The sequence below is a fragment of the Streptomyces sp. NPDC104106 genome (assembly GCF_055584345.1).
In genome coordinates this window covers 1-52,975 of the sequence record NZ_JBVJMF010000007.1, presented here as the reverse complement: position 1 = coordinate 52,975, position 52,975 = coordinate 1, and the positions used below count along the sequence as shown (strand labels likewise).

Sequence of the window (52,975 nt, the reverse complement as noted above, 5' to 3'; positions counted from 1 at the left end):
CGGTGACCGCGGGGGCCGTGGTTTCGAGCGTCGGGACGAGCGCGGCGGCTTCCGCCGGGACGAGCGCGGCGGGCACCGGGGCAGCGACCGCCCGTTCAACCGCGACCGCCGCGACGACCGCCCGGGCTTCCGCTCCGGTAGTCACGACCGCCCCTACGGCCGTCGTGACGACCACCGCGGCACCGGTTCCTTCGGCCGCCGCGAGGACAAGCCCCGCTGGAAGCGCAACGGCTGACGCCGCGTGAGCCTGGCCGCGTGATCTGAGAAGGGCCCGTACGACCACGTCGTACGGGCCCTTTTTGGCCATAGCGTGACGCATGTCACGCCCCCGCGCAGGGAATTGCTGGGGGCATGACAGAAGACGCGAGAGCGAGTGCGGCGCACGGCCTGTCGGACGAGGAACGGCTGGCCCAGCTCGGCTACACCCAGGTCCTCGCCCGCAGGATGTCGGCGTTCTCGAACTACGCCGTCTCCTTCACGATCATCTCGGTGCTGTCCGGCTGTCTGACCCTGTACCTCTTCGGCATGACCACCGGCGGCCCCGCGGTGATCACCTGGGGCTGGGTGGCGGTCGGCCTGATGACGCTGTTCGTGGGCCTGTCGATGGCGGAGATCTGCTCGGCGTACCCCACGTCGGCGGGCCTGTACTTCTGGGCCCACCGCCTCGCGCCACCGCGCTCGGCGGCGGCCTGGGCGTGGTTCACGGGGTGGTTCAACGTGCTGGGCCAGGTCGCGGTGACGGCCGGCATCGACTTCGGCGCGGCCTCGTTCCTGGGCGCGTACCTGAACCTCCAGTTCGGCTTCGCGGTGACACCGGTCCGCACCGTCCTGCTGTTCGCCGCGATCCTCGTCCTGCACGGCCTGCTGAACACCTTCGGCGTGCGGATCGTCGCGTTCCTGAACGACGTGAGCGTGTGGTGGCACGTCCTCGGCGTCGCCGTCATCGTCGGCGCGCTCGCCGTCGTCCCCGACCACCACCAGTCGGCGACGTTCGTCTTCACGAAGTTCGTCAACGAGACGGGCTGGGGCAGCGGCCCGTACGTGGTCCTCCTCGGCCTGCTGATGGCCCAGTACACCTTCACGGGCTACGACGCCTCCGCGCACATGACGGAGGAGACCCGGGACGCGTCCACGGCCGGGCCCAAGGGCATCGTCCGCTCCATCTGGACGTCCTGGATCGCCGGCTTCGTCCTGCTCCTGGGCTTCACGTTCGCGATCCAGTCGTACGGCAAGGAGCTGGCGTCCCCGACCGGCGCGCCGCCGGCCCAGATCCTCCTCGACGCCCTCGGAGCCACCACGGGCAAGCTCCTGCTGCTGGTCGTCATCGGCGCCCAGCTCTTCTGCGGGATGGCCTCGGTGACCGCCAACAGCCGCATGATCTACGCCTTCTCGCGCGACGGCGCGCTGCCCTTCTCGCGCGTCTGGCACACGGTCAGCCCGCGCACCCGCACCCCTGTGGCGGCGGTCTGGCTGGCCGCCCTGAGCGCCCTGGTGCTCGGCCTGCCCTACCTGATCAACTCGACGGCGTACGCGGCGGTGACGTCGATCGCGGTGATCGGCCTGTACATCGCGTACGTCGTCCCGACCTTCCTGCGCGTGCGCAAGGGCGCCGCCTTCGAACGCGGCCCCTGGCACCTGGGCCGCTGGTCGGGGGCGATCGGAGTCGTCTCGGTCCTGTGGGTCGTGGCGATCACGGTCCTCTTCATGCTTCCGCAGGTCTCCCCGGTCACCTGGAAGACCTTCAACTACGCCCCCGTCGCCGTCCTGGTGGTCCTCGGCTTCGCCGCGACCTGGTGGCTGGTCTCGGCCCGCCACTGGTTCCTCACCCCGGACCGCGCCCCCGCCCCGCAGACGGCCGAAAAGTGACCATCCGGCCCCATCCTGCTCCGCCGACGCGGCCGGTCCACCGATACCCGATCGGAGACACGGCCGCGTCCGGCTATGCTCGGACAGGCAACATCGCCCTGGGCCCTTAGCTCAATTGGCAGAGCAGTGGACTTTTAATCCATTGGTTGTGGGTTCGAGTCCCACAGGGCCTACGGCTGCAGGGGAGGGAATACCCCCTCTGACCTGCTACGCAGCGCTCGGGTCGGCTTCGGTCGACTCGCGCGCTGCTTCGTTTTCCGGCTCTTGCGTGAGCGATGCGTGAGCGGACGCGCCTGCGTCCTGCGGGTCGGCAGGGACCGAGCCGGACGGTTCGGCAGCTGCCGGACGAGACCGGGGGATCAGCTTCGCCGCCTTCTCGGCGATCTCACGGTCCAGCTCGGGGAGCAGGCTCGTGTACGTGTCCGAGGTCAGCGTGATGGTGGAGTGCCGCAGCGTCTCCTTCACCGTGTGGATGTCCCCGCCGCCTCCGTGCGTGAGCGTCGCGGCCACGTGGCGCAGGTCCCGCAGGGTGATGGGCGGCAGGTCGGTTGTGGCGAGGATGCGGCGGAAGGTCTCCGAGACCGTCTCCGGGTGGAGCCAGGAGCCGTCCTCCTTCGTGAAGACCTTGCCCGTGTCCTGCCAAGCGGTGCCCCACTGGGCCCGCTCCTTGTCCTGGCGAGCCTTGTGGTCGCGCAGCACCGCGATGTTCATGCTGTCGAGCGCGATCGTGTTTGCGCTGCCGTCCGTCTTCGGCTCGGACTCGTAGAGGTCCCAACCGTCCACCACGATCTCCTTGGCGGGGGTGATGAGACGGGCGTTGAGATCGATCTCATGCCAATCCTGGCCGACCGCCTCGCCGCGCCGGAGACCGCGGGTCCCCATCAGGTGGAAGATCGCGTACAGCCGGTCGCCCTCGGCTGCGTCGAGGAAGGCGCCGAACTGCTGTGGAGTCCACACCATGACCGGGCCGGGGATCTCGCCCGTCTCGCGCCAGCGCCGGACCCGCTCCTCGGTCCAGAGGAGGGGCTTGGGGCGCCTGCCGGACTCCAGCTCGACGTGGGAGGCCGGGTTGAAGGTGATGAACTGCTGGGCGATCGCGGAGTTCAGCGCCGCGCGCAGGGTGCGGCGGATCGCCTGCCGGGTGGCCGGGCCGGTGATCTTCCGGAACGGCTTCATCTCCGCCAGTTTGGCCCGCTCGGTCGCGAGCAGCTTCCGCTCGGCTCCTACGGGTCGCCCGGGTTTGCTCGGCTTGCAGCGGGCGATCTGCTCGCGGCGGGCCTCGTTCTCGGCCGCGATCACCTCGTTCTCGTCGGCGATCGCGTCGAACATCTCCACGAGGTGGCCGACATTGAGCCGGTCGAGGCGTACATGCCCGATGCGCGGCTTCAGGTGGACGCGGATGTGGGAGGCGTAGCCGTTGAGCGTGGTCTTGCGGCGCTTCTTCGCGGCGAACCACTGGTCGAGCCACTCGCCGACGGTGAGGCTGCCACGGAGAGCCAGGCCCGCCCTGAGACGGCGTCGGGTCTCCTCGATGGCCGGCAGCGGGGCCTTCTCGGCTGCGACCTCCTCCAGCATGGTGACGAGGCGCTGGAGGCTGTCAGGGTCGTCCTTGTCCTCCAGGGCGAGCAAGGAGCGAACGTGGTCGAGGTCCGCCTGAGCGTCCTTCAGGGACTCATAGCCAGCGCGGCTGAAGGAGCGACGGGTGCCGTCCTCGCGGGCTGGTAGCTCCTGGCGTATGGAGTAGTAACCGTGCTTGCGGCTCTTGCGCTTCGGGCAGGAGGAGCCGAGTTCCTTGCCGGTCTTCGGGTCGCGGCAGGAGCAGCGGCGGTAGGTGGAGCCCTTCAAAGGCGTTCCTCCGGGGTGCGCTTCGTCCAGCCGGCCGACCTCGACCAGTACGACATCCACCCGAGCATGCGCCAGCAGATCGGAGACTACCTGGCCGGCACCTATCCCTACCTCGGCTGAGCCGCCAGCGCCGTCTCCGCCCTCTGCACAGAAGAGAGGATCTCAGGGGCCGCACGGCGGATGAACCGGCCGACCACACTGTCCGCGCCATACCGACTGATGATCTCCGCGATCCGCTCCCGCGCACTGGTCCGGGCACCATCGGGCGTCGTCGTCATGTCGCAGTACACGAGAGCGTCCATCAGCAGCGGCTCCTCCAGCAACGGAAACTCCGACGCCAACTCGTCCCGCAGCCCGCGCTCCTCAGCCTCCAGCAGGGCAAAAGAGTGGTTCGCGACCAGCCGCACCAGCCGCTCGTCGGCCCCATGCTCGTCACGGAGGAACCTTGCCCCGTCCAGCGGGTGGAACCCGGTCACGGCCAGCCGAGGGGCGTACCCGACGTCGTGGAGCGTGGCGGCGGCGACCAGGAGGCCGGCGTCTTTTCCGAGGACTGGACCGACCTCGGTCGCGCGTTCCGCCACTCCTCGCGTGTGCGCCCATCGACGCGGGAGCACTGCGCTGAGCTCGGCTTCCGCTACCCGCGTCGCCCATCCCTCGATCAGGTCACCCATGCGTTCTCTCTGCCCGGGGCGCGAGCCGCACAAGCCTAGCTGGTTGAGGGGCACCGAAGACGCCGGGCAGTTGGGACCTGCCGCGTACTGGATGGCAGCACCGCGATGTTTATGGCAGGGAGGCGTCGCCCTCTCCGCCCTGCTGCGCAGCGCCCGAGCCGGCTTCGGTCGGCTCGGGCGCTGACTCATCGGCGGAGGCTTGCGCGCCAAGGACCTGTCGGCCTCAGGGGGACTTGGGAGGCGTTGGTGTCTGCTTCATGTGCTTCGCCCGGTAGACGCTGCACACCTGCATCCCGAACGACCGCAGCCGCCACATCGTCTTCGAGGAAGGCTTCTGGATGGTGTCGGCGCTTGGATAGCCCTTCTCGTCATGGGCGACGTTGTTGAGCGCGTAGACCTTGCCGTCGGGTGTCGTGAAGGTGATGGCGAAGCCGTTGTAGGGGGTCGTGTCGCAGCGGACGTCGCCCTCCTGGGGTTTCACCGGCCAGGCGGAGCCGAGCTGGTCGGCGGTGATGTGCTGCGGGTTGTGCGTCGCGGCCGGCCATTTTGTGAGGGCGTCGCCTTCCTGGGACGAGCAGCCGGAAAGGATCAGTGGCAGGGCCAGACCGGCGGCTGTGCCGAGCAGTAAGCCGGCTCGCGCCGTGCGCGGGTGGGTGCGCTGGTGCATGCGTTGGGAGGTGGTCATGAGTTCTCCGCCGCCTTTCGGGTCGCGTGCGTGATGGCGAGAGTGAAGAGGGCCGTCGCCGCGACGCTCACCGGGACCGTCACGGACATGCGGTGCAGGTCGAGGTAGTTGGCCCACGAGTAGGGGATCAACGGCCACAGCGTCCGCTGCATGGCGGTTCCGCCGACGAGCACGCCGAAGAGGATGCCGATGATTCCGACGATCGCCGCGACGGCCTGCGAGGTACGGATCGCCAGCCACAGGGTGAGGGCGGTGAGCATCGCACCGACCGTTGCGCTGGTGAGCGCGAGCGGCCAGGCATGCCCGGCCGGGATGCCGGCCGTCAGGTAGAGGAGAGCGGTGATCAGGGACACGGCCACGGCGATGGCGACCGTGACGCCCGTGAGGGCGAGCGCCGGACCGGTGGTTCCGGTGGCGCGGGAGGCGACCGCCCGCCAGCCCTGACCGGCGGCGCTCCAGACCACCAGGCCCAGGACCAGGGTGCCGATGGGCAGGACCAGCAGCGTGAACAGCTGGACACTGGCGTTCGGGTCGTGCCAGGACAGCCACAGCGCGATCAGTGCGACAGCGCCGGGGCACAGCCAGGTCAGTGCGGTGCCGCGGAGCATGCCGAGCACGGCGGCGACCACCCGGGGCCGGCCCGGCAGCAGGTGTGGGGCGGGCTCCGTCACCGTGCCCAGGATCGCCGTGGCGCCCGGTTCGAAGCCCGGCCGCCCGGCTGTCGTCCGGTGCAGGGCGGTCCGGGTACCGGACAGTCGCAGCCGTGGCACCAGCAGGAACGGAATCGCGAGCAGGGCGCCCAGGAGTGCGGGCAACCAAGGGGAGGCATCGGCCAGCGCGGAGTGGGTCTCCAGGGCGACACCGTTGGCGTGTGTGCCGAGCACCGGCAGAGACCCGCGGTCCAGCCAGGCGAACGGCAGGACTGCCCAGGCGGTCGACTCCGCGTTCACCACGCCCAGCACCGTCCATGCGAACCCGGCGGCCAGAGCCGCCACGGCAGGCAGTTGCCGGGCCAGCCACAGCGTCAGGGCCAACAGGCCGAGTTGAGAGATCCACGGGACCAGGACGGCCTCGATTGCGCGGCTGGCGGGGACCCGCTGAGCGCTGGACAGCAGCCCGAGCACCAGCAGGGGCGTGCCGGCGCCGAGCACATTCAGCAGAAAGGACCGCGCGGCCAGTACGGCGAACCGGCTCAGGTGCCGGTACCCCGGGCGCACGGGCCGGTACCAGGTGCCGCCGCCCCGGGCGCCGCGGTCGATGCGGGCCGCGGTGACCGCCAGCAGTACGGTGAGCATCGGGCCGACGAACATCGCCCACAGGTTCTGGTAGCCGAGGACGTCCCTCCAGGTCTTGCCGGGGCCGGTGGCGAGGAACATCGCGCTGTCGGCGACCGCGAAGGCCAGTCCGCCCAGGGGCAGGTACGCCACGGTGCTGCGACGCCAGACGGCGTGCTCGGCCCGCAGGGTCGCGGGCAGGCCGACGAGCGGTGTCATGGGTGCGGCGGTGGTCATCGTGCCGCCGTCCGGGCTTCGCCGGCGGTGCCGGTCAGCGTGAAGTAGGCGCGCTCGAGGTCCCCGTCCGGCGCCAGATCGTTCAGGCTTCCCTGGTAGCGCAGGCGTCCCTGTGCGATCAGGCCGATGTCGTCGGCGACCGCGGCGACCTCGCCCAGCAGATGGCTGGAGAGCACGATGGTGCGGCCGGTGTCGGTGAAGCGGCGCATCATGGTACGCAGTGCGGCGATGCCCTCCGGATCAAGGCCGTTCTGCGGCTCGTCCAGGATGAGGAGTTCGGGGCTGCCCAGCATGGCGATGGCCAGTGCCAGGCGTCCCTTCATGCCGGTGGAGAAGCTCTTCGCCTTTTTCCGGTCGGAGCCGTTTAGTTCGACCGCGTCCAGTGCCCGGTCGACCTCCGTCTCGGACAGTCCGAGCAGATGGGCGTGCACCATCAGGTTCTGCCGGGCGGACAAATGGCCATAGAAACTCGGCCCGTTGATGCTCGCTCCGATGCGGGACAGGGCACTGCGGTCCCACGGCTGGCCGAACAGCCGCACCTCTCCCTTGGTCGGGGGGAGCAGGCCCAGGATCATCTTGAGCGTGGTGGACTTTCCCGCGCCGTTGGGACCGAGCAGGCCGTAGATCCGGCCGGGCCGTACGACGAGGTCGGCCGAGTCGACGGCGGCCTGGCGGCGGAAAACCTTGGACAGGCTCCGGGTCTCGATCACCGGTGGCACCGGCAGGTCTCCCGTGGGCTGCGGAACGGGTGTCGGTTGCATGGCACTCCTTTCTGCTACGCCGCGTAGCAATTTTGGGTAGGGGTGGGCCCGTCAGAGGGAGGAGGACGATTTGGGGTGCGTCCGGAGGAACGTCCCCGGGAGACTCAGAGGAGGACGGCCGCGGCGCCGACGGCCGCCACGACCACCGAGCGGACGGCCCATGCCTGCCAGGCCGGCAGTACCCGAGGCGGGTCCGCCAGTGCTCTGGCGCGATGGGCGAGTTCGACACCGGGGTCGAGGAAGCCGATGCCACCGCCGACGGACGCGAGGTCGTGCCCGGCCATCCGGGCCTGGGCATCGATCTGCGCACAGAGGGCCCGCGCCACGGCCGCGGCTCCGTCGGCCGCGCGGGCGTCCTGGTCGGCCCAGAGCTCCGCCGCGAGCCGCATCTCGCCGAGGATGGCCTTCCGGCCGGGAATCCACCACCACGCCCGCAGGGCGCAGGTGGCAAGGAAGATCCACAGGGGGTGACGCGCCCGGGCGTGGGCGCGTTCGTGGCGGATGATCGACGACGCTTCGGCGGACTCCGCCACGGAGGAGGAGAGGATGATCCGGGGACGTGCCAGTCCAACGGTGCTCGCCAGGTTCTGTGCGGCCTGGTCCTCGTCGCCCACGATCCAGATGTCACCGCACTGGCGGGGGGCCAGCAGTGTGACCGTACGTGCGGTGCGCGCCACATGCACCGCGCCGGACCCGAAGGACACGGCCAGGGACGCCAGTGGCACGATCGAGGCGGCGAGCATCAGCTGGGCGCCGACGGCCGACAGAACCTGTGCGGGGTCGGCATTCGTGATGCCGTTGCTGATGCCCCAGGCGATCGGCGCCCGCCAGGGCAGCGCCTGGCGCAACGGGCTGTGCGGCAGGTAGGGAACGGTCATGGCCAGCATAGGGGTCAGGGCCACTCCCACCGCCAGGACGAACCGTTCCCGCGCAGGTAACCGTACGGTGAGGCGGCGCAGCAGGTGCCACAGGCCGACGGTGACCAGGGGGCACCATGCGGCGAGCATCACCTGCGGGTAGCCGAGCCAGCTCGGGTTCATGCGGTTCCCTCCTGCGGGTCCGCCGGTGTGCCGGCACCGGCGGGAGGGTCGGTGATGCCGGCCAGGAGGGCACGCACCTGCGCGAGCTGCTCGGCGTCGCCGCTCACCGCGCGGACGAAGTTCGCCACGGCGAGATCGCCGAACCCGTCCACCACCTGGCGCACCTGTTCGGCGGCCACGCGCTGCTCGACCTCGCGCCGGGACTGCCGCGGCCAGTAGACGTACTGGCGGCCTTCCTTGCGCCGGTCGAGCAGGCCCTTGACCACGAGACGCTCCATCACCGTCTTCACGGTCGTGTACGCCTGGCCGCCGTCGAGGTGCCGGGCGCACCCGGCGACGTCCAGCTCGCCCTTCGCCCACATGACGTTCAAGATCGCCAGCTCCAGCGACCCGAAGTGAGCCGCCAGACCCTGGCGCCCTGCATCCCCACCCAATGACATGCTACAGATGATAGCAGTTCGCTTTTTCGGGCGACATAGGATTTCCTGACATGCCTTTCAGTACTCGCCGATCGACCCGTCGCGCCGGGCCCGGGACATCCCAGCGGCGAAGGTGGCCACCCCGACGGGCAGCATGACGCCTGCCCAGAGGGCCATGCGTGCCAGCGACGGCGCCACCTGCGCCAGGTCGGCGTCGACCAGGAGCGACTTGCGTATCCCGTCCAGCGCCTGGGTGGTCGGCAACGCGCGCGCTACGGTTTGCAGCCAGCCGGGCAGGAACGACACCGGATACATGACGCCGGAGAGCAGCGTCGTCAGGGTCGTGATGCCCCAGCGCACCGGATCACCCCGCTTGGTGATGAGCAGCACGCCGCAGCCTGCCAGTCCGAAACTGCCCAGGGTGATCACCAGCAGAGCCAGCACGGCGACCGTCGCTAGCAGGTTGACCGAGACCGGGACGTCGAAGACCGCCCCGAAAACACCGAACATGACCACGGAGCCGAGCGTGGTGCCGATCAGGCCGCCGCAGCCGGAGTACAGCATGACCCGGGTCAGCGGCACCGGCATCACGACCACGGACTCCAGGGTGCCGGTCCGCTGCTCGATCTCCAGATGGTTGCTGAAGGCGCCGAGACTGACGGCGACGAACCCGGTGAACACCGATCCGGACATCAGGAAGCTGATGATGTTGCCGCCGTACCCCTGGATGCCGGTGAATGTGTTCCCCTCCTGGAGGAACTTGCCCATGAGGAGGAACTGGACCAGGGACACCAGAGATGTGACGGTGCCTAGGGCGATGGCGGTCCGGTACGAGCGGCGCTCCCAGTAGATCCGCAACATGTGAACCCCGAACTGTCGTACGACGTTCACTGTGCCTCCTGCAGGGTCACCGGCGTGGGCGGGCGGAGGGCCGGGACATGGGCGACGCATCCTCCGTCGATGCGGAGCGCACGGTCCGTGGCCGTCGCCAGGTCCTCCTCGTTGTGGGTGGAGAACAGAGCGCTGCCTCCCTCCGCGGCATGGCCGGCGAGGATCTCGTGGAACCGTGCCACGTTCGCGCTGTCCAGGTTCGCCGTGGGTTCGTCGAGCAGCAGCAGCGACGGACCGCCCAACAGCGCGCGGGCCAGACCGAGCCGTTTGCGCTGTCCCAGGGACAACCGCATGAATGGGGTGTCGGCCTGCTCCGACAGGCCCACGCGGTGCAGGACATCCGCCACCTCACGTTTGGCGCGGGCGCCGAAGAGATTACGCAAAGAGGCGTAGTAGCGCAGGTTCTGGGCGCAGGTGAGCCGGAAGTAGAAGCTGCGCTCCGGATACAGGGAGACCCCGAGGTGCCCTCGCGCCGTCGTCGGACGGCGCACGATGTCCTGGCCCGCAATGCGCACCGAGCCCGTGGTGGGGACGATCAGGCCGCACAGGATCCTTAGCAGCGTCGTCTTGCCCGCCCCGTTCGCCCCGAGCAGCGGCACGAGGTGGCCCTCGGGAACGGTGAACTCCACGTCGGCGAAGACGGGGCGCTCAGCCTTGCGGTACGACATGGAGACCCTCTGCACGCTCAGCACGTCCTGCCTCCGCACAGCATGGCCTCCGCCGTGGTGATGCGGTCGGCGCCCAGCGAGATGAGGGCGACGGCGGCACCGCCCGAACCGGAGAGGAAACCGGGCGAGTCGGTCTGCGCCCCTGGCACGTTGTCGTTACGCAGGCCGAACACGGCGCTCGGATCGGCCATGTCCAGCAGTCGGTCCAGCGTCTCCTGTGCCGGACCGGTCCACCGACGCCCATACGACGCGGCGACCGCAGCGATGTGACGCTGGACCGTGATCTGACCGGCGATCCCGTGGCACAGGGAGGGGTTGTCGATGTGCCGCAGTTCGACCGGACGCCGCTCGACGGACTCCAGCAGGCCGAGGGCGGTGTCCAGGAACCGCTCGTCCACGCTCGCGCAGTGCGCAAGCGCCACGGCTCCGCCGAGGTTTCCGTAGCACCAGGCGGACCGTGCCAGCCCCTGCTGCCCGCGCTGCCGTTCCGGAGGCAGCTTGAAGTAGGGCAGATCAGGGCCGTAACGCGTGTCCACGACAGAGTCGGTGATCAGCTCTCCCAGTACGGTCACCGCCTGCCTCAGCGTCAGCGAGACCGGGCCGCGGGCCGCCGCCGTGCCCAAAAGGGAGGCCACACCGCAGATCCCGTGGGCGAAACCGAGGTTGAGATAGCCGCCGTGCAGATGGGGCGAGTTCCTCCGCTCCACTTCGGTGATCTTGCCCGAGGGTGTCCACAGCCCCAGCGGCGGCGGCACCAGGGCCAGCCGGCACAGGTGGTCCACGATGCGATCGGCGACCTCACGTCGGCGCTCGTCGGCGTCGCCGGCGGCGAGAAGGTACATTCCGGTCCCGGCGAGTCCCGAGATCACGTCGTAGTCCTCGCTGGCCAGTCCACCGGAGGGCGGGAGTGCGGCGAGCCTGTCCTCGGTCCGTGCGAGCAGGGTGGCCTCCACGTCGTGGAGGGCCTGGCGGTAGCGCGTACCGCCCCGCGATAGGGCGCGCAGCGCGTAGGCGACGGCCGCCGACCCACTGAACAGGCCGACCCCCAGGTCCGCGGTGTGGGTGTAGTGCTCCACCAGGCGCCTGGCGTGGTCGAAAGCCGGCCGGTCCCAGCCGTCGTCGGGGCACAGCTCGTCCGCGGCCGCATAGGCCAGGGCCATGCCGAGGTCGCCCGGATCGGTGCTGAGCGGGTGCCATGCCGCGATCGGTTCGCCCGTGAACGGATCCGGGACCTTCAGATCGGTCAGGTCACCGCGGTAGTCCCGCATCCGGTCCAGGATCTCCCAGCCGCTGTCCGCCGCCTTCTTCCGCGCCCGCTCGTCGAGCGGTGCCGCCGCCAGCTGTGTCTTGTCATGCACGGTCACGGCCGAACTGTCCTTCCCTGTGAGCCTGGGCGCGCCTGATGACGCTGAGGAGAAAGAGCGCTTGGTACTCGCGGTGCCGGGGCAGGCCCATCCGGTTGGCGAACATATGCAGAAGGCTCTGCAGGGTCATCACCCGGGTTCGCCAGGGTTTGTCGTCCTTGGCGAGCGCGCCGTTCAGGGCCCGCGTGCCGGGCAGTAGGGCGTCGCGAAGCAGCGACCCCATCGCGAGGGCGGCCTCCGAGGGCTGCAGACGCACCAATGGGCGTACGACACGCCGCAGTTCGGGGCTCGTCGAGGAGAACTCGGTCCGGTAGCCGTCGTTGATGATCGTAAGAAGGCCACCGATTTCTTCGTCAGTGAGCTCCAGGGCCGAGACGTACTGGTCCATCAGATGGGCGGCGTCCCTGAGGAGCGAGCCCAGGGGCCCGTCCAAGGTCTCCCTGTCCTCAAGGGTGTGTACCGCCCGCATCAGATCCGGGGCCACACACAGATGGGTGTTGCCGGACAGGATCCGGGACTCGGTGCAGAAGATCCGTTCCGCGGCTCCCATCGCATGGGCTCCGCCGTAGCGTTCGAGTTCGCGTACGTAGGTGTCGACCGAGAAGCGGTGGGCGAGCCCGTCCTTCACGCATCCGCCGATCACCTCCCGTACCCGATCGAAGGGCACTTTGTCCGAGCGGACCCTGACGCGCAGGTGATCGGCGGGGTCGGCATAGCGGATGTAGAACCAGGAGTCCGCGAATCCGGCACCGGTGGCCGCCAGTCGGGACAGAATCTCGTTCTGGCGCTCTCGGTCGCCGTAGACGCGCAGGTACCACCACTCCTGCCCCGGCGGCAGGGTGCGCACCCAATCGGCCGTCAGGTCGAAGTGGGGCACGCGTACGGGTGGCGCGGCGAGGGCCGGGCGGCGGGCGACCGCCGAGAACACGCCTTCGCTCGCGTACCTGCGGCCGTCGTGGTCCCGCACGATGCCCATCCGGCTCGGCTTGGGAGCCGCCACAACAAACTCCGCGCCGTCCGCTGCCTCCCGGCGCAGCAGATCACGGTGTATCCGGTCGGCCAGATGCAGCAGGAGCCGGTTGTCGAACGTCCCGACGTAGACGTGGTCCGGCAGCCCCACGTCGGCTGCCCAGCGCAGCAACTGCTCGTCCTGTTCGCCGGGAGTGCCGGTTAGCGCCGGCAGGCGCCACCTGGGCGAGGAGAGTGTCACCCCACCGAACTCCACACCGGGCAGGAAAGCCGCCAGCGGCTCCAGTTCACCCCAGGTCCAGGCCGGTCTGATGGTGCCGTCCAAAGCGACCTCCTGCAGGAACCGCACGACACCGGTGGCGGTCTCAGGGTTGACCAGGTTCGCCGTACGGATCTCCACCGGCCTGCCCGTAGGACCGTGCACCAGGTGGAAACGGCCGCCCTCCACGCCGACCAGCAGATCGGCGAACGCGATCTGCCGCGGTCCCGTCGCTCCGTCGGCGTCGCCGAAGGGGCCTGTCGTCACCTTCAGTTGGACGTCGTACATGCTGGGCGCGACCGCCACGTTGTTGACCCGCGACCGGTTGCTGATGTAGTCCAGCTCGCACAGCAGCGTCTCGCGGTGCAGGGCCTTGTCAGCGCCGATCACCTCGCGGACGTGCGCCTCGACGGCCGCGTCGTCGTAGGCGAACCTGCCGCCCGCCTTGCCCGCGGGCACCGCCACGCCGACGGGGGACAGGGTGATCCGGATGTCCGCATCCTCTGCCTCGTCGAGCTGGAAGAACACCTCATAGCTGGTCGGCGGCGTCCCGGCCGGGGGCGGAAACGCGGCGAGGTCGTCCGGTGTGATCGTCACGGTCGTGCGGCCGGTGCGTCGGGCGCGATCGACCAGCTCGGCCCGCAGCCGGCGGCCCGCAAGGAAGGACTCGTCGGCGTTCTGTGGTTGCGCACCGGGCCGGTGCGGCGAGGACGGGTACCCGGCCGGGGCGCCGATGCCGCGCACGGGGTCGAACAGGCGGTGCAACGGTACGAGGGTCTGACCGAAGGTATCCGTGAACCGTTCGGTGTGGCTCCGGAGTTCAGGGAACGCGGGGGACAGCAGCTGCATGCGCATCAGTGCGCCCACCGCGGCCTCGACCCTGGACGCGACCTGGTGGGGCACTTGTCCCACCAGAGCCAGGGAGAGGTCGACCTGAAGCTGCTCCTGCGCCGCGTTGTCGTCGGTCCGCAAAGTGGCGTAGACGGAACGGAGTTCACGGGTGCCCTCGCCGACGGCGGTGGCGCGGTAGGCGGCGAGGGCATCCTGTGCCGCGCGGAGGCGCCGGGCCAGCGGACTCTCGCCGTGTCCCGTGGCGTGGATCCAGCGGGCCAGGGGATCGGTGTCGAACGCCGACGGCGTCAACTCGTGGATCAGGATGCCGTGACGGAGCAGCTGTTCGACAAAACCTGCCAGCACCTCGCCGTCGGCGTCCGGGAACGCCTCGGCCAGGCTCTCGCGGACGGCCAGCAGCGTGACGGGTCGCTGGGCCATGCCGAGGACATGCCGTACCGGCGCGGTGCAGCGGACGCTGGAGGTCTCGTCGACCTTCCCCTCGCCCGCCTGAGGGTTCACCATCACCGCGATGCGGTCACCGGCGAGGTACACGGTCGGGTTGGACACCACACGCAGCCGGGTGCCGAGATCGGCGACGGCCTGCGCAGTGAGTTCCTTGAGGTACCTGAAGCCGACCCGGGCGTGCTTGCGGTGCTCTTCGCCTCGGCCCAGCACCAGTGGGTCGGCACCGAGACCGACGACCGCCGTTCCTCCGAAGACACCGAAGGGTGTGGTGCGGGTGGAGATGCGAATCGCGTATTTCAGTAGGGCCCGATAGATTGAATGTGCCTTCTTACCGCCTTCTATCTTTTCGATTTCTTCGGACAGCAAGGCGTCGACCTGGTCCGCGAGAACGGAACTTGCCACGCAAACGGCCTCGCGGAAGACAGGGTCAGCCCACAGTCGCTGAATTCCGTCGAGCGGTTCGTGATCGGCCGGCCGGTCAGGATAGAAGTCCGTGGCACGGACGGGGGACCGGACCAGGACGTGATCCGATATTCGATATTCAGAATGTGTCATGAGAAGTATGCGTCACCAATGCAGTGAGGCCGTTGCGGCCAGAATCTCGTTGAGGTCCAGAAGCGTTTCGTCCGTGCCGTACCAGGACTGCACACCGGTCAGGTTGAGGATCACCTCGTCCGCGCCGGCCGCGGCGTATGCGGCCAGGTCCGCGGCGATGTCGGAGGCGGAGCCGTAGAGGAATCCCCCGCCGGCCACCAGGGCTCGAGCGGCGGCGGAGGGATCGGTCGTCGACACGTCGACGCCTGCGCGGGCCAGCATGTCCGCGTAGTGCGGCAGGATGAGGTGTCCGCCGGCGGCCAGGTGGGCCAGTCCCTCCGGCTGGCGCCCGCGCCGGGCGACCGCCACGGGGACCGCCGCGATGACATGGGGGCGGGGCCTGCGCGCGCCGTCCGCACCCTCGGCCACCGCCGGCGCCACAACCCGGCGGACGTAGTCGGCGGGTGCCAGCCAGGTGATTGCCGCGTCGGCGACCTCTCCCGCGGCCAGGGCCATGCGGCGCCGCAGGACGCCCAGGCCGAGTTGGACGCGGGGGTGCGCCACCGGGGTCAGGGCCTCTCCCACACGGTGGTACCGGTGTTCCGAGATGTTCCCCGGGGGTGGGTCCCACGGCTGGGCCAGGCAGTGCCGGGTGGCGCGCAGGAACTCCGTGCAGGCCGTGACGGGATCGTCGTAGGCCGCGCCGAGCCGGGCCTGTTGCACCGCCCGGCTGCCCGGCCCGTATCCGGCGACGACCGGATGGCCGGTGACCGCAGCCAGGGTCCGTGCCTCCAGCGCCGCTTGTGCGGCATGGCGCAACGGTGTGACCAGGACCGATGTTCCCACCGGGACCCTGTATCCAGCTCCAGCCAAGTAGGCGAAGGTCGCGGCGGGCTCCAGCCCATAACTCTGCCCCTGCCAGAGGCGGGTGAGCTGGGAGTCGTGGGCCACGTGGCGGGCGAACGGCACCGCCTGCTCGACCGTCGCGGGGACCATCGGCATGAGCAGTGAAAGCTTCATCACTGACCCACCGGGGACAATCCCATGCTTCGCAGATAGGAGTCCGACAGGACCGCCGAGAACGGATCGTCCCCGGTGGCAGCCGGTTCCGCCAGTTCCCAGTGATCGATTAGCCGGCTGGTCGCCCTGACCAATTCCTGATCGCCCGAGTCCAGTACGGCCTTCACCAGTCGGTCCTCGACGGTCTGGCGCAGCGACACGGCGAACGGGCTGTCGCAGTCCGGCAGGCAGGGGCCCTGGTAGAGCAGCAGGGCGTCGGCCGGTCTGCGCGCTTTGACCAGGGACAGGACGGTCAATGCGTCGACCGTGACCGGCTGGTCCAGTACGTAGCGGCGGCCCAGCGCCTCGTAGCGTACGGCCACACCCAGCTTGCGGGCCCGGTACGCCAGGGTGGGCAGCGTCGACGTTGACACGTCCCGTTCGTAGATGCGGTGGTGCAGACCGTCGCGGGTCATGGCCCCGCCAGCCGCCGCCAGCGCGGTGATGAATTCCATCGTCTTGCTGCTGGTGACCGGCCGACCGCCGACTTCGAAGCGTCCTAAGACGCTGATTTGCGACCTGACGGGCAGGGCCACCCTCAGTTGTGCGTCGAAATCGAAATGCGGCAGCGCTTGGTCAGGCAATGCCGTATCGCGCATTTCTCACTCCCCCGTATGCAGTCACGACAAGCGCCCGGAGGAAAGGCTGTGTGTAGGCGTCAGCTACGTCCCCCGACGGGCGCCCTATGTGCCTGCTACACGCTATCGCACATAGCTCCGTAGTCAACCGGTATAGCGCACCTCACATTCCGGAGTGGGCCGCCGGGAGTGTCGAACGCGAGCATCGTCACCTTCGTCCTATATCGGACATAATTCTCTTTTCTCGTGTGACATCTGTGTGATCGGCGTGTGAACGGAGCTTGGCAGGCTTGTTCTCGGCGAACGGGCCGACCGCTCGCCGCCGACCCGGCATGGGTACCTGTCGAAAGGAAAAGAGATGTCTGACTTCGACCTCGACGCCAAGGTTGTGAACACCGAGGCCGGCGAGATGCAGCCGCACATCACCAGCTGGTCGCTGTGCACCCCGGGCTGCGTCTCCGCCGCGGGCTGCACCACGAGCGTGTGCACCCAGGGCTGCCACATCTCCAAGTAAGCAAGTCCGCTTCCAGCGAGACGCTTCGGGCGCTCCTGTGCATACAGGAGCGCCCGGCTCCACACCCGCACCTTCACCCGCCCGGACGGAGTCCTGTGACTGTTCGCCTGTACGACACCAGCGCCCGGCAGATCCGTGACTTCACCCCGCTCAAGCCGGGTTGTGTCTCGATCTACCTGTGTGGCGCCACGGTGCAGGCGGCACCGCACATCGGGCACATCCGCTCGGGTCTCAACTTCGACATCATGCGCCGCTGGTTCACGTACCGCGGCTATGACGTGACGTTCGTCCGGAACGTCACGGACATCGACGACAAGATCATCGCCAAGGCCCGTGAGCAGGGCCGGCCGTGGTGGTCGATCGGGTACGAGAACGAGCGCGCGTTCAACGAGGGCTACACGGTGCTGGGTTGCCTGCCCCCGACCTACGAGCCGCGTGCCACCGGCCACGTCACCGAGATGGTCGAGATGATGCGGCGCCTGATCGAGCGCGGGCACGCCTACGCGGCCGACGGCAACGTCTACTTCGACGTGCGGTCCTTCCCGCGGTACCTGGAGCTGTCCCGGCAGGAGCTGGACAATCTGCTGCAGCCGTCCGGGGAGGGCGAGACGGGCAAGCGGGATCCGCGGGACTTCGCCATGTGGAAGGCGGCCAAGCCCGGCGAGCCGACGTGGCCGACGCCGTGGGGGGAGGGCCGGCCGGGCTGGCACCTGGAGTGCTCGGCGATGGCGCACAAGTACCTGGGCTCCGCCTTCGACGTGCACGGCGGCGGGCTGGACCTGATCTTCCCGCACCACGAGAACGAGATCGCCCAGGCCAAGGCCTACGGTGACGAGTTCGCCCGGTACTGGGTGCACAACGCCTGGGTGACCATGGCCGGTGACAAGATGTCCAAGTCGCTCGGCAACAGTGTGCTGGTGTCGGAGATGGTCAGGCGCTGGCGGCCGATCGTGCTGCGTTACTACCTCGGTACGCCGCACTACCGGTCGATGATCGAGTACAGCGAGGAGTCGCTGCGCGAGGCCGAGTCGGCGTTCGCCCGGATCGAGGGTTTCGTGCAGCGGGTCACCGAGCTGACCGGCGAGAGCGTCGAGCCGGCCGCCGAGGTCCCGCCCGCCTTCGCCGAGGCGATGGACGACGACCTGGGTGTGCCGCAGGCCCTGGCGGTGGTGCACACCACGGTCCGGCAGGGAAACAGCGCGCTGGCCGCCGACGACAAGGAGGCCGCCGTGGCCCGGCTCGCCGAGGTGCGGGCCATGCTCGGCGTCCTCGGTCTCGACCCGCTGGACGAGTTCTGGGCGGGGGAGTCGGAGCAGAGCGGGGACCTGAACGGCGTGGTCGACAGCCTCGTCCGCCTGGTCCTCGACCAGCGCGAGTCCGCCCGTGCCCGCAAGGACTGGGCGACGGCCGACGCCATCCGCGACCAGCTCAACCAGTCGGGTCTCGTCATCGAGGACAGCCCGCAGGGCCCGCGCTGGACCCTCGGACCTGGTGCTGCCCACGTCGGCCAGGTATGAAGACCGCCTCCGCTTCCGGAGGCCGCGCGCGCCGGGGTCGCAACCCAAATCCCCCGTTCGGTTGCGGCCCCGGCGCACTCACCACAACGGCCGTTGTGTACATCGTGCGTCGTGCGGGCGTTCGTCGCTGTTCAGTTCCGTAGGACCGTGACCGCGCCCGCGCGGCACAGGGTCACGTCAGTGATTCCCGCCGATGTACCGCCGTGCTGGTCGCTGCCCCGCGCGTGAGCGATGCGTGAGCGGATGGTGCGGCACGAGCCGCCACGATCCGCACCGCGTATCACAGCGCACATGCCCTGACCTGGTGGTTCTGGACCCCGGAGCAGCGTCCGGAACCTGCCGTCATGCCTTGGCCAGGACTTTTAATCCATTGGTTGTGGGTTCGAGTCCCACAGGGCCTACGGCTGGTAGGCGGGGGATATGGCCCCTGGCCTGTTACGCGGCGCCCGGGTCGGCTTCGGCCGGCCCGGGCGCCGAGTCGTTTTCGAGCGTGTGCGTGGGCGCGGCCAGTGGCTGACGGGTCGTCGTACCCGCGGGGGCCAGTCGAGGGCGTCGTCCGCGACGGTCTGGTGTCGAATCAACAGGGGCGGCTCGCACCTGGCACGGACCAGCGGGCGCGCTCGGCGGCGGTCTGCTCCTTGGCGCCGGACATCCCTGGCCGGCGCGAGGAGAAAGGCCACACGCCAGACCGGCGCCCTGGGCTGCCGAGGGGGGCCGGGAACGGTGCCGGCTCGTCAGGGCCGTCGGCACGGTGCAGTGGATACATGGATCTCCGGCAGGAGCGGCCCGGCGTGCGGTGGCCGTGGGGGGCGAGGTACGCGCTGCTGACGGTGCCGGTCGCGCTCATCGTGGTGATCACGGTGGTGGACCAACTCGTCCCGCAGGACGTCCACCTCGGCCCGCTGCTGGTCCTCGCCCCCGCCATCACCGCCTATTTCGCCGGTCCCCGGCTGACCGCGCTGGTCGGGCTGCTGGGCCATGGCGGCGCAGGCGTACATCGGCTGGCACTTCGGCGTGCTGCTCTCGCGCAACGTGCTGGTGCAGATCCTCGCCCTGGCGGTGCTGTCGGCCCTGGTCGTGGCCTTCTGCGTGGTGCGTGCGCGGCACCGTCGTCAGCTGGCCCGGGTGCGTACGGTCGCCGAGGCCACCCAGCACGTGCTGCTGTGGCCGCTGCCCGAGCAGCTGGGGTGCGTGCGGGTCGTCGTGCTGTATCTGGCGGCCGAGGACGAGGCGCAGATCGGCGGTGACCTGTACGCGGCCGCCGCCACGGACGGCGGCGCCAGGGTCCTGATCGGGGACGTGCGCGGCAAGGGGCTGCCGGCCATCGGCGAGGCCGCCGTGCTCATCGGGGCCTTCCGGGAGGCCGCCCACCAGCACGCCGGCCTGCCCGGACTGGCCGCAGCACTGGAACAGAGCGTGAGCCGGAACCTGGCCCAGCTGGCCCCCGCCGGCGAGACCGGCGAGCAGTTCGCCACCGCGCTGCTGGTGGAGGTACCCGACGACGACGGCGTCACGCGGCTCATCAGCTGCGGCCACCCGCCACCGCTGCTGCTCGGCCCGGACAGCGCGGTCACCGTCCCCCTGCACCCGGCGCCCCTGCTGGGGCTCGGCGGCCTGGGGCCGACCACGTACACCGTCGACGTGTTCTCCTTCGAACCCGGCGACACACTCCTGCTCCACACCGACGGCGTCATCGAGGCCCGGGACGCCTCCGGAACCTTCTATCCGCTCGCCGAGCGGGCCGCCCACTGGGTCGGCAGGACTCCCGAGACGCTGGTGCACGCGCTGCGCCGCGACCTCCTCGCGCACGCCGGCGGCCGCCTCGACGACGACGCGGCGGTCATCGCGCTGTGCCGCGCGCCCGGCGCCGGGGACGGCCACCCCCACCGGCACCGTCACCGTTAGACCGGCACGGGGCCGGCCCCGGCAGGGGACGGCTGCTCACAGGCTGCTCACAGGACGTCGTACGGTCCCTGCGGTTTGACGTTGCGCCGGTCGTGGGCGGCGTGCCGGGGTCTGGTCACCTTGGACGAGACCTGGCCGACGATCTCCCAGAAACACACCAGTGCGGTGATCGGCGGAATCCCGAAGATGACCAGTGAGAGCAGTGAATGGGACGAATGGCTGACGCACAGGGCGACCGCCATGGCGGAGGCGCCGAGCAGAACGCACCAGGATCGCCGCGCGCTCCGGTTCTGCACGGTGGCTCGCAGAATGGAAAGTGCCGCGACCAGCCACGGTCCGTACACTGTCAACGGCCACCACTGTGCCAGACGCATCGGCAATACCGAGGACGCCGTGGCGCGGAGCTGAGCATAGGAATAGGAAAAAGACCAGCCCAACATGCACACCGCGCACACCGAAATCGTCGCGATCAGGATCGTGACGGGGACGCCCCGCTGGTTCTCCCGCATCCAGCGGGCTTCCGCATGGACCCGCCGCCGGTTCTTGCGATGGCTGGACCGGCCGGACGGCGGCGCCGGGTCGGCCGTCGCGGCGGCCGCGCCGGACAGTATCTGAGCCAGCTCTTCGACCGGGTCCCACTGCATCTCGATCGTGCTGAACTCGGTGTCGGTGAAGATGTCTTCATTGTGAATACTGTCCATCGGATAAGTCCTACAGCCCCACCATCGCCCGCAGGTACTCGTTCTCCAGCTGGCTGATTCTTCTCAGAAAATCATCAAGAAGATCTGAACAGCTGTGGATGAACCCCTCGCCTTCGCCGGCGTCCAGCTGGAATGTGATGATCCCGTGAAGGTTTCCGGCTGCGTGCCTTTCGATGCGTGTCACGACCGCCTAACGAGCCCCTTGCGCTGCGCGGGTGTCGGGCATTCGGGTATTTCTGTAGCTCGAAAGTGTGCCCGGCGGGTCGTATCAAGCAATGAAGCAATGAACCGGCCGGGGAAAATGTGGGTGAGCAGGAAATTGCATTCCGTGAATATAGCGGGAGTGGACTATTCCGTGGGGGTGGGCCGTCCGTAGGACCGTAGGAACGCCGCGACCCCGCCCCTGATCAGGCGGTCCGTGTCGGCCGGCGGCAGGGGCAGGACGCCGTAGTGGCTGAACTGGGTGATCGTGTGCGTGGTCAGGGCCAGGAAGTGGGCGGCGGCCATGTCCGGGTCGCCGTGCACGTCGAGCAGGCCGGCGCGGTCGAGGTGGGTCATCGACTCGGCGACGGCCCGGCCGACCGGTGCCGGGCCCTCCTCGTGCCAGGCGGTGAGCACCTCCGGGGGTACGTGGTCGGCCTCGGCGTGGATGTGCCGGACGAGGGCGAAGTGGTCCGGGTGCTCGGTCATGAGGCCGACGAACGCGCGGGCCAGGCCGACCAGGTCGCGCTCCAGCTCCTCGGGACGCGGGGGGCGCCGCGGGTCCAGAGCCTCGCGGAGCTTCGTCAGCTGGGCGTCGCGGACCTCGCCGGACGTCCAGGTCACCACGGTCTGGAAGAGCTGTGCCTTGCCGCCGGGGAAGTGGTTGTAGAGCGTCCGGGTGGAGACGCCGGCCTCGGCGGCGAGCGCGTCCACCGAGGCGCGCGCGTAGCCCTCGCGGCCGAAGACGGTGCAGGACGCGCTCGCGATGGCGATCTGCTTCTCCAGCTTGCGCGGTGAGACCTCGCGCCGTGCCCGTTCCAGTCGGGACCTGTTCGTTTCGCTCACACCCGCCTCCTTTTGTGACCAGTCACTCTAGCGGACTTACAACGGGCGTTGTAATTTCTACAACGGGCGTTGTAATTTGCTCTGCGGGGGATCCCCGCGACCGGCGGCCGGCCCCCGCGAGTACGCGAGAACGCGAGAAGGGGGACACCTGTGTCCGTCACCAGCAAGGAATCCACCGGCGAGGCACCGCTGCGGGTCGCCGTCGTCGTCGGAAGCGTCCGGGAGGGGCGGCAGGGCCGGGCCGTGGCCGACTGGTTCCTCGGCACCGCCGCCACCGACCCCGGCCTGGACCTGGACGTCATCGACCTGGCCGAGGTGGACCTGCCGCTCGTCCTGCCCGGCTGGGGCGGCAAGGCCGACCCCGGGGCGGCCGCCGTGCTGCGCGAGGTCTCCCCGCGCCTCGCGGCCGCCGACGCGTTCGTCGTCGTCACGCCCGAGTACAACCACAGCTTCCCGGCGTCCCTGAAGAACTTCATCGACTGGCACTACACCCAGTGGCAGGCCAAGCCGGTCGGCTTCGTGTCGTACGGCGGTCTCGGCGGCGGTCTGCGCGCGGTGGAGCAACTCCGGCTGGTCTTCGCCGAGCTGCACGCCATGACCGTGCGCGACTCGGTCAGCCTGCACGGGCCCTGGTCCGGCCTCGCCGAGGGCGGCATCCCTCGGGACGCCGACGTCTGCGCGGGCGCCGCCAAGGGCATGCTCGGCCAACTCGACTGGTGGGGACGGGCGTTGCGGGCAGCGCGTGCCGAGCGCCCCTACGCGGGCTGAGGGAGGGGACGGACGTGAGCAGCGGTACCCAGTCCGTCGCGGCGCCGGTGCGCCGCCGTCCGATGCCGGAGCCGGCCGCCGTCCTGCGGCGCACGCTCGCCGTCACCGTCACCGGCTCGGTGATGGCCGTGCTCGACATGACGATCGTGAACGTCGCGATGCGTTCCCTCGCGGAGTCCTTCGGCGCCCCGCTGCAGACCATCCAGTGGACGGCTACGGCGTACACGCTCGCGCTCGCCGCGGTCATCCCGGTCGCCGCCTGGGCGATGGCCCGGATCGGCGCCCGGCGTACGTACGCCACCGCACTCGTCCTGTTCACGCTCGGCTCCCTGCTCGCCGCCTGCGCCTGGGACGCGGGCAGCCTCATCGCCTTCCGCGTGGTGCAGGGCCTGGGCGGCGGGCTGCTCCAGCCGGTCGGGATGACGATGGTGATGCGGGTCGCGGACCGGCGCCGGCTCGGCCGTGCGATGGCCGTGGGCGGGCTGCCCATCCTGGTGGGCCCGGTCGTCGGCCCGGTGCTCGGCGGCTGGCTGGTCGACGCCGCGTCCTGGCACTGGATCTTCCTGGTGAACCTGCCGGTGGGCCTGCTCGCCCTGGCGCTGGCGCTACGGCTGCTGCCCCACGACGGGCCGACCACACCGGTCACGCTCGCCGGTGCGGCCGATGGCGGCCGCGGCGGCCGCGCCCGCCTGGACGTCCCCGGTCTGCTGATGCTCTCGCCCGGGCTCGCCCTGCTGCTCTACGGCCTGGCCCGGGGCGGCGAGCGCGGCGACTTCGCGGCTCCCGGCGCCCTCGTGCCGACGCTCGCGGGCGTCGCACTGGTGGTCGCCTTCGTCCGCCGGGCGCTGACCGTGCCCGAGCCACTTCTGGATCTACGGCTCCTGCGGGACCGTACGTTCGCCGCCGGCGTCGCCACCCTCGCCCTGTTCACCTGCGGCTACTTCGGCGCGATGCTGCTCGGCCCGCTGTACTGGCAGCAGCAGCGGGGCCTGAGCGCGACGGCGGCCGGCCTGCTGGGCGCTCCGACCGGGCTCGTCGTCGGTACGGCGATGCAGGTCGCGGCGCGGTGGGTCGACAGGGTGCCGCCGCGCCGGCTGGTCACGGCCGGCATCGCGCTGGCCGCCCTCGGAATGGCGCTGCTCGCCTGGCAGACGGGCGCGCCCGGGGTCGCAGCCTGGCGGTTCGTCGTCTCGGCCATGGTGCTGGGCGCCGGTGTCGGCATGGTCCTGATGCCGGCGATGACGACCGCGAGCCGGGACCTGCCCGTGGACCGGATGCCCGCGGCGAGCACCGCGCTCAGCATCAACTCCCAGCTCGGGGCGTCGGTGGGTACGGCGGTGCTCTCGGTGGTCCTGGGCGCTGCGGGCCAGCACCCGGCCGGCTTCCGCATCGCCTACGCGGTGGCGGCGACCCTGCTGGCCCTCTCCGCCCTCCCCGCCCTACGCCTCCCCGGGCGCCACCGCTCCACGTGACCCCTGCCCCGCCGCCGTCGGCTCCGCCGGGGCCCGTTCAGCCTGCCGTGGGCCCGACTGCGGCAGGCTCACCTCCTGGGGCGGGCCGGCTGCGGCGGCCCAGCTCGTGCGATCGGACGACCGAGGCCTGCTTGACGCGGTCACCCGGCCTGCGCCCCGCACCGCCCCCGCGCGGGGCTCGGGCCACGTCATCTCACCCCGCCGCCTCCTCCGGATCCCGCGCCCCCGCTCACCGCCGCCTCCTCCGGCCCCACCCAGCCCAGGGTCGGCTCAGCGGGGAGTCCGCCTTGGGCGAGGGGGGTTCAGCGCGGAGTCTGCCTCGGGGCAGGGGGGTTCAGCGCGGAGTCTGCCTCGGGGCAGGGGTGGCTCCGTGGGGAGCCTGCCTCGGGGCAGGAGTGGCTCGGCGGAGATCCCGCTTCAGCCCAGGTCGGTTCAGCGGGGAGCCCGCCTGGGGGCGGGGTGGCTCCGTGGGGAGCCTGCCTCGGGGCAGGAGTGGCTCGGCGGAGATCCCGCTTCAGCCCAGGGTCGGTTCAGCGGGGAGCCCGCCTGGGGCGGGGTGGCTCCGTGGGAAGTCCGCCTCGGCCCAGGGCGGCTCCGCCGAGGCCCGCCCTGCCTGCCGTCGGTCGGGACAAGGCCGTCTCGCCCCACCCTCGACCCTGCAACAGGCGCTCGCGCCCGGCCTCTCGGCGCGGGCAAGGGGCGCTCCCCGCTTGTACATCGATCCGGGTACCAGGTGCTCGTTCCCTGCCCTCGGCCTGTAACCCGCGCTCCCGGTCCCTTGGCGCGGACAAGGGGCTCTCCCCGCCCGTACATCGGCCCGGCAACGCGCTCGTCCCTCGCGCTCGGTCCGGCGACACGCGCTCGCTCCTCGCCCTCGGTCCGGCTCCGCGCTCACTCGCCGCCTCCGGTCCGGCAACACCCGCTCGATCCCCGCCCCCGCCGGGTAACGGGCTCGCTCCCCGCCCCCGGACCGGCAACACGCTCAACCTCCGCCCCCGGCCCGGACACTCGCGCTCACCCGCCACGTCGATCCGGGAGACGCCCTCCCACCCCCCACCCCCCACTCCCCACCGCCCATCCACCCAACGCCGCCTCAGCCCGCTGTGCGCTCGCGGAGGTCCGTGAGGCCGGCGAGTTCCGGTTGGTCCGTCAGTTCGGCCAGGGGCAGCGTGTGCTGGGTCTGGAGGACCTTGGCGCGCAGGTAGCGGACGTTGTGGGCGGTGGTGAAGACGCCGGTCGGGACCCGGTCCCGTACGACGGCTCCGAGCGCCCGCAACTGCTCGGCCTTGTCGGGGTTGTTGGACAGCAGGTCCAGCTTGCCGATGCCGAGGGCGGCGAGCATCTGCGCGGCGGCGGTGTAGTCGCGGGCGTCCTCCGGCAGGCCGAGCGCGGCGTTCGCCTCGTACGTGTCGAGGCCCTGGTCCTGGAGGGCGTAGGCGTCGAGCTTGTTGTAGAGGCCGATGCCGCGGCCCTCCTGGCGCAGGTAGAGCAGGACACCGCCGCGCACGGCGATGCGCTCCACGGCCTCGCGCAGCTGGGGACCGCAGTCGCAGCGGGCCGAGCCGAAGACGTCGCCGGTGAGGCACTCGGAGTGCAGCCGCACCAGCGGGACCGAGCCCGGGGCGGGGTCGCCGAGGACGACGGCGACATGCTCCTGGCCGTCGGCGAGGCCGTGGAAGGTGACGAGTTCGGCGTCCACGCCGTAGCCGTCGTGGAAGCGCAGCGGTACCCGGACGCGGGCGCGCGGCGTGGCGGCGGGGGTGTCGGGCATGCGGGTCCCTCCGGAGACAGTTGCTTCAGATTTGAAGCAGCGGTACGTGAGGGACCCTACCCCATGCTTAAAAGTTAAAGCAATTGGTTTCCGGTCCGACTCGTGAGGGCATGGGCGGCGGGGGGCGACCACAGCGACGACGGGGAGGGGGCGAGGGTGGCCGCGGTCACGAGGGCGGTGCCGAGGACGGGCAGGACGAACGCCGGCGCCACGGCACGTCCCCCGCCCCCGCCCCGGCCTCGGCGTCCTCCCCCTGAAGTCCCCGTACGACCCCCGTGAAGATCTCCTCCAGCTGTCCCACCTGCTCGGGCGTCAGCCGGTCGAAGAGGGTGGCGCGCACGGTCTCGACATGACCCGGCGCCGTCCGCTCCAGCACGGCCATGCCCTCGTCCGTCAGTACGGCGAGACTGCTGCGCTTGTCCCACCGGCAGTTCTCCCGGCGCACCAGACCGTCCCGTTCCAGCCGGGTCACGGCGTACGTCAGCCTGCTGCGCGTGATCTTCAGCGACTCGGCGAGATCGGTCATGCGCAGGCGCCGGTCCGGGGCGTCGGAGAGGTTCGCCAGGACCGAGTAGAACAGGTGGGGCATACCGGCGTCCTGCTGGAGCTGCCGGTCGAGCACGTCCTCCAGGAGGTGGGTCGCGGCCATGTACGCGCGCCAGGCGCGCTGCTCCTCGGGGCTGAGCCAGCGGGTCGTCATACAGTCAGTGTAAGTTTGTTTCAAACTTGAACCAACAATGCAGCTCACCGTCTCAGGGAGAACACGCCGATGTCGTACCCGTACGTGCTGCTGTCCGCCGCCGTCTCCCTCGACGGCTACCTGGACGACACCGGCCCCGAGCGCCTGCTGCTGTCCAGCCCGGCCGACTTCGACCGGGTCGACGCGGTACGGGCCGCGTCCGACGCCATCCTCGTCGGCGCCGGCACGATCCGCGCGGACAACCCGCGCCTGCTGGTCAACTCCGCCGAGCGCCGTGCCGCCCGGGTGAGCGAGGGCAAGCCCGCCTACCCCCTGAAGGTGACCGTCACCGCCTCCGGCGACCTCGATCCGGCCGCCCACTTCTGGCACACCGGCGGCGAGAAGGTCGTCTACACCACCGACGCAGGCGCCGAGCGCGCCGGCCGCCTCCTCGGCGGCACCGCCGACGTCGTACCGCTCGGCCCCGGCCTCGACTGGCGGGCCCTGCTGGAGCACCTGCACGCCGTGCGCGGTGTGCGGCGCCTGATGGTGGAGGGCGGCGGCACGGTCCACACCCAGCTGCTCCAGCAGGGCCTCGCCGACGAGCTCCAGCTGGTCCTCGCCCCGCTCCTCGTCGGCGACCCGGCGGCCCCGCGCCTGTTCGGCCCCGGTGCGTACCAGGCGGGCCGGCTGCGCCTGACCGAGACCCGCCGGATCGAGGACGTGGTCCTCATGCGCTACGAGCCCACCGCCCCCGGCACCGGACCCGCGCCCACCGCCGCCGACCGCCACTGGCTGCGCACCGCCTGCGACCTCGCCGCGCTGTGCCCGCCCTCCGAGACGGCGTTCAGCGTCGGCGCGGTGGTGGTCGCGGCCGACGGCACGGAGCTGGCCCGCGGCCACTCCCGCGAGGGCGACGACCCGGTGGTCCACGCGGAGGAGGCCGCGCTGGCGAAGATCGACCCGGCCGAGCCGCGGCTGCCCGGGGCCACGGTCTACAGCAGCCTGGAGCCGTGCGCCCGGCGCGCGTCGCGGCCGGCGCCGTGCTCCGAGCTGATCCTTCGGGCGGGGGTGCGGCGGGTGGTCACCGCGTGGCGCGAACCGGACACGTTCGTGGCGGCGGCCGACGGGACCGGCGTGCTGGCCAAGGGGGGAGCCGAGGTCGTCGTACTGGGGGAGTACGAGGAGCGGGCCAAGGCGCCGAACAGGCATCTGGTGGCGTAAGTCACCCCACGGGCGCCCCCGCCGCTGCCCGGGGCGCCCCCGCCGCACCCGAAAGAGCCCCGACAGCACTCAGGGCCCGGAATCCGATGGATTCCGGGCCCTGAGTCTTCAGTAGCGGGGACAGGATTTGAACCTGCGACCTCTGGGTTATGAGCCCAGCGAGCTACCGAGCTGCTCCACCCCGCGTCGTTGTGTTCACTACTGTACGCCATCCGCGCGGCACTTTGCACATCGGCTGATCAAGACGCCCCCGGAGCCCGTCATCCGCTCGGCCCACCGAGGTCGCCCGGCGGGCCGCGGGCCGTCAGGCTGGTCGTACGTCGGACACGTGGGAGACGCGCGGTGGGCCCTGGAGAGGTGGAGGAGAGCCCGTATGCCAGGGCGGGGGGCAGGCTTCCCGGCGACCCCGTGCCCGACCCGGGGCTCGGCGACGAGCCGGCGCCCCCGCGCCCGCACCGCTTCCCCCTCCGCCGGCCGGCCCGCGCCCTGCCCGCGCTGCTGATCGCCGGCGGGGTGCTGTACGGCCTGCTCACGCCGAGGGAGTTCACCGCCGTTCCGTTCTTCACCGCCGCCCCGCTGATCGCCGCGCCCCTGTCCGCGCTGCGCACCACCGTGCTGACCGGCGTCGCGGCCGTCGCCGCGATGTTCGCGGTGCGGGCCCAGGGCGGCGAGCACCCGGCCGTCGGCGTCGTCACGGACGTCGTCACCGTGACCAGCGTCGCCCTGCTGGCGGTGGCGATCAACCGGGTGGTGCGGATCGGCGACCGGCGGCTGGCCTCCGCCCGGGAGATCGCCGAGGCCGCCCAGCGGGCCGTACTGCCGGAGCCCGCCGCGCGGATCGGCGGCTTCGAGATCGCCGCCCGTTACGAGGCGGCCCGGCAGGACGCGTTCATCGGCGGCGACCTGTACGCGGTGCAGGACAGCCCGCACGGCGTCCGGCTGATCGTCGGGGACGTGCGCGGCAAGGGCATGGGCGCGGTGGCCGCCGTCGCCGTGGTGATCGGCGCGTTCCGGGAGGCCGCCGAGCAGGAGGACACGCTGGAGGCGGTGGCCCAGCGGCTGGAGCGCGCACTGGCCCGCGAGGGCACCCGGCGCGACGGCATCGACGCCTTCGAGGGCTTCACCACCGCCGTCCTCGCCGAACTCCCGCACGGCGACGGGCTCGTACGCATCGTCAACCGGGGTCATCCGCCCCCGCTGCTGCTGTCCGCCGACGGCGCGCCGCACACCCTGGCGGCCGCCGAGGCCGCGCTGCCGCTCGGCATGAGCGACCTGGGGATGTGGCCGGACCGGGCCATCGAGGCACCCTTCCCGGACGGCTCCACCCTGCTGCTGTACACCGACGGGCTGTCCGAGGCCCGCAACCGCCACGGCCGGTTCTTCGACCCCGAACGGCGGCTCGCGGGGCGCCTCTTCCGCGACCCGGCGGACCTGGTCGACGCGCTCGCCGAGGAGGTGCGGCGGCACTCCGGCGGCGGGATGGCCGACGACATGGCGCTGCTCGCCGTACGGCACCCGCAGGGGTTCCCGGGGTTCACGGATGGTGACCGGGTGACCGCCGTCCGCATGACACCTGAGACACCATCAAAACTGCCGTGACTCCTGAACCCTCGCCAACCCATCCGTTTTGCAGGGTTCGTGGATGATAAGTCCCGGCCGGGAACGTTAACGATCAAGCCCAACGGCTTGGAAAGTGACTCGCAAGTCTATTAACGTTCGATAACGCAGCGCGGTCGTCCCAGCCGCCACAAGAGGCGGCTCCGTGCGCACGCGCCGAATCCCGCAAGGGAACCGGGGAACCACCACCTTGGGGTGAATCACGCGGATACCGCCCGGTATACGCGCGTAGGAGACCTTCCTGCTCCGAACCCGTCAGCTAACCCGGTAGGCGACGGAAGGAAAGGAGTACGCCCGCGTGGCGTCCAACCGGCCTGCCCCAGAAGCCCCGTACATACCGGCGTCCGCCGAGCCCGAGGCCTTCGCCTACGGCTCCTACCGCGCCGAAGAGGGCCCCTGGGAGGAGTGGAACCCCACCGAGGACTCCGTCGACCGGGTCCGTGGCCGGCACCGTGTCGCCAAGCAGCGCGGCGGCTTCGCCCGCAGCTCCACCGTCCTCGGCGTCGGCGTCATGGCCGCCGTCGGCGCGGGCGGCATGGCCAGTGCCCACACCGGCAAGCCCCCGGTCTCCATCTCCCTGCCAGACTCCGTGAGCCACCTCTTCGACGGCGGCGGCTCCTCGGAGGCGTCGAAGACCACCGCCACCGGGCTCTCCGACGTCGGCGCGACCACCGACAGCGGCAAGGCCGGCGACGCGGGGGAGGCCCTGCGCAACCGGATCATGGCCCAGGCCGAGCACCAGCAGAGCAGGGCCGACAGCAAGGCCACCGCCGCCGCGCTCGCCGCCGCCGAGAAGCAGACCGCCGACGCCGCCGCCAAGGCCGAGAAGGACGCCGCCGCCAAGGCGGCGGCCGCCAAGGACAAGGCGCAGGCCGACGCCGAGAAGGCCGCCGAGACCGCGCGGCTGGCCGAGCTGGCCAAGCAGTACCAGTTGCCCGTCGTGTCGTACACGATCACCGGCACCTTCGGTCAGCCCGGCGCGATGTGGTCCTCCGGCTACCACACCGGCCTCGACTTCGCCGCCCCCACCGGCACCCTGATCAAGGCCGTCCACGGTGGCACGATCACCGAGGCGGGCTGGGCCGGCGCCTACGGCTACCGCACCGTCCTGACGCTGGACGACGGCACCGAGCTGTGGTTCTGCCACCAGTCCTCGATCAACGTCTCGGTCGGCCAGAAGGTCTCCACCGGCGACGTCATCGGCCGCATCGGCGCCACCGGCAACGTCACCGGCCCGCACCTGCACCTGGAGGTCCACCCGGGCGGCCAGCCCACCGGCATCGACCCGGCGGCGTGGCTGCGGGACAAGGGCCTCAACCCCTGACCGGTCCGGCGCGGAAATTCACACCGGCGGCGGAATGCGATCATCTGCCGCCGGTGTTGACGTAGAGCATGACTTCCTTGCGCACACTCGGTTCCTCGGACCTCCAGGTCTTCCCCCTCTCCCTCGGCGGCAACGTCTTCGGCTGGACCGCCGACGAGGAGACCTCCTTCGCCGTGCTCGACGCCTACACGGCCGCGGGCGGCAACTTCATCGACACCGCCGACGCCTACTCCGCCTGGGTCGAGGGCAACGAGGGCGGCGAGTCCGAGACGGTCATCGGCAAGTGGCTCAAGGCCCGCGGCAACCGCGACGACGTCGTCATCGCCACCAAGGTCAGCCAGCACCCGAAGTTCCAGGGCCTGTCCGCCGCCAACATCAAGGCGGCCGCCGACGCGTCCCTGAGCCGCCTGGGCACCGACCACATCGACCTCTACTACACGCACTTCGACAAGCCCGAGATCCCGGTCGAGGAGATCATCGGCGCCCTCGACGAGCTGGTGCGGGCGGGCAAGGTCCGGCACATCGCCGCCTCCAACATCAGCCCCGAGCGCCTTCAGGCCTCCCTCGACTTCTCCGAGCGCGAGGGCCTGGCCCGCTACGTCGCCCTCCAACCGCACTACAACCTGGTCTCCCGCGACACCTACGAGGGCGAGCTGCAGGACCTGGCCGCCAAGGAGAACCTGTCCGCGGTGCCGTACTTCTCCCTCGCCGCGGGCTTCCTGACCGGCAAGTACCGCCCGGGCACCAAGGTCGACAGCGCCCGCGCCGACCGGGCCCAGGGGTACGCCGAGTCCGAGCGCGGCCAGAAGGTCCTCGCCGCCCTGGACGAGATCGCCGCCGCCCACGAGGCCCCGCACGCCACGGTCGCCCTGGCCTGGCTCGCGGCCCAGCCCACGGTCACCGCCCCGATCGCCTCGGCCCGCACGGTGGAACAGCTGCCCGCGCTGCTGGGGGTGGCGGACCTGAAGCTGACGCAGGACGAACTGGCGAAGCTGACGGCGGCGTCGGCGTAACGCGCTACGACCGGTACGGGTAGTACGGGTTGTACGCGGGGGACGTGGGGGACGCGGGGTTCGGCACCGCCGGATACCCGTACCCCGGCCCCTGGCCGTACCCGTACGGGGGAGGAGCCCAGCGCACCGGGGCCGGGGCGGCCGCCCTCGCGCCGTACTCCAGAGCCGGCCGCGCCGCGTCCTTGCGCCTCCACAGCTCGTCCAGCAGCTCCCGCTCCCGTACGACGAAGTCGGCCCCGGCCTTCCCCGCGCGCCCCCGGTGCCGCAGCAGCGCGAGATCCGTGGCGTACGCCTCGTAGCGCGCCACCTCCCGCGCCACCGGTTTGCCGCCGTGGTGCCGGGCGTAGTCCCGGGCCGCCCGGCGCGCCCGCATCGAGCCCAGCGCGAACGGCTCGGCCGGCCCGAGCCACCCGGCCAGTACGTAGGCGGGCAGCTCCGCGCGCACGGTCCTCAGCTCCCGCTGCCGCGTCCAGATCGCCAGCCAGGTCAGCAGCCCGAACACCGGCACCATGAAGCAGCCGTAGACGGCGAAGAAGCCGAGCCGGCCGAAGGTCGAGGAGCCGTTCCAGAAAGCGTGCATGCCCATCGCGAGCAGCAGACCGGCGAGCGGCAGCAGCACCCGGCGTGCGCGCTGGCGGTCGGCGCAGAGCGCGGCGATGCCGAAGCCGATGCCGGTCATGGTGGTGAAGAGGGGGTGCGCGAACGGCGACATCACGATGCGCACGAAGAAGGTGGCGGCGGTGACGGAGGCGATGCCGCTGTCGCCGGTGAGCTGATCGGTCCCGAAGGCCGTACCGAGGTAGAGGATGTTCTCGGTGAACGCGAACCCGGTGGCGGTGATGCCCGCTATCACCACCCCGTCGACGATCCCGGTGAAGTCGCGTCTGCGGAAGAGGAAGACGAGCAGTACGGCGGCGGCCTTGGCGGATTCCTCCACGATGGGCGCTATCACCGTGGCGCCCAGGGTGTCCGCACTGGCCGGGTCGGCGGTGGCTATCCACCTGGTGGCGAAGCTGTTGGCGACGATGGCTATGAGGGCCGCCGCGCAGGCTCCCCAGGCGAACGCGAAGACCAGGTTCCGCCAGGGGCCGGGTGCCACCCGGTCCAGCCACCGGAAGGCCGCTATGAGCCACGGCACGGGCAGCATGGCCAGCCCGATCCCGACGAGGAACCCCTCGGTGCCGGTCTGCCGGCGCACCAGCGCCAGGATCACCAGCCCGGACAGGGCGAGCAGTGTGATCAGCGCCCCGTAGCGCACCCATCCGCGCTGCCACCAGTGCGGATGGCGGAGCCCAGGGCCCCCGGGGTGGGGCGGATACGCCGGATACGGAGGACTGGTCGGACTGGTGGCCACGGCATCGACCCTAACGGTGACGGGACGAGGGGCTGGAGCGGATTACCGGCCCCGGCGCCCTGGCGGACCCGGCGGTGCGGGAAGGGGCCGGGCCGGGTGCCCGGAGGTCCCGGTGCCCGGCCCGGTTCCGGTCAACGGCGCCGGAAGAGCAGATCGTTCACGACATGACCCTTGTCCAGCCCCTGCCCCTCGAAACGGGTCAGCGGCCGGAACGCCGGGCGCGGGGCGAAACCGCCGTCGGCCTGCGTGTTCTCGAAGTCGGGGTGCGCGGTGAGCACCTCCAGCATCTGCTCGGCGTACGGCTCCCAGTCCGTCGCGCAGTGCACCAGCGCGCCGGGGCGCAGCCGGGTGGCGGCGAGCGTGAGGAACTCGGGCTGGATCAGCCGCCGCTTGTGGTGCCGCTTCTTGGGCCAGGGGTCCGGGAAGTACACGCGCAGCCCGTCGAGCGAGTCGGGTGTGAGCATCTCCCTGAGCAGGATGATCGCGTCCCCGTTGGCCACCCGGACGTTGTCCAGTCCGTCGCGGTCGGCGAGGTTCAGCAGATTTCCCTGGCCGGGGGTGTGGACGTCCACGGCGAGGATGTTGGTGTCCGGGTCCCCGGCGGCCATCTGCGCGGTGGCCTCGCCCATGCCGAACCCGATCTCCAGCACCACGGGCCTGTCGTTCCCGAACAGCTCGCCGAGGTCGATGACCCGCTGTCCGTCGATGTCGAGCCCCCACGCGGGCCACAGCCGCTGGAGCGCGTCGGCCTGCCCGGCCGTCACCCGGCTGCGCCGCGGCTGAAAGCTCCTGATCCGCCGCTCGAAGTGCGACCCGGCGGGATCCGCCTTGGGCCCGTCGGGAAACCGCGGCTCGCCCTTGGCCCGGGTGTGCCGAACGGACACACCGGGGACGTGCGGAACCGGGGCGGGGGCGTCGGGGGTGTTGAGGGAGTCAGACACAGTGCCACCAATTTTACGGCGCCCGAGAACCACTCCCCGAGACCTGCCTCCGGGCGGCGGGCTCCGGGGGGCGGAGGATCGGCGGGCGAACGCGGCTTCCGGCTGGCGCTGCCCCTGCAACGGCTGCTACGGCGCTACAGCGGGCCGAGCATCGCCAGTACCCGGCGCCCCACCTCCCGGCCGATCGGCAGCGAAGCGGTCGCCGCGGGCGAGGGCGCGTTCAGCACATGCACGGCCCGCTCCCCCTCACGGATGAGGAAGTCGTCCACCAGCGTCCCGTCGCGCAGCACCGCCTGCGCCCGCACCCCGGCGGGGGCCCGCACCAGGTCGTCCGGCTCCACCCCCGGCAACAGCCGGCGCACCGCCTCCAGGAACGCCCCCTTGGACACCGAGCGCCGCAACTCCCCGGCGCCGTATCTCCAGTGCCGCCGGGCGATCGCCCAGGACCCCGGCCACGCCACGGTCCCGGCCAGCTCCCGGGGCCGTACGACCCACCAGCCGTACCCCTCCCGGGCCAGCGCCGGCACCGCGTTCGGCCCGATGTGCACGCCGCCGTCGATGCCGCGGGTGAGATGCACACCGAGGAACGGGAAGGCGGGATCCGGCACCGGATACACCAGCCCGCGCACCAGCTCCGGCCGCGCCAGCTCGTAGTACTCCCCGCGGAACGGCACGATCCGCATCCCGGGCTCGTCCCCGGTCAGCCGGGCCAGCTCGTCGCAGTGCAGTCCGGCGCAGTTCACCAGCACCCGCGCCCGTACGACGTCACCGGCCGCGGTGAGCACGGCCACGCCCCGCTCCGGCCGCCGGTCCACCCGGACGACCCGCGCCCCGTACCGGATCTCCGCCCCCGAGGCCCGCGCCAGCTGCCGGGCGACGTCCACGAAGTCGCAGACACCGGTCGTCCCGACGTGTATGGCGGCGAGCCCCCGCACCTCCGGCTCGTACGCGCTGATCTGCGCGGGCCCCAGCTCCCGGACCGGGATCCCGTTCTCCCGGCCGCGCTGCACCAGCGCGTGCAGCCGCGGCAGCTCCTCGCGCTCGGTGGCGACGATCAGCTTTCCGGTGACGGCGTGGGCGATGCCGTACTCGGCGCAGAACTTCACCATCTCGGCCGCGCCCCGCACCGCGTACCGGGCCTTGAGCGAGCCGGGGCGGTAGTAGATCCCGCTGTGGATCACGCCGCTGTTGCGCCCCGTCTGGTGCCGGGCCGGCCCCGGCTCCTTCTCCAGCACGGTGACGCGCGTCCCCGGCGCGGCCCGCGTGATCGCGTACGCCGTCGACAGCCCGACGATCCCCCCGCCGACCACGAGCACATCACAGTCGAACGCACCGACCGGCACCTGCACCACCTCCCACCTCGATAGTGCACTGCGCCACTGACAACGCCTTCAAACGCCGGACGCGCCGGGTGCCGGCCGTTCGCGGCTCGGGCCGGAGCCGTCACCTCAGGCCGGAGCCATGAGCAGCGGCCGTGCCCGCTCCCGCAGCTCGACCACCCGCGGCTCGTCCCCGTAGGGCTCCAGCCGGTGCAGCAGGTCCTTCACGTACTCCGTCGTCCGCGCCGAGGAGATCCGCCCGGCCACCTCCACGGCCCGCGCCCCGGCCTCGCACGCCGCGTCGAGGTTCCCGGACTCCAGCTCGGCGACCGCCGAGACCACCAGGCGCAGCCCGTGCGACCGCACGAACTCCTCCGTCGGCTTCGACAGCGCCTGCTCGGTGAACCGGCGCACCTGCCGGGGCGCCTTCAGGTCCCGGTAGCATTCGGCCGCGTCCGCCGCGAAACGGTCGTATCCGTAGAAACCAAGCCATGTCGGGTCGTTGTCGCCCTCCCGGGACCGCTCCAGCCAGCCCTCCGCCGCCTTCAGCGCCGCCCCGGCCGCCTGCGCGTCTCCCGCGCGCGCGTGGGCCCGCGCCTCGACCAGCCTGAAGAAGCTCATCGTCCGCGCGGTCGCCAGCCCCCGGTTGCGCTCCAGGGCGGCCTGCGCCAGGTCGACGCCCTCGTCCCCGAAGCCCCGGTACGTCGCCTGCAGCGACATGGAGGCGAGGACGTAGCCCCCGAGAGGGACGTCCGCCGCCGCGCGCGCGAGGCGCAGCGCCTGGATGTAGTACCGCTGGGCGGCCTCCTGCTGGCCCGTGTCGAAGGCCATCCAGCCGGCGAGGCGGGTGAGTTCGGCGGAGGCGCCGAACAGTGCGCGGCCCACTTCGTCGGAGTAGGAGCCCAGCAGCAGGGGCGCCGCCTCCACCCGAAGGCACTCCGGCACCATCGAGGAACGCCAGTCCCCGCCCCCGTACTTGGAGTCCCACCGCCGGGCGTCCTCGGCGGCCTCCCGCAGCTTGCGCACATCGCTGTGGCCGACTTTGATCGGTGCGCCGGAGCCCTCGGCGGAACTCGCCTCGCGCGCGACCGAGCTGTCGGCGGGGGTTATCAGCCATCGTGAGGCAGGCGTTGCGTACGCGCTCACTGCGAACGACCCGGCGAGGGACTGCCAGATGCCGCCGGAGCCGGCCCGGCGCCCGGCGAGGTCGAGGCGGTACAGCTCCGTCGCCGACTTCACCGCCTGTGCCACGTCCCGGGGGAAGGCGAGGCCGACCTCGGGTGCGGGGTCCGCGTCCGCCAGGCCGATCTCGTGGAGCGGCACCGGCCGGCCGAGCTTCTGCGCGATGGCGGCCGCGATGAGGTGCGGCGCGGCGCCCTGGGGCACCATGCCCTTCGACACCCAGCGCGCCACCGACGTCTTGTCGTAGCGAAGAGTCAACCCGCGCTGGGCACCAAGGTCGTTGACGCGCCGGGCGAGTCCTGCGTTGCTGATTCCCGCGAGGGCGAGAACGGCGCCGAGCTTTTCGTTCGGCCCGCGTTGCTCCCTGGACATGCGCCACCCCTCGACACAGACGGCTGTCGCGCTGGCATAACCACGCGGCATTCGTAAACCCAGCGTAGTTCGCCGCATCCCAAGCGTTAAGGGGCATTGTTCCGGATGGCGGGATTGTGGTCCGTACGGAAGCGCGGTCCTGTACGCACCGTGCACGGCCTGTCGCCGCGTGCCCCCGCTCGTGTGGCCGTGCGCCCGTCCGTGCGCTCTTCTCCGGCCACCGGGGGAGCGGTTCCATGGCTCTTGCGTGGGTCGGCCCGCTGTACTGGATCCAGTGGGCTGGGGGACACCGCCACCTTCATCCCCGCGGGTGGCGGACCGGTCCGGGAGGCGATGCCCGCCTCCCGGACTGTGCGCGTTCCCGCGTCGCCGCGCCTTTCGCAGGCCTGTACGGAGCGTGCTCAACTTCGATCTCGCTCTGTGTATTTGGCTGAAAATCGACCCAGCACATGGCGGTTGACATCCGCTCCGACCACGAAACTTGAGGGCGCGAAGGGCGTTTTGAGGGAGCGTACAGGGGGCGCATTCGAGTCGCGCTCATCGCCCCCGGTCCTCGCCCCTCCTCCCGGCCCCGCGTGAACTCAGCGCGCGGTTCCCCCGATCGAAGGCGGTGCCGCCGCCCCTCCACAGCGCGTCCTTCATGGCAGCATGGGGACCGGTTCGTACGGTGCACTGGTTGTCCACAGCCTGTGGAGGCGGCGATGCGGTGGTTGGTGGGTTGGAGCAGCACCGCCCCGGGCATCGCCGGGATCGGCTCCGCGGGCGCCACCGGGTACGAGGGCGAGACCCTGCACCCCGTCGGCTCCCAACTCCTGTGGGGAGACCCGGATCCGCTGTGGGCCGTCGGCGACTGGCGCCCGGACGAGGTGCGTGTGGTCAAGGCCGACGCGGACAACCGCATCGCCGTCCTCGGCATCTGCGGCGCCTCCGACGAGGAGCTGCGGCGCGCGCTGTTCACCGCGCGCGGGGGCGCGCTGCGCCATCTGACCGCCTGGTCCGGCAGCTACACGGCCGTCGTCCAGGTGGGCCGGCGCATCACCGTCTGCGGCGATCTCGCGGGCGCGCGCCCGGTCTTCCACACCCCCTGGGCCGGCGGCACCGCCTACGCCACCGCCGCGCTCCCCCTCGCCGACCTCATCGAGGCCAATCTCGACTTCGGCCACCTCGCCGCCCTGCTCGCCGCCCCCGACGTCCCCGCCGCGCTGCGCGACACCACCCCGTACGAGGGTGTACGGCGCGTTCCGCCGGGGCACGCGCTCGTGCTGCGCGCCGGAGCACGCGAGATCGCCGGGTACGAGCCGGTCGCCTCGCTCGCGGTCGCCGCGCCCCCCGCCGACCCCGGCCACGCCGTCGACGCCGTACGCGACGCCCTCGTCGAGGCGGTACGCGCGCGCCTGTCGGCAGCGCGGCACGTGCCCGACCTCGACCCCGGGCCGGTGCCCGGCATGGGACCGGCCGACCGGCGGGCGCGGCGCGGGATGCCCGTGCCCGGCATCGGCGCCGACCTCTCCGGCGGACCGGCCTCCGGCACGCTCGCCCTGCTGGCCGCCGGGCTGCCCGGCCGGCCCGGCACGCTCCTCGGCCACGGCACGGGCGCGGGCGAACGGCTCGTCGCCGTCACCTTCAACGACCTGGCCGTGGGCGGCCGGGAGGCCGAGCTGGAACGCGCGGGAGCCCTCGCGGCCAACCCCCGCCTGCACCACGTGGTGGTCACCGGCGGTGCGGAGACCCTGCCGTACGCCGACCTCGACGGCCCCCTCACCGACGAACCGGCGCCCTCCCTGGTCACGGCCGCCCGGCACCGCGCCCGCCTCGCCTCCGGCAGCGCCGACCACTTCACCGGCCACGGCGCCCGCCAGGTCCTGGACGCCCACCCGGCCCGCCTCGCCGACCTCCTCATGGACCGCCAACGGCGCCATCTGGTCCGGCCGGTGGCCGCGCTCGCCAAGGCCGACGGTTCGGTGATGGTCCCCGCGCGCGTGTACGGCGCCGCCCGCCGCCTCGCCCGTACGCCCTACCGGGCCGGGCTGGAGGCGCTGGCCGAGCGGCTGATGCGGCGCCGCTTCGACGAGCCCAAGGGGGCGGTCGGCGCGTCCCTCGCCGCGCTGGCCTGGGCCAGACCGGGCCCCGCCGCCCGCTGGCTGACGGGGGAGGCGCTGGCCGAAGTATCGGTTCTGCTCCAGTCGGAAGCGGACCGTTCGGCCGTCGGTCCCGGCCAGCGTCCCGGCGAGTACCGCGCGCGTGCCGCGCTCGCCCGCACCGCCGCCGACCTGCGGGCCCTGGAGCAGGCCGCCGAAGTCCGCTCCCAGCGCCTGCACTCGCCCTTTCTCGACAACCAGGTCGTCCGCGCCTGCCGCGCCCTCCCCGAGGCCCTCCGCGTCCAGCCGGGCGCCCGCTCCTCGATCCTGCGTACGGTCCTGGAGGGCGCCGGGGTCACCGACCTCCCGCCCGGCTGGGGCGCCCCCTCCCACGGCTCCTCGGCGGCGGCCGCGCGCGCGGGGCTGCGGGTAGCGGCCGATCCCCTGCTGGACCTCTTCGCGACCCCGCTCCTCGCCGACGCGGGCCTGGTCGAGGCCCGCGTGGTCCGCGAGGCCCTGCACTCCGCGGCGGCCGGCGACCCGCTCCCCCTGGACGGGCTGGCCGACCTGATCTCCCTGGAACTCTGGCTCCGCCGCCTGCTCGCCCGCCGAGGCACCTGCTGGACGGGAACACCGGCACGCGCGCGTGCGGTGCCCTCCGGGATCCAGCCGAGAAGAGACGCGCTGGCCTCGGGCGCCTGAGCGAGCCCAACCCGTCGGCCCCCGCCCCGTGAGGACCTGCCGCTCCCGTACTCCTGCCGGGTCGGGTGCGGTTCCTTGGATCCCTGCCCGTATGGCTCACGTTCTCCGATGCACGGCGGGAGGGCTTACGCCTTCTGATGCCTGCCGGAACGGTTTCCCGTCTCCCGGATTCCGGCCGGAGGGGCCGGTCCGCCGGGTCCCTGCTGCGGCGGGCCGCCCGAGGCTCCTACCGGGACTGTCCCGGATCTCCCACCGGGGCGGCTCCGGCGCAGCCCCCGTCGGACAGCCTCGGCGGTGTGGCTCCTGTTCGGGACAACTCCCGTCGGGACAGCTTCCGCCGGGGGCAGCTCCTGTTCAGGACAGCTCCCGCCCCGTGGCTCCCGCCGAAAGCCGCTTTCGCGCGGCGTTCCACCGGGGTGCTTCCCGCCGTACCCCACCCGCGCCTGACCGCCGTGGCCGTTCGCGCGATTCCCCGTGCCCCTTCCGACCGGTCGGTGGCCCCGCGCACGGTCGGGACACCAGGCGCCCCCGTGCCTCGCCCCGGCACTGGGCGGACCCCAGCGGCCCTTCCGGGCGCTCGGCCGAAACCCTCGTGCTCCGATCTCCACCCCCCGCGACAATGGCCGGATGCGGTACAGAATCCTGGGCGTAACCCAAGCAGAAGACGACCAGGGCACCCCCGTACCCATCGGCGGCCAGCGGCTGCGCACGCTGCTCACCGCGCTCGCCCTCCGGCCCGCCCGCACGGTCACCCCCGAGGTCCTGATCGACGAGATCTGGGCCGACGACCCGCCCCAGGACGCCCCGGCCGCCCTCCAGGCCCTCGTCGGGCGCCTCCGCCGTGCCCTCGGCCGCGACACCATCGCCTCCACCCCGGGCGGCTACCGCCTCCGAGCCACCGAGGACGACGTCGACCTGTACGTCTTCGAGCGCCTCACCCGCACCGGCATCCAGGCCCTCGCCGCGGGCGACCCGGCCACCGCCCACCGCACCCTCGGCGAGGCCCTCGCCCTCTGGCAAGGCCCCGCCCTCGCCGACCTCCCCGACCCCACCGCGGCGACCCGCCAGGAGGCGCACCGCCTGGCGGCGATCCGCGCCCGCGCCGCCGCCGCCCTCGATCTCGGCCGCGCCCCGGACGTCGTACCGGAGCTCACGGAACTCACCACCGCCCACCCGCTCGACGAGCCCCTGCACGCCCTCCTCATCCGCGCCCTGCGCGACACCGGCCGCCCCGCCGACGCCCTCGCCGCGTACGACACCGCCCGCCGCGCCCTCGCCGACACGCTCGGTACCGACCCGGGCCCGGAACTCCAGGCCCTGCACGCGTCGCTGCTCCAGCAGCAGGAGCCGTCGCAGCCACCGCCGCCCAGGTCCCCGTCCCCCGCCGGGCCCCCCGAGCGCACCGGCAATCTCCGTCCCCGCCTGACGTCTTTCGTGGGGCGGGAACCAGAACTCGAAGCCATTCGTTCCGATCTGCACAGGGCCCGCCTGGTCACGCTCACCGGACCGGGCGGTTCGGGAAAGACCCGCCTCGCCGAGGAGGCCGCCGCAGGGCTTCCGCAGGCATGGCTGGTCGAGCTGGCCCCGCTCGACCACCCCGAGGCGGTGCCCGGCGCGGTGGTCAGCGCCCTCGGTCTGCGCGAGACCGTGCTGCTGACCAACGAGCTGGCGACCCCGCAGGCCGACCCTGTCGCCCTGCTGATCGAGTACTGCGCGCAGCGCGGCCGACTCCTGATCCTTGACAACTGCGAGCATGTCATCGGCGCGGCAGCGGACCTCGCCGAGACCCTCCTCACCCACTGCCCCGGGCTCACGATCCTCGCGACCAGCCGTGAACCCCTGGGCGTCCCCGGTGAGTCGGTGCGCCCGGTCGAGCCCCTCGTCCCCGACCAGGCGCACCGCCTCTTCGCCGAGCGCGCGCGGGCCGTCCGTCCCGACGCCGACGCGGTGCTCGCCGACACCGAGGCCGTGGCGGAGATCTGCCGCCGGCTGGACGGGCTGCCGCTCGCCATCGAGCTGGCCGCGGCCCGGCTCAGGCTGCTGACCCCGCGGCAGATCGCCGACCGGCTCGACGACCGCTTCCGCCTGCTCACCTCCGGAAGCCGTACGGTCCTGCCCCGCCAGCAGACCCTGCGCGCGGTCGTCGACTGGTCCTGGGACCTGCTGGACGAGCGCGAGCGCACGGTGCTGCGCGAGGCCTCCGTGTTCGCCGGCGGCTGGGACCTCGCGGCGGCCGAGGCGGTGTGCACGGGCCCGGCGGCCGACCTGACGGGTGCTCTCGTGGACAAGTCCCTCGTCGTGGCCGCGCCCACCGGCCCCGACGGCTCCGGCGGCATGCGATACCACATGCTGGAGACCATCCACGAGTACGCCACCGAGCGCGCCGCCGAGGTCCCCGGACTGCGCGCCGCCGCCGAGCGCCGGCACCGCGCGTGGGTCCGTGCGCTGGTCGAGGAGGCGGAACCGCGCCTGCGCTCGGTGGCCCAACTGCCGTGGATCTCCCGCCTGGAGACCGAGCTGGACAACATCCGGGCGGCGCTGGACCGCGCGGTGCGCGCCGGCGACGAGGCGGAGGCGGGCGCGATCGCCCTCGCCATGGGCTGGTTCTGGTGGCTGCGCAACCACCGCCATGAGGCCATCGCCCGGATCGACCTGGTCCTGCGGCTGGGCGTGGCCCTGGACACCCTGGCCGCGTCCGGCATGTCGGACGCCCTGCGCACGGGCGGCGGGCTGGCGGCGCTGATCGAGGTCGCCGACCCCATCGGGGCCTTCCTCGCCGCCCCGGACGGCGAGGCCGGGCATCCGCTGCGCGAGCTGCGCACGGACCTGCGGATGCTCCACCTGTTCCTGACCTCAGAGTCGGGCGCGGACCACCTCGCGGCGGACTCCCGCGGCCCGCGGTACGTCGCGCGCCTGCGGGCCGCCTACGAGCACGGCGGCCCGCAGGCGGCCCGCCTTCCCGGCATCATCTGGCCGCTGACCGCCCACCACCTGGCCGGACCCGCCGAGATGGGCCCGGACATGGCCGCCGCCGTCGCCAACTGCCGCAAGCACGGCGGCGACTGGGAGGTCGGCGTGGCCCTGATGTACCGCACCCACGTGGCCGTCGACTCCCCTGGCAACCTGCGGGGCGTGGACGAGGACCTGGCCGAGCTGCGGGCGATCAGCCGCCGCGTCGGCGACCGCTGGATGCGGGCCCAGGTGTGCAGCGCGGCGGGCGAGGCGGCCATGGCGCGCGGCCGGTTCGAGGAGGCCCGCGCCGAGTACGGGGAAGCGTTGCGCCTCGCCCACGAGGTGGGCGCCCACGCCGAGGCCCCGTTCCTGATGGCGCGGCTCGCCGAGATCGCCTACCGCGCCGGCGACCAGGAGAGCGCGCTGGCCGCTCTGGACGAGGCCGAAGCGGCCGCCGACCGGTACGCGGTGCGGGAGCCGAAGGCCTTCGTGCTGCTGATGCGCGCGCAGATCGTCCTGCGTGAGGGGCAGACGGCCCGCGCCCGCGAGCTGTACGAGGCGAGCCGGGGGGCGGCGCGCGGGCACACCCCGCCACCGCAGTTCGAGGCGTGGCTGCGCATGATCGAGGCGTTGCTGGTCGCGGACGAGTCGGGTCTCGCGCACGGGCTGCCGCTCCTCGCCGAGGCGTTGCGGGAGGCCGTGGCCCAGCGCTGCGCCGAGATGATCACCGCGGGCCTGACGGACGTCGCCGCCGGTCTGCTGGCCCGGCACGGCGCCCTGCCGAGCGCGCTCAGGCTGTACGCCGCCGCGGACCACTGGCGCGACGGTGTCCCGCGCGCCGAGCCGGAGCGCACCGAAGCCGCCCGCGTGCACGCCGGCGCCCGCGCGGCCCTGCCCCCCGACCGCTATGCGGCCGAGCGCGCTCGGGGCGCCTCCTTCGGCGTGGCCGAGGTGCTGCGCGAGCTGGACACATGGACCCCGGCAGCGCAAGACGACTGACGGCCACGCCAACCGACCGCCCAGAGGCGTCCGACGACCGGGGCGCGTCCGGCATCCGAGGGGCGGCCGCGCCGGCTACCGGCAGGTGAACCGCGACTCCGCCCAGTCCGCGAGCGCGGCCTGGGCGAAGACGTCGCTGTGCGGCTCCACGACGAGCCGTACGGTCGTGCGCCCGGTCAGGTCCACGTGGACCGGGACGGACTGGTCGCGCCCCTCGACCGTGCCCGACCGCCACAGCCGAACCCCGTCGGCGTAGACGGAGAACGTCACCTTGCCGAGGCCGAGCGTCATGTCGTCCACGCCGGCCTGCGCGTCGTACGCGGTGCACTGCCGGTTCAGCGCGACGGTGACGGAGGACTCGCCGCGCACGGTCACCCCGCGCGCGTACCGCGTGCCGCCGACCGACATGCCGTAGCGCTGCCACACCCAGCTGCTCTCGCCGAGCCGGATCTCGGGCCGGGTGCCGTCGCCGTCGGCGTCGTAGCTCAGCTCGTTCATCTGGTAGACGGTGGGCGCCGGCGGGGTGGGCGTCGGGGTCGGGGCCGGCGTGGGAGTGGGAGTGGGCGTGGGCCTCGGCGGAGGTGTCGGGGCCGGCGTGGGGTTGGGGTGCGGCCTGGACGTGGGCTTCGGGGTGGAGGTCGGCGTCAGGGCCGGTTCGGCCGCGGGCACCAGCGGCGCCGGGCCCGGCTGACGCTCCGTCGGCCTCGGTGTCGGCGTCGGCGCCGGGGGCCTCAGGACCGGGGCGGACGGCGCCGGCCCGGCGACCTCCTTGGCCGGCGGATGGCTGTCGTTGACCAGGGCCAGCGCCACCGCCGCGGCCGCCACCGCGACGACACCCGCCGCGATGCCCGCCTTGACCGGAGCTCCCAGTCCCTCCGACGCCGCGGCCCCGCCGACGCCGCCCGCCCCGCCGGACGACCCGGTGGCCCCGGCGGCGACACCGGCGGCCCCGGCCGAGGCGCTGCCGGCCACGATGCCGAGCGCCTTGGCGTACCCGGCGGCGCCGAACCAGCCGATGACCGCGACCGGCACGACACCGGGGATGCCGCTCGCGACCTCTTCGATCTGCGCGGCGGCCAGCCGGCACCTGGCGCACTCCTCCAGGTGCTTGCGCAGGCCCCGCTCGGCCCGGACGCGCAGCTTGCGGCGGGCGTAGGTGCCGAGCTGGTCGGCGTAGCGGGCGCACTCCTCGTCGCCGGTGAGGGTGGCGCTGACGTGGGCCTGGAGATAGGCCTGCTTCAGTCCTTCGCGCGCGCGGCTGGCGAGCACCCGGGTGCCGTTGGCGTCCAGCCCGAACAGCACGGCCACGTCGCTCGGGGACTCGTCCTCCACCTCGGTGTGCCACAGCACGGCCTGCCAGCGCTCGGGCAGCGAGCGGAAGGCCCGCACGGCCATGGACCGCTCGGCCTCGTGCAGGGCGCGCACGTCGGCGCCCAGGTCCATCGTGTCGTCGTCCGGCACCTCGGACGAGCGGGCGGCCTGCTGGGCGAAGACGGCGAAGTCGTCGACGAGATGCTCGCGCCGGGCGGACCTGGTCCAGTGCGCGGCGACGCGTCGTACGGAGGTGAGCAGATACGCGCGCGTGGCGTGCTCGGGCCCGGACCCGCCGCGCACGGCCTGCAGCATCCGGGCGAAGACCTCGGCGGTGAGGTCGTCGGCGGTGTGCCCGTCCCGGCAGCAGGTCCGCGCATAGCGCCGTACGGCGTCGGCGTGCCGCCGGTACAGCTCCTCGTACGCGGAGTCGTCGCCCCCGCGCATCCGCTCGATCAGCTCGGCGTCGCCGGGCGGCATCCCGCGGTGCGGCGGCAGCACGCTTCCCCCGCGCTGGGCGGGCACGCTCCCGGCGGCGGCGCGCCGGCCCTGGCTCGGCACCTGGGGCGGTGGCCCGGTGACCTCCGCGGCCTCCGCGCCCGCGTCGTCACCCCGTGACTCGTCCTGCCCCTCAACGCCCATCGCGGAAAGCCCCCGACACCGGCCCAGCCCCATCCGTCACCGGCACAGAGTGCCACATTGTCTTTTGTTCAAGTACCCCGACCAAGTGCGGTCACCCGTCCGTGGGTTCTTGCCAGCGCAGCCCGCCCTCACCGCCTGAACGGGTCAGTACGCGCCCGTGCCTGCCCGTGAAGCGATCACGGGCAGGCACGGGGTGGCCCCACACAAGCGCTCTACGCCGGTCGCGACCGGAGCCCCTCCAGCAGGATGTCCAGCAACCGGGCCGACGCGGCCGCCTGCTGCGCCGCGTCCGGCAGGGACGGCGCCGCCGTGGCGATCACCAGCAGCACGTCCGCCACGGACACGTCCGCCCGCAGCTCACCCGCGTCCCGCGCCCGCTCGACCAACTGCCCGACCACGTCGAGCAGCGCTGCGACCCCACTGCCGGCGGACTCGGAAGCCCCGGAGGACCCCGCGGCCCCACCCGACTCCCCGGACACCAGCCGCAGCTCACCGCTGCCCGGCTGAACCCGCTGCTGCGGCACCCGAGGCTCCTCGACCGCGGCCGCACCGGAGCCCTCCGACCCGGCCGACCCGGCCGAGCCGCTGAGCACCTGCGGCGGCAGCAGCCGCCCCGCCCCCGACGCCACCGACGTCCGCAGGAAGCGCGACAGCGCCGACCACGGCTCGTCCTCCTGCCCGAGCGCCGTGCGCGCCTGCTCGGTCAGACGGGCCGTCTCCTCCTCGGCTATGCGCCGCACCAGCACGTCCTTGCTGGGAAAGCGCCGGTACACCGTGCCGACACCGACCCGCGCGCGCCGTGCCACATCCTCCATCGGCGCGCCGTAGCCCAGCTCACCGAAGACCTCGCGCGCCGCACGCAGCACGTGCTCCAGATTGCGCTGTGCGTCCACGCGCAGCGGTGCCGTCCGCGCCCTGTCCGCGCGCCCGTTGCCCACCGCCGCGCTCACCGACCGGCCGCCGGGTGCGATGGCGGCCGCGGTTGCCGATGACCAATGCGTGTCCTGAACATGCATGTGTTTCCCCCGGTAAATGACGTCTCCCCCCGGAGACTCCCCGCCACTGAATCCGGAGTGTGCGGAAACGGCCTCGGTCTCGACCGGGTCCGCCCGTCGCGCGTCCCGTTCGACCACATTCCCTCCACCCCGTCGTCACACGAACATAGTTGAGAGGCAGTCAATTCAGAAGGGGCAGGTTCCGCACACTGCGCACCCCGATCGGAGTACGCCTCCCATCCGCCCCCCTTCAGCACCTTCGCCCACGGTTGTCCGCCCCCGCTGACCTGCCCCTTGTCCCCACCCCGACGACCGCGTCCGACCCGCCGCACACCCGCCCGCCGGTCACACAAATTGCCGGGGCTGTGGACAAACAACAGCGCCGGGTGCGTCATGGGATGGTGAAGGAACGTGCGCGCATTCTGGTTGTCGGCGGCGGCTACGTCGGGATGTACACGGCCCTGCGTCTCCAGCGGAAGCTGAAGGCCGAGCTCAGGCGAGGTGATGCAGAGATCACCGTCGTCACGCCCGACCCCTACATGACGTACCAGCCGTTCCTTCCCGAGGCGGCCGCCGGTTCGATCTCCCCCCGCCATGTCGTCGTACCGCTGCGCCGCGTTCTGCCCCAGTGCCACGTCGTCATCGGCGAGGTGACCTCCGTCGACCACGCGGTGCGCACCGCCGCGGTCGCCACGCTCGCCACCACCGAGGAAGGCAGGGCGGCAGACCTCTTCGGTTACGACGAACTCGTCCTCGCGCCCGGCTCCGTCTCCCGCGCGCTGCCCGTCCCCGGCCTCGCCGAACACGGCATCGGCTTCAAGACCGTCCAAGAGGCCATCGGCCTGCGCAACCACGTCCTCGAACAGCTGGACATCGCCTCCTCCACCCGCGACCCCGCGATCCGCGACGCAGCCCTGACCTTCGTCTTCGTCGGCGGCGGCTACGCGGGCGTCGAAGCGCTCGCCGAACTGGAGGACATGGCCCGCTACGCAGCGCGCTACTACCACAACGTCCGCCCCGAGGACATGAAGTGGATCCTCGTGGAGGCCTCCGACCGCATCCTGCCCGAGGTCGGCGCGGAACTGGGCCGCTACACCGTCACCCAGCTGCGCCGCCGCAACATCCAGGTGCTGCTCGAAACCCGCCTGGACTCCTGCGCCGACCGCGTCGCCGTCCTCAGCGACGGCCAGCGCTTCCCGACCCGTACCGTCGTATGGACCGCCGGCGTCAAACCGCACCCCGTCCTCGCCGCCACCGACCTGCCGCTCACCGAGCGCGGCCGCCTCAAGTGCACGGCCGAGCTGGCGGTGGAAGGCGTGGCGCACGCGTGGGGCGCCGGGGACGCGGCCGCCGTCCCCGATGTCACCGCCGCCGAACCCGGCACCGAGACCGCCCCCAACGCCCAGCACGCCGTCCGCCAGGCCCGCACCCTCGGCGACAACATCGCCCACGCACTGCGCGGCGAACCCCTGGAGACGTACGCTCACCGCTACGTCGGCTCGGTCGCCTCCCTCGGGTTCCACAAGGGTGTCGCCCAGGTCTACGGACGCAGGCTTAAGGGCTACCCTGCCTGGTTCATGCACCGCGTCTACCACCTCAGCAGGGTGCCCACCGTCAACCGAAAGGCCCGGGTGCTGGCGGAATGGACCCTCGCCGGGCTCTTCAAACGGGAGATCGTCTCGCTCGGTTCGCTCGAACATCCCCGAGCGGAGTTCGAACTGGCGGCCGGTGGAAAGCCTCCTCACGACCCCTCGGACGACCCGAAGGGGTCGTCCTGACCGCTTCCAGGAACTCCACGGCCCGCTACGGCGTCTGACGGATGTCGCCGCGGCCCGCCGGCAAGACCCTGCCAGACTGCCCCACGTCCGCGGACGGGCCGTCCGCCCGCCCACAGCACCCATGAGGCCTTCCCCACTGTGAACTTCACGCGCTGGAGCGCCCGGCTCCCCGGAACGCAGCGCCGCGCCGCCGCGCGGACCGAGACCCCGGTCCCCCCGGACCGGCGGGGAGAAGGCTCGGTGCCCGCGGCCCGCGCCGGGCAGCCGGCCGGCGGCACCCCGGCGGTGCCGGCCGTCGACGAACTGCCCGCGCGCGACGTCCTCGACCGGGTTCCGGCCCTCGTCGCGCTCGTGCACGGCCCGGACCACCGCATCGCGTACGTCAACGACGCGTACACGGCGGCCTTCGGCGCCCGGCCGCCGGGAGCACCCGCCCGCGAGGCCCTGCCCGAACTCGCCGAACTGGGCCTGCTTCCGCTCCTCGACCAGGTCCTGCGCAGCGGCAAGCCCCGCACGCTGAAGTCCCGCAAGGCCGTCGACGGCCGCTCGTACACCTTCACCTGCACCCCCGCCGCCGAGGACGGCGACCGCGACGGCGGCGGCTCCGTGCTCGTCTTCGCGACCGACGTCACCGACCACGCCGAGGCCGCCGAACGCCTGCGCGCCAGCGAGCGCCGCCAGCGCGAGACCGCCGTCACCCTCCAGCGCTCCCTCCTCCCACAGGAACTGGAAGAACCCGACGACCTGCGCATCGCCGCCACCTACCACCCCGGCGGCACCGAGACCGCGGTCGGCGGCGACTGGTACGACGTGATCACCCTCGGCGGCGGCCGCACGGCCCTCGTCATCGGCGACGTCATGGGCCGTGGGGTGCGCGCCGCCGCGGTGATGGGCCAGCTGAGGACGGCCGTGCGGGCCTACGCCCGCCTCGACCTGCCTCCGCACGAGGTCCTGCAGCTGCTCGACGGCCTGGCCGCCGAGATCGACGCCAACCAGATCGCCACCTGCGTCTACGCCGTGCACGACCCCAACGAGGGCCGCCTGGTCTACGCCTCCGCGGGCCACCTGCCGATCCTGGTCCGGGACGAGAACGGCACGGTCTCCCGGGCCGACGAACCCACTGGCCCGCCGCTCGGCACCGGCGGCTGGATCCACGCCTCCGGCTCCATCGCCCTCGGCCCCGGCGCCACCGCCGTCCTCTACACCGACGGCCTGGTCGAGCGCCGCGACGCGGACCTGGACGAGGGCATCGCGGCACTCGAAGGCGCCCTCGCCGGCGCCACCGGCACCCCGCAGGTCGTCTGCGACCGCCTGGTCCGCTCGGCGGGCGTCACCGCCGACCACGACGACGACGTGGCCGTCCTGGTCCTCCAGCACCCCGCCCGTACGGGCCCCGACGGCGACCTCTTCCGCAACGCGGCCCTGGAACTCCTCGGCGGCGTGGAGGCCGCCCCACGCGCGCGTGCCTTCGCCTCCGGTGTCCTGACGAGCTGGCGCTTCCCGGCCGACCTGCACGACCTGGGCGTCCTGGCGGCCAGCGAACTGGTCGCCAACTCCCTCCAGCACGGCACCCCGCCGATGCGCCTGCGCCTGCGCCGCACCGACCGCCGGCTGATCATCGAGGTCACCGACGGCGACGACCACCTCCCGCGCCGCCGCCGCGCGGAACCGGGCGACGAGTCGGGCCGGGGCATCGCCATCGTGGCGACCATCGCCTCCAGCTGGGGCTGCCGGCGGACACCGGGCGGCGGCAAGGCCGTGTGGTGCGAGTTCGTGCTGCCGAGGAGCTAGTGCCCCTGCAGGCGACGTTTGCCCGCCACGGAGCGGCGTCCGGTGCGGCGAGTGGGGGCACCTCCCGCGCGGCGGGGGAGCGTGCCGGGCGTCGTGACGGGGCGAACGTTGCCTGCTCGGGCGCCGGCTACGCCGCCAGGGACTCCGCGGGCGCACCGCCGCGGGCGACCACCCGGGTCCCGCGAGCCGGCCAGGGCCGGTCCTGCACCGGGGTGAGCCGCCGCCCGAGCCGCAGCGCCAGCACGGTGATCCCGAGCGAGAACACGAGGAACGTCACGATGTACGGACCCGGCAGCGAGGCACCCAGGGGCCCGCCCACCGCCGGCCCGACGGCCAGCGCCAGTTGCTTGACCAGCGCGAACGCCGAGTTGTACTGCCCGGCCATGCCCTCCGGCGCCAGATCGGCGACCAGCGGCGCGACGGTCGGCGACAGCATCGCCTCCCCCAGCCCGAACAGCGCGTACGTCGAGACGAACGCGGCCGTGGCCATCTCCTGACTGCCGTGCCCCAGGCCCGCGTACCCGGCCGTGATCCAGGCCACGGCCCAGATCAGGCCCACACCGGCGATCACCCGGGAGCGACGGCGCCGCTCGACGAACTTCAGCACCGCGAACTGGGCGATCACGATCATCAGCGTGTTCGCGGCCAGAGCGGTCCCCAGCGCGGAGGTGGATATCCCGGCAGCCTCCACGCCGTACGCGCTCAGGCCCGATTCGAACTGGCCGTAGCACGCGAAGAACAACACGAAGCCGAGCACGCACAGCTGCACCATCGCCCGGTTCCCGAGCAGCTGCCTCCAGCCGCCCTTCGCCGACGGCCCGGGCACGTCCGCCAGCCGCGGCGCGTGCGGCATCCGCACGGTCGTCAGCACCACGACCAGCAGCAGGAACATCGCCGCCTCGATCGCGAACAGCAGCGTGAACGAGGACACGCGCGTCGTGTCGACGAGATGGCCGCCGATCAGACCACCGACACCGAGGCCGAGGTTCTGCAGGAAGAACTGCATCGCGAACGCACGCGAGCGGGTGTCCGCCGTCGAGCAGTCCACGATCATCGTCGCCAGCGCCGGCTGCATCACGGCCTGTCCGGCCCCGAGCGCCGCCGCCGACAGCAGTACGGCCGTGGCGTTGCCCGCGAGCCCCAGGCTCAGCGCGCCGAGCGCGGCGGTGACCAGGGCGGCGACCAGGACCGGCAGGGGGCCGCGCCGCACGATCGCCCGGCCGGCGAACGGCAGCACTATCAGCGCGGCCACAGCGAAGACGGCGAGGACGAGCCCCGCCGTCACCGACCCCAGGCCCCGCACCTGCGCCACGTAGACGTACAGGTACGGGACCGTGAAGCCGAGCCCGAAAGCGCTGAGTGCGTTACCCACGTGGATCCGGCGCATCGCTGCGCACATCGCCCTGGTCACGTTCACCCCTCTCACCACTGAGTCCTGAAGAAGTTAGCTCTGAAGACTTCGAACCTAAAGTTCGAAGCTAAAGAGTACACAGTGAAGGACTTCGACGCAAAGGGGCCGCGTGCGATACTGCGGCCATGGCCGACACCCCCGGCGTCACAGAGCCGACCCTCGACGAACAGATCGCCGCCTACCAGCGCGAGTTCCAGGACCTCGACCCCCAGGTCGAGAAGATCGTCTCGGCACTGTCCCGGCTCAACCGCCGTATGAACGTGGCCTACGGCCGCCAGACCGCCGGCCTCGGCATCAGCAACGCCGAGTGGGAGGTCCTCAAGGCCCTCGTCCTGTCCGGGGCCCCCTACCGCATGGGTCCCAGCGACCTCGCCAAGCGTCTCGGTCTCACACCTGCCGCCATGACCCACCGGATCGACCGCATGGTCACCGAGGGACTGGTCACCCGGGAGAGGGACGAGTCCAACCGCGTCCGGGTGATCGTGGAGCTGACGCCCGGGGGACGCGAGAAGTGGCTGGAGGCGATGCGCCTTGCGACGGTCTTCGAAGAGGACCTGCTCCAGGACCTCACTCCCGCGGAGCGCGCGGTGCTGGGAGAGGTACTCACCCGCCTGCTGCGCAGGGTGGAACACGCCCAGCCGGACGCCGGCGGACGCCTCAGCGACCTGGACTGACAGCGCCCCACCGGAGCGGGAAAAAAGATCTTGACAGGGAGGGTTGACGCTCGCCTGCCGGATCCGTAAAGTTCTTCGGGTTGCCGCAGAGCCGTAACGGTTCTCCGGCAGCACCTCAGCCGCTCTGAGCGGCACCCCTCACACCATCAGCACGATCTCCCGTCCGGGTTGATTTCGGCGTGCCCGAATTCAATTCGAAAGGAAGCCCGGCGCCCCGATTGGGAATCGCCGAGGAGATCCGCTAAGGTTTGAGACGTCGGAACGGCCCAACGGCCGGGAGGACAAGCCCCCCTGACTGGGAGTCAGACGCCGAAAGGATCTGATAGAGTCGGAACCGCCGGAAAGGGAAACGCGAAGCGAAAGCGGAGCGGGAACCTGGAAAGCACCGAGGAAATCGGATCGAGAAAAGATCTGATAGAGTCGGAAACACCGAAGGGAAGCCCGGAGGAAAGCCCGAGAGGGTGAGTACAAAGGAAGCGACCGTTCCTTGAGAACTCAACAGC

At 72.0% G+C, this 52,975-nt stretch carries 39 protein-coding genes, 2 tRNA genes, 3 pseudogenes and 1 riboswitch; of the genes and pseudogenes, 18 read left to right on the top strand and 26 right to left on the bottom strand.

The window, feature by feature from the left end; genetic code table 11:
* The 3 genes and pseudogenes from ACZ60X_RS18095 to ACZ60X_RS18085 form a co-directional block, all read left to right on the top strand.
* A pseudogene (locus tag ACZ60X_RS18095) lies at positions 1 to 235 on the top strand (DEAD/DEAH box helicase); the annotation flags it as partial.
* 116 nt (positions 236 to 351) lie between these two features.
* Positions 352 to 1,866 (top strand): amino acid permease, encoded by a 1,515-nt coding sequence (locus tag ACZ60X_RS18090; protein WP_469599349.1) that lies wholly within the window; start codon positions 352 to 354, stop codon positions 1,864 to 1,866.
* 100 nt (positions 1,867 to 1,966) lie between these two features.
* Positions 1,967 to 2,039 (top strand) — tRNA-Lys (locus ACZ60X_RS18085).
* Between the two features lie 34 nt (positions 2,040 to 2,073).
* On the opposite strand, the gene ACZ60X_RS18080 is transcribed toward ACZ60X_RS18085, so the two are convergent.
* Positions 2,074 to 3,711 carry a site-specific integrase gene (locus ACZ60X_RS18080; RefSeq protein WP_469599346.1) on the bottom strand — a complete coding sequence of 546 codons (1,638 nt, stop codon included), beginning with the start codon at positions 3,709 to 3,711 and terminating at the stop codon, positions 2,074 to 2,076.
* 9 nt (positions 3,712 to 3,720) lie between these two features.
* On the opposite strand from ACZ60X_RS18080, the pseudogene ACZ60X_RS18075 reads away from it, so the two are divergent.
* A pseudogene (locus tag ACZ60X_RS18075) lies at positions 3,721 to 3,831 on the top strand (NUDIX hydrolase); the annotation flags it as partial.
* On the opposite strand, the gene ACZ60X_RS18070 reads toward ACZ60X_RS18075, so the two are convergent.
* The 12 genes from ACZ60X_RS18070 to ACZ60X_RS18015 all read right to left on the bottom strand — a co-directional run bounded on the left by ACZ60X_RS18070 (position 3,819) and on the right by ACZ60X_RS18015 (position 16,440).
* Positions 3,819 to 4,382, bottom strand: a complete 564-nt coding sequence (locus tag ACZ60X_RS18070) for an HD domain-containing protein (RefSeq protein WP_469599342.1) — start codon at positions 4,380 to 4,382, stop codon at positions 3,819 to 3,821. The pseudogene ACZ60X_RS18075 and the gene ACZ60X_RS18070 sit on opposite strands and share 13 nt — an antisense overlap.
* Before the next feature lie 223 nt (positions 4,383 to 4,605).
* Positions 4,606 to 5,067: a hypothetical protein gene (locus ACZ60X_RS18065; RefSeq protein ID WP_469599340.1), complete on the bottom strand. Its 462-nt coding sequence runs from the start codon at positions 5,065 to 5,067 to the stop codon at positions 4,606 to 4,608.
* Positions 5,064 to 6,578: an ABC-2 family transporter permease gene (locus ACZ60X_RS18060; RefSeq protein ID WP_469599338.1), complete on the bottom strand. Its 1,515-nt coding sequence runs from the start codon at positions 6,576 to 6,578 to the stop codon at positions 5,064 to 5,066. The genes ACZ60X_RS18065 and ACZ60X_RS18060 overlap by 4 nt, the downstream gene beginning before the upstream one ends.
* A complete protein-coding gene (locus ACZ60X_RS18055; protein WP_469599336.1) occupies positions 6,575 to 7,339 on the bottom strand; it encodes an ATP-binding cassette domain-containing protein in 765 nt (254 codons plus the stop codon). The genes ACZ60X_RS18060 and ACZ60X_RS18055 overlap by 4 nt, the downstream gene beginning before the upstream one ends.
* Before the next feature lie 104 nt (positions 7,340 to 7,443).
* Positions 7,444 to 8,379 carry a M48 family metalloprotease gene (locus ACZ60X_RS18050; protein WP_469599334.1) on the bottom strand — a complete coding sequence of 312 codons (936 nt, stop codon included), beginning with the start codon at positions 8,377 to 8,379 and terminating at the stop codon, positions 7,444 to 7,446.
* Positions 8,376 to 8,819 (bottom strand): BlaI/MecI/CopY family transcriptional regulator, encoded by a 444-nt coding sequence (locus ACZ60X_RS18045; protein WP_469599332.1) that lies wholly within the window; start codon positions 8,817 to 8,819, stop codon positions 8,376 to 8,378. The genes ACZ60X_RS18050 and ACZ60X_RS18045 overlap by 4 nt, the downstream gene beginning before the upstream one ends.
* A 57-nt stretch (positions 8,820 to 8,876) precedes the next feature.
* A complete protein-coding gene (locus ACZ60X_RS18040) occupies positions 8,877 to 9,689 on the bottom strand; it encodes an ABC transporter permease (RefSeq protein WP_469599330.1) in 813 nt (270 codons plus the stop codon).
* Entirely contained in the window at positions 9,686 to 10,381 is a 696-nt protein-coding gene (ccmA, locus tag ACZ60X_RS18035) for a heme ABC exporter ATP-binding protein CcmA (RefSeq protein WP_469599327.1), read from the bottom strand. Before ccmA ends, ACZ60X_RS18040 begins: the two co-directional genes overlap by 4 nt.
* Positions 10,375 to 11,721, bottom strand: a complete 1,347-nt coding sequence (locus ACZ60X_RS18030; protein WP_469599325.1) for a lanthionine synthetase C family protein — start codon at positions 11,719 to 11,721, stop codon at positions 10,375 to 10,377. Before ACZ60X_RS18030 ends, ccmA begins: the two co-directional genes overlap by 7 nt.
* Entirely contained in the window at positions 11,708 to 14,803 is a 3,096-nt protein-coding gene (locus tag ACZ60X_RS18025) for a lantibiotic dehydratase (protein WP_469599323.1), read from the bottom strand. Before ACZ60X_RS18025 ends, ACZ60X_RS18030 begins: the two co-directional genes overlap by 14 nt.
* A 12-nt stretch (positions 14,804 to 14,815) precedes the next feature.
* Positions 14,816 to 15,802, bottom strand: coding sequence for an LLM class flavin-dependent oxidoreductase (locus ACZ60X_RS18020; protein WP_469599320.1), 987 nt, complete (start codon positions 15,800 to 15,802; stop codon positions 14,816 to 14,818).
* Complete coding sequence (locus ACZ60X_RS18015) at positions 15,802 to 16,440, bottom strand: hypothetical protein (protein WP_469599318.1); 639 nt, start codon at positions 16,438 to 16,440, stop codon at positions 15,802 to 15,804. The genes ACZ60X_RS18020 and ACZ60X_RS18015 overlap by 1 nt, the downstream gene beginning before the upstream one ends.
* Positions 16,441 to 16,777: 337 nt before the next feature.
* Between ACZ60X_RS18015 and ACZ60X_RS18010 the strand changes: the two genes are divergently transcribed.
* The 3 genes and pseudogenes from ACZ60X_RS18010 to ACZ60X_RS18000 all read left to right on the top strand — a co-directional run bounded on the left by ACZ60X_RS18010 (position 16,778) and on the right by ACZ60X_RS18000 (position 20,355).
* Positions 16,778 to 16,933 carry a gallidermin/nisin family lantibiotic gene (locus ACZ60X_RS18010; RefSeq protein WP_469599316.1) on the top strand — a complete coding sequence of 52 codons (156 nt, stop codon included), beginning with the start codon at positions 16,778 to 16,780 and terminating at the stop codon, positions 16,931 to 16,933.
* 95 nt (positions 16,934 to 17,028) lie between these two features.
* A complete protein-coding gene (cysS, locus tag ACZ60X_RS18005; RefSeq protein WP_469599314.1) occupies positions 17,029 to 18,450 on the top strand; it encodes a cysteine--tRNA ligase in 1,422 nt (473 codons plus the stop codon).
* A gap of 764 nt (positions 18,451 to 19,214) precedes the next feature.
* Positions 19,215 to 20,355 (top strand): annotated as a pseudogene (locus ACZ60X_RS18000) (PP2C family protein-serine/threonine phosphatase).
* 47 nt (positions 20,356 to 20,402) lie between these two features.
* On the opposite strand, the gene ACZ60X_RS17995 reads toward ACZ60X_RS18000, so the two are convergent.
* From ACZ60X_RS17995 to ACZ60X_RS17985, 3 genes are all read right to left on the bottom strand, one after another.
* The gene (locus ACZ60X_RS17995; RefSeq protein ID WP_469599312.1) at positions 20,403 to 21,056 is read right to left on the bottom strand and encodes a DUF2637 domain-containing protein; all 654 of its coding nucleotides are present in this window, start codon (positions 21,054 to 21,056) and stop codon (positions 20,403 to 20,405) included.
* 10 nt (positions 21,057 to 21,066) lie between these two features.
* The gene (locus tag ACZ60X_RS17990; protein WP_469599310.1) at positions 21,067 to 21,240 is read right to left on the bottom strand and encodes a hypothetical protein; all 174 of its coding nucleotides are present in this window, start codon (positions 21,238 to 21,240) and stop codon (positions 21,067 to 21,069) included.
* A gap of 164 nt (positions 21,241 to 21,404) precedes the next feature.
* Positions 21,405 to 22,103, bottom strand: coding sequence for a TetR/AcrR family transcriptional regulator (locus tag ACZ60X_RS17985; RefSeq protein ID WP_469599308.1), 699 nt, complete (start codon positions 22,101 to 22,103; stop codon positions 21,405 to 21,407).
* A 150-nt stretch (positions 22,104 to 22,253) separates the two neighbouring features.
* Here ACZ60X_RS17985 and ACZ60X_RS17980 point away from each other — a divergent pair, with 150 nt between their 5' ends.
* A complete protein-coding gene (locus tag ACZ60X_RS17980; RefSeq protein WP_469599306.1) occupies positions 22,254 to 22,871 on the top strand; it encodes an NADPH-dependent FMN reductase in 618 nt (205 codons plus the stop codon).
* Between the two features lie 14 nt (positions 22,872 to 22,885).
* Positions 22,886 to 24,343: a DHA2 family efflux MFS transporter permease subunit gene (locus tag ACZ60X_RS17975; protein WP_469599304.1), complete on the top strand. Its 1,458-nt coding sequence runs from the start codon at positions 22,886 to 22,888 to the stop codon at positions 24,341 to 24,343.
* Between the two features lie 1,093 nt (positions 24,344 to 25,436).
* Here ACZ60X_RS17975 and ACZ60X_RS17970 read toward each other — a convergent pair.
* Complete coding sequence (locus ACZ60X_RS17970; protein ID WP_469599302.1) at positions 25,437 to 26,114, bottom strand: GTP cyclohydrolase II; 678 nt, start codon at positions 26,112 to 26,114, stop codon at positions 25,437 to 25,439.
* Positions 26,115 to 26,280: 166 nt separating this feature from the next.
* Positions 26,281 to 26,814 (bottom strand): MarR family winged helix-turn-helix transcriptional regulator, encoded by a 534-nt coding sequence (locus ACZ60X_RS17965; RefSeq protein WP_469599300.1) that lies wholly within the window; start codon positions 26,812 to 26,814, stop codon positions 26,281 to 26,283.
* 69 nt (positions 26,815 to 26,883) lie between these two features.
* On the opposite strand from ACZ60X_RS17965, the gene ACZ60X_RS17960 reads away from it, so the two are divergent.
* On the top strand, positions 26,884 to 28,017 hold the full coding sequence (locus ACZ60X_RS17960) for a dihydrofolate reductase family protein (protein ID WP_469599297.1): 1,134 nt from the start codon (positions 26,884 to 26,886) through the stop codon (positions 28,015 to 28,017).
* A gap of 112 nt (positions 28,018 to 28,129) precedes the next feature.
* Here ACZ60X_RS17960 and ACZ60X_RS17955 read toward each other — a convergent pair.
* Positions 28,130 to 28,203 (bottom strand) — tRNA-Met (locus tag ACZ60X_RS17955).
* Positions 28,204 to 28,359: 156 nt separating this feature from the next.
* Here ACZ60X_RS17955 and ACZ60X_RS17950 point away from each other — a divergent pair.
* From ACZ60X_RS17950 to ACZ60X_RS17940, 3 genes are all read left to right on the top strand, one after another.
* Entirely contained in the window at positions 28,360 to 29,616 is a 1,257-nt protein-coding gene (locus tag ACZ60X_RS17950; protein WP_469599295.1) for a PP2C family protein-serine/threonine phosphatase, read from the top strand.
* A gap of 162 nt (positions 29,617 to 29,778) precedes the next feature.
* A riboswitch (cyclic di-AMP (ydaO/yuaA leader) is annotated at positions 29,779 to 29,923 on the top strand.
* Positions 29,924 to 29,932: 9 nt separating this feature from the next.
* Entirely contained in the window at positions 29,933 to 30,958 is a 1,026-nt protein-coding gene (locus ACZ60X_RS17945; protein WP_469599293.1) for a M23 family metallopeptidase, read from the top strand.
* Between the two features lie 68 nt (positions 30,959 to 31,026).
* On the top strand, positions 31,027 to 31,971 hold the full coding sequence (locus tag ACZ60X_RS17940) for an aldo/keto reductase (RefSeq protein WP_469599291.1): 945 nt from the start codon (positions 31,027 to 31,029) through the stop codon (positions 31,969 to 31,971).
* Positions 31,972 to 31,975: 4 nt separating this feature from the next.
* Here ACZ60X_RS17940 and ACZ60X_RS17935 read toward each other — a convergent pair whose 3' ends face one another.
* The 4 genes from ACZ60X_RS17935 to ACZ60X_RS17920 form a co-directional block, all read right to left on the bottom strand.
* Positions 31,976 to 33,325 carry a PrsW family intramembrane metalloprotease gene (locus tag ACZ60X_RS17935; RefSeq protein ID WP_469599289.1) on the bottom strand — a complete coding sequence of 450 codons (1,350 nt, stop codon included), beginning with the start codon at positions 33,323 to 33,325 and terminating at the stop codon, positions 31,976 to 31,978.
* A gap of 131 nt (positions 33,326 to 33,456) precedes the next feature.
* Positions 33,457 to 34,266 (bottom strand): tRNA (guanosine(46)-N7)-methyltransferase TrmB, encoded by an 810-nt coding sequence (gene trmB / locus ACZ60X_RS17930; protein ID WP_469599286.1) that lies wholly within the window; start codon positions 34,264 to 34,266, stop codon positions 33,457 to 33,459.
* Between the two features lie 134 nt (positions 34,267 to 34,400).
* Positions 34,401 to 35,618, bottom strand: coding sequence for an L-2-hydroxyglutarate oxidase (gene lhgO, locus ACZ60X_RS17925; RefSeq protein ID WP_469599284.1), 1,218 nt, complete (start codon positions 35,616 to 35,618; stop codon positions 34,401 to 34,403).
* Between the two features lie 96 nt (positions 35,619 to 35,714).
* Entirely contained in the window at positions 35,715 to 37,139 is a 1,425-nt protein-coding gene (locus tag ACZ60X_RS17920) for an MFS transporter (protein WP_469599282.1), read from the bottom strand.
* A 701-nt stretch (positions 37,140 to 37,840) separates the two neighbouring features.
* Here ACZ60X_RS17920 and ACZ60X_RS17915 point away from each other — a divergent pair.
* Both ACZ60X_RS17915 and ACZ60X_RS17910 read left to right on the top strand, forming a co-directional pair.
* Positions 37,841 to 39,919 carry an asparagine synthase-related protein gene (locus ACZ60X_RS17915; RefSeq protein ID WP_469599280.1) on the top strand — a complete coding sequence of 693 codons (2,079 nt, stop codon included), beginning with the start codon at positions 37,841 to 37,843 and terminating at the stop codon, positions 39,917 to 39,919.
* A 627-nt stretch (positions 39,920 to 40,546) separates the two neighbouring features.
* Positions 40,547 to 43,870 carry an AfsR/SARP family transcriptional regulator gene (locus tag ACZ60X_RS17910; RefSeq protein WP_469599277.1) on the top strand — a complete coding sequence of 1,108 codons (3,324 nt, stop codon included), beginning with the start codon at positions 40,547 to 40,549 and terminating at the stop codon, positions 43,868 to 43,870.
* Positions 43,871 to 43,945: 75 nt separating this feature from the next.
* Here the strand turns inward: ACZ60X_RS17910 and ACZ60X_RS17905 are convergent, their stop codons facing one another.
* Together ACZ60X_RS17905 and ACZ60X_RS17900 are read right to left on the bottom strand one after the other, a co-directional pair.
* Entirely contained in the window at positions 43,946 to 45,823 is a 1,878-nt protein-coding gene (locus ACZ60X_RS17905) for a sigma-70 family RNA polymerase sigma factor (protein ID WP_469599275.1), read from the bottom strand.
* Between the two features lie 212 nt (positions 45,824 to 46,035).
* Positions 46,036 to 46,839, bottom strand: coding sequence for a TetR/AcrR family transcriptional regulator (locus tag ACZ60X_RS17900; RefSeq protein ID WP_469599273.1), 804 nt, complete (start codon positions 46,837 to 46,839; stop codon positions 46,036 to 46,038).
* 377 nt (positions 46,840 to 47,216) lie between these two features.
* On the opposite strand from ACZ60X_RS17900, the gene ACZ60X_RS17895 reads away from it, so the two are divergent.
* Positions 47,217 to 48,596: an NAD(P)/FAD-dependent oxidoreductase gene (locus ACZ60X_RS17895; RefSeq protein ID WP_469599271.1), complete on the top strand. Its 1,380-nt coding sequence runs from the start codon at positions 47,217 to 47,219 to the stop codon at positions 48,594 to 48,596.
* A 138-nt stretch (positions 48,597 to 48,734) separates the two neighbouring features.
* Positions 48,735 to 50,387, top strand: coding sequence for an ATP-binding SpoIIE family protein phosphatase (locus tag ACZ60X_RS17890; protein ID WP_469599269.1), 1,653 nt, complete (start codon positions 48,735 to 48,737; stop codon positions 50,385 to 50,387).
* A 127-nt stretch (positions 50,388 to 50,514) separates the two neighbouring features.
* Here the strand turns inward: ACZ60X_RS17890 and ACZ60X_RS17885 are convergent, their stop codons facing one another.
* Positions 50,515 to 51,774 carry an MFS transporter gene (locus ACZ60X_RS17885; RefSeq protein WP_469600040.1) on the bottom strand — a complete coding sequence of 420 codons (1,260 nt, stop codon included), beginning with the start codon at positions 51,772 to 51,774 and terminating at the stop codon, positions 50,515 to 50,517.
* Between the two features lie 149 nt (positions 51,775 to 51,923).
* Between ACZ60X_RS17885 and ACZ60X_RS17880 the strand changes: the two genes are divergently transcribed.
* Positions 51,924 to 52,472: a MarR family winged helix-turn-helix transcriptional regulator gene (locus tag ACZ60X_RS17880; protein WP_469599266.1), complete on the top strand. Its 549-nt coding sequence runs from the start codon at positions 51,924 to 51,926 to the stop codon at positions 52,470 to 52,472.
* Positions 52,473 to 52,975 lie beyond the last annotated feature (503 nt).

Bases quoted from the DNA above. Each gene is read 5' to 3' on its own strand.
- ACZ60X_RS18090 (WP_469599349.1), top strand. From the start codon at position 352: ATGACAGAAGACGCGAGAGCGAGTGCGGCGCACGGCCTGTCGGACGAG.
- ACZ60X_RS18070 (WP_469599342.1), bottom strand. From the start codon at position 4,382: ATGGGTGACCTGATCGAGGGATGGGCGACGCGGGTAGCGGAAGCCGAG.
- ACZ60X_RS18065 (WP_469599340.1), bottom strand. From the start codon at position 5,067: ATGACCACCTCCCAACGCATGCACCAGCGCACCCACCCGCGCACGGCG.
- ACZ60X_RS18060 (WP_469599338.1), bottom strand. From the start codon at position 6,578: ATGACCACCGCCGCACCCATGACACCGCTCGTCGGCCTGCCCGCGACC.
- ACZ60X_RS18055 (WP_469599336.1), bottom strand. From the start codon at position 7,339: ATGCAACCGACACCCGTTCCGCAGCCCACGGGAGACCTGCCGGTGCCA.
- ACZ60X_RS18050 (WP_469599334.1), bottom strand. From the start codon at position 8,379: ATGAACCCGAGCTGGCTCGGCTACCCGCAGGTGATGCTCGCCGCATGG.
- ACZ60X_RS18045 (WP_469599332.1), bottom strand. From the start codon at position 8,819: ATGTCATTGGGTGGGGATGCAGGGCGCCAGGGTCTGGCGGCTCACTTC.
- ACZ60X_RS18025 (WP_469599323.1), bottom strand. From the start codon at position 14,803: ATGACACATTCTGAATATCGAATATCGGATCACGTCCTGGTCCGGTCC.
- ACZ60X_RS18020 (WP_469599320.1), bottom strand. From the start codon at position 15,802: ATGAAGCTTTCACTGCTCATGCCGATGGTCCCCGCGACGGTCGAGCAG.
- ACZ60X_RS18015 (WP_469599318.1), bottom strand. From the start codon at position 16,440: ATGCGCGATACGGCATTGCCTGACCAAGCGCTGCCGCATTTCGATTTC.
- ACZ60X_RS18010 (WP_469599316.1), top strand. From the start codon at position 16,778: ATGTCTGACTTCGACCTCGACGCCAAGGTTGTGAACACCGAGGCCGGC.
- ACZ60X_RS17995 (WP_469599312.1), bottom strand. From the start codon at position 21,056: ATGGACAGTATTCACAATGAAGACATCTTCACCGACACCGAGTTCAGC.
- ACZ60X_RS17970 (WP_469599302.1), bottom strand. From the start codon at position 26,114: ATGCCCGACACCCCCGCCGCCACGCCGCGCGCCCGCGTCCGGGTACCG.
- ACZ60X_RS17965 (WP_469599300.1), bottom strand. From the start codon at position 26,814: ATGACGACCCGCTGGCTCAGCCCCGAGGAGCAGCGCGCCTGGCGCGCG.
- ACZ60X_RS17960 (WP_469599297.1), top strand. From the start codon at position 26,884: ATGTCGTACCCGTACGTGCTGCTGTCCGCCGCCGTCTCCCTCGACGGC.
- ACZ60X_RS17940 (WP_469599291.1), top strand. From the start codon at position 31,027: ATGACTTCCTTGCGCACACTCGGTTCCTCGGACCTCCAGGTCTTCCCC.
- ACZ60X_RS17920 (WP_469599282.1), bottom strand. From the start codon at position 37,139: ATGTCCAGGGAGCAACGCGGGCCGAACGAAAAGCTCGGCGCCGTTCTC.
- ACZ60X_RS17915 (WP_469599280.1), top strand. From the start codon at position 37,841: ATGCGGTGGTTGGTGGGTTGGAGCAGCACCGCCCCGGGCATCGCCGGG.
- ACZ60X_RS17910 (WP_469599277.1), top strand. From the start codon at position 40,547: ATGCGGTACAGAATCCTGGGCGTAACCCAAGCAGAAGACGACCAGGGC.
- ACZ60X_RS17905 (WP_469599275.1), bottom strand. From the start codon at position 45,823: ATGGGCGTTGAGGGGCAGGACGAGTCACGGGGTGACGACGCGGGCGCG.
- ACZ60X_RS17900 (WP_469599273.1), bottom strand. From the start codon at position 46,839: ATGCATGTTCAGGACACGCATTGGTCATCGGCAACCGCGGCCGCCATC.
- ACZ60X_RS17895 (WP_469599271.1), top strand. From the start codon at position 47,217: ATGGTGAAGGAACGTGCGCGCATTCTGGTTGTCGGCGGCGGCTACGTC.
- ACZ60X_RS17885 (WP_469600040.1), bottom strand. From the start codon at position 51,774: ATGCGCCGGATCCACGTGGGTAACGCACTCAGCGCTTTCGGGCTCGGC.
- ACZ60X_RS17880 (WP_469599266.1), top strand. From the start codon at position 51,924: ATGGCCGACACCCCCGGCGTCACAGAGCCGACCCTCGACGAACAGATC.